Below are 56,374 nucleotides of genomic sequence, written 5' to 3' on the forward strand. Positions count from 1 at the left end.
TTATCTAGTTTTGAGAGAATAATTTCTCTAAAAATGCTCTTGCATTTTTTCAAATACATAGTATAATGATCTTTGTCACTAAATTGTCTGGTGATGATGGCGAAGAGGTCACACCCGTTCCCATGCCGAACACGGAAGTTAAGCTCTTCAGCGCCGATGGTAGTTGGGGGCTTCCCCCTGCGAGAGTAGGACATCGCCAGGCAGGCTTTATTCCGCAGTAGCTCAGTGGTAGAGCTATCGGCTGTTAACCGATCGGTCGCAGGTTCGAATCCTGCCTGCGGAGCCATTTATTGGAGAGCTGTCCGAGTGGTCGAAGGAGCACGATTGGAAATCGTGTAGGCGGCCAACGCCGTCTCAAGGGTTCGAATCCCTTGCTCTCCGCCACTTTAAATACATCTGGCCCGTTGGTCAAGTGGTTAAGACACCGCCCTTTCACGGCGGTAACACGGGTTCGAATCCCGTACGGGTCACCATTACTCTTTGGACAGCATGTTGAAAAGCAGAAGGTGAACGCCTGAGTTTTTTAAAGGAAGGCATGCTAAATGCGCAACGCTCTGTTGCAATGTGCACTTGTACTTTTAAAGGCAAGGAAGGCATGCTAAGATCGCAACGTCCTGTTGCAACGCATGCACTTGTACGTCCTGTACTGCGGAGGATTAGCTCAGCTGGGAGAGCATCTGCCTTACAAGCAGAGGGTCGGCGGTTCGATCCCGTCATCCTCCACCATTTCTATGAAAATCATATTATCGCGGGGTGGAGCAGTTCGGTAGCTCGTCGGGCTCATAACCCGAAGGTCGCAGGTTCAAATCCTGCCCCCGCAACCAAATTACTCATTAAATGAGGAGTACCCGAAGGGTGCAACTAAAATGGTCCGGTAGTTCAGTTGGTTAGAATGCCTGCCTGTCACGCAGGAGGTCGCGGGTTCGAGTCCCGTCCGGACCGCCATTTTAAATAAAGGCTCGGTAGCTCAGTTGGTAGAGCAACGGACTGAAAATCCGTGTGTCGGCGGTTCGATTCCGTCCCGAGCCACCATTTGCCGGTCTAGCTCAATTGGTAGAGCAACTGACTTGTAATCAGTAGGTTGGGGGTTCAAGTCCTCTGGCCGGCACTGTTTCTGGAGGGGTAGCGAAGTGGCTAAACGCGGCGGACTGTAAATCCGCTCCCTCAGGGTTCGGCGGTTCGAATCCGTCCCCCTCCACCATGTTTTTAGGGGCATAGTTTAACGGTAGAACAGAGGTCTCCAAAACCTCCGGTGTGGGTTCGATTCCTACTGCCCCTGCCAATTTTAATTCACAATTTATGGCGGTTGTGGCGAAGTGGTTAACGCACCAGATTGTGGCTCTGGCACTCGTGGGTTCGATTCCCATCAATCGCCCTTAATATTGGGCTATAGCCAAGCGGTAAGGCAACGGACTTTGACTCCGTCATGCGCTGGTTCGAATCCAGCTAGCCCAGTTTTCATCTTTCTTTATCATCCTGCATATGATAAGATGAATATTAGTTAAAATGCGGAAGTAGTTCAGTGGTAGAACACCACCTTGCCAAGGTGGGGGTCGCGGGTTCGAATCCCGTCTTCCGCTCCAATTCTTAAAATGATGGCGGCATAGCCAAGTGGTAAGGCAGAGGTCTGCAAAACCTTTATCCCCGGTTCGAATCCGGGTGTCGCCTTATTTGCCTCGTGCCGGGGTGGTGGAATTGGCAGACACACAGGACTTAAAATCCTGCGGTAGGTGACTACCGTGCCGGTTCAAGTCCGGCCCTCGGCACCATTGATCACACACATGCCGGTGTGGCGGAATTGGCAGACGCGCACGACTCAAAATCGTGTTCCTTCGGGAGTGTCGGTTCGACCCCGACCACCGGTATCAATGAATGCAAAAGTGACGGTATTTCGGTGTATTAATCGCTGTTTTATCGTCGCTTTTTTGCGTTAAACGTCACGGCAAATGGTCATGTGCCTATCGCTTTCCTTTAAACAGAAGGGAGGCGATTTTTTTATGTCTAAACGAAGAAGTAATTGTTTAAATGCCCGCGAGGTCGATATCGCGGTTGAGACGATCGAATATAACACTTTAACAATCGACGGTGCGATTAAGCTTTTCTTGGCTACACAAAGCGAAAGAGTTTGCGAAAGGGTACGATCACATATCGGCCATAAAGATTTACGTATGGTATTACGATATACTCATCTGTCGTTAGAATCTCTCGCAAGACAACAATATTCGCTAATAAATCAGTAGTAGACGGGTTAAATAGGCCGTAGTAGACGGGTTAAATAGGCCAAGGAAGACAAAAAGAAAATACGGAAGGAAATATCGTGACTCAAATGAAAAAAATTTCTCGGTAGAAGGGCGACGGATCAGGAAATAAAAATCTTACTTTCGTTATTAGATTTAACCGACTTTGTACAGCTACGTGATGCAACAGCATTGCTTCTTATGTATAAAACAGGTATGTGCGTAGAGACGCTCGCAAACTTAAAAGAGGAACATATCGATTTTAATGGAGCATTGCTTCGGTTAAGTGGTGAAATCGTTAAAAATCGCGAACCTTTACTACTGCCCTATGATGAGACTCTTGTTCAGCTTCTCTCTGTACTGGTGAATAAAAACGACGAAATCCGCCGAGCCTATAAAAAGGATAATAAATTTGTGTTTATAACAAAGTACGGTGATCAAATAGCAACAGGGCCGTCGAATAACAATATTCAAAAACGGTTGAACAGGTATGCGCGTGAGTACGGATTAAAGAATATAAATCCGCACGCATTAAGAAGGGGCTTTGCGAAATCCTTGTTTGAAAAAGGCGCAAATTTAACTGACATTTCAAGAGCGCTGGGACATAGTGATCTTTCGGTAACGACTAAATATTTATATTTAGATAAGAATGAAGTGGCGGAGAATTTGTGGAGGTTTTTGTGAAGGAAGGTTGGAACTGAGACGGAAAGGTTTACGCTTAATCCTAACGTGTTTTATCGGCAGTCCAAGACGCCTGACAAGACGTTGCTTGCGATGGTTAACGTGAAGAAACCGTAGATGAACGAAAAAGCGCCCCGCATTGGGGCGCTTTTTAATTTTATTGTTGTTTTCGGTCTAAAAGATTCATAATGACTATACACATCAAAATGAGGCCAATAAATGTTCCGCTACTATCTGGTTCTATGTTAAAAAACGTTGGAAGAGCGAAATAGTTTATGACGAAAATTAGGATCGCCATTTTTAATAAAACTCTATATAACACTTAATTTCCCTCCCGCTCTATTGTCGCCAAGGCACACCGATGCCCTCGATAACCTCTCCGGTGAATGGATTCCTCGCGAAGTGGAAACCTATTCCATATTTTCCGTCCCCGGAAATCGCTCTAAAACCAGCCCCTACTGCCCAAAGCGCTCCGGAAATCGCGCTGACGTAAGGTACAAATTTAGCGACTGTGATCAGGACTGCTCCAATTCCTGCTATAGCGGATGTTGCATCTTTAGTTTCGTTTATTACATTAACTATTTTCTTGGTTATACAAGAGCTGAGATAAAGGCTGTACCTAGTGCCAGCCCAACTCACTTTAGACCCCGTTACACCATGGCAGCCAGCCAGCGCATACGCACTGCTCTCTTTGTGAGCAGAAGCGGTTGAGCTTTCTAAAAGTGTTTTCTTTCCGTCCTTAGATACAGAATATTTCTTTGCTCTGACCTTCGTATCCTTAGTATTTGCATTTAAGGTTTCTATTACGTATTCGTATGTTTTACCGCCTTCTTCTATTCTGAATGATGATGCGTTTTCGGATATTTTGGTGAATTTAATCCCTTCTAAAGGATTCGGATCTTCAATTGTTTCTTTAGCGAAAACATTTAATGGAAAAGTGGCGACTAGTAAAATAATTGAACAAAAAGCCATAGTGAATGAAAATAATTTTTTCTTTTGCATGCTTATTCCACCCTCTGTTTCACAATTCTACCAGAGGGAGGATATTCCGTTAATGACTAGTTTTAATTTGGTGAATTTATCTAGAGAGGAGGTTAAAAAACGCCCGGTCTCCGACTATTAGAATACGCTATTTCCGGCTGTTTCAACGGAAGAAAAAAGACGCCGTGGCTGGCGGTATTTAAACAGTTTGTACAGGCTTTTCCGGTCTGCTTTCCGACCGTTCCTTTCTTGACCGCGTTCACATCGCCAAGCAGTCGAGATAGTCTGTAGAGAAAGCTGCGTGTTTTATTGATCGACATTTCAACGATTTTACTACGAAATTAAATCGTAGGAGCCGCCGTGATTTCGTATGTTATTCGATAACCTTAACGCCTTAAATCCACTGCCATTTTTGTATTGATCCTTCGTAAAAGTCACGCTAATCCGATCGCCCGGCTTTGCGTCTGTGGCTTGCGGATCTCGACATCTTCGTTCAGTTTGGCGGCGTAAAGGCTGAGAGCCGCATTTCCTACGATTGAAGCCACTTTTTACGACTTCTGTTTTCGCCACACTAAAAAGACGCCGACCTATTCGTGACGTCTTCGATCTTCACCTCGAATAACTCTTCGACATTCACGCCGAGTATTCGCGAAAGAACAAACACTTGCCAATCGAGATGCCTTTCATTTTTATCGAAATTTCGGTTGACCTACACAAAAAAAGACGCAAAGGCGACTTAATCAGATATCGCTTTAGCCCATTTGTTTTCTAATCTCTTGTATTTACTCTGGTTAACGTTACTGGACTGCGAAACGAGATTGTCTAATTCAGGAGAGCCACCAAATCTATCGGCAGCTAAGTGTCCGGCATGATCCTTAAAGACCGGAAGCAGATCATCGCTACGTTCAGGCGGAAGCAACTTTTAAGCCAGCCAAATCTTAGGACATTCACAGGTATTCGAGACTATACGATGATGTTGCTTTTATTGGAGACGGGTATTCGGACGAATGAGTTCGTAAGCATAAATTTAAAAGATGTAAAAATCGAAGAATCAGTCATACACGAAAGAAATGCAAAAGGGAATCAAGAAAGAATTGTACCGATTACATCCGCAATGATGAAGCAGCTTAAAAAGTACATTTCTATCCGAGGGTATGTTGAGACAGACGCGCTGTTTATTACTCTCGATAGAAAGCCTGTCATTGAAATAAGAAACATTCGAGAAGAGGGCGGATAAGTTTTGGCCGTAACTTCTATCGGGCGGTATTCGCACAGTTAATTAGCATGGCCTTACTTTTTATTAGCCATTTATAGGGCGAAAAGTAAATTATTGATACAAATTTCTTTGCAAAGATTGGTAACTTTCTGTAAAATATTCTCATAGCGATAGAGGCAGTAAAGTGTGGGAGGTTTGACAATGAAAACAGTAGCCTCGGTGAACGTAGCCAATCTCATCAATCAGTGGTATGTTCACATAAAAAAGAGAGATGTCTCAAATGCCGTAGAACTTAGGGACAGAATAAAAGGCCTTTTAAACGTAATGGAAGAAGATCAGGACGTTTTGCTTTACTTTAATCTACTTGATTACAGGTTCAGAGTATTAATGGAAGATGTCGCGGGGGAGCCGCAGCTTCCGCCTTTTACTGAGGATAAGGCGAAGACAGACGGTTTGTTAAGATACTATTACTTTCTCTTTAAAGGAATGTATGAAAGTGCGAGGAGCAACTACTCTAAAGCGCTTAATTGTTTTAGAGTTGCCGAGCGGCAGCTCGATAATGTCGAAGATGAAATCGAAAAGGCCGAGTTTCATTATAAACTTGGAAACCTCTATTATTTTACGAAAACAACTCTACTTTCTTTTCATCATCTTTCAATCGCGAAGAGCATCTATAGGGCTTATGAAGAATATAAGACACAGTCGATAAACTGTACGGTGCTGCTCGCACTCAATTATATAGACGACGGACGTTTAACAAGAGCTGAAAATATGCTTAAGAGTTGCGCAGAAAGACTGATCAAGATGGGCGATAATCATCTGCTGGCGGCTGTCTACTATGATCTCGGCTTTTTAAAAATTCAAGAGGACAAACACGAAGAAGCACTCGAGTATTTCGACCTCTCATTTAAAACGGATGACATCGAAAAAAATGCGCCTATTATGTACATGCAGTGCATATACGAGTCAGCTAGGTCAACTTATAAGATAGGTGAGGTTGATAAGGCGCTTAAGTGGGTTCATCTTGGTTTTGAGTTTGCTCAGAAAACGAATAATATCAACTTTTCGCTCAAATTCTCGATTCTAAATATATGCTACAGCGCTCCCCTCGAAGGTGTACCGCAAGTAAAAGAGTTTATCGAAATGCTCGAGGAGAGGGAGGCTTACGTAGACATTGAGGCGCTTGCTGAGGATGTGGCCAACGTCTACAGTTCATTAAATAATTACAAATATTCCACATACTTCTTGGAAAAAGCAATAAAATCAAGTAAACTAACAGGAAAGGAGGTTCTTTAAATGAAAAAACTTATTGTAACTGCTTTCCTTACTACATCGCTTGGACTCGTTTTAACCAGCGCAGCAGACTTCCTCGCAGAAAGTATCCAACCAGCAGACTCAGTAACATTACTTGCCTCAAGAGGAGCGGGCTCATAAAACAAAAATACAACAGTAAGAGGGCGGCTATTACAGCCGTCTTTTTTATGGTTTGGGTTGCCTTCGTAACTTGAATTCGCACGTCTAAAATACGAATTAAACGCTATGCTAGACTGTAATGGCTTATTATATCGAATAAACCGCGGGAGGGCTTTTGAGAGCCGGTGGGCGTTTTCTCTTTTTAAAGAATTGGATAAAAAACGGTACGATTTGAAATGGTTTTGCACATTCTTTATACAAACGGATCTTCAACTTCTTCAGCATTTTTGACTTCCTCAACAACCATATCTTCAAAAATGTTTACTGTTTAAGTTTTATCTCTCTCGAAGCTCTTTAATTAAGTGAGCATATGTGTTTTATGTGGTTTTTATATCAGCATGTCCTAACCTTGCGCTTACATGTAAATTGAGACTTTTCTATAAAGCAGTACACTTGCATGGGGATACCTTAATCCGTGAACAGTGATCGGCTTAATATTCAATTCAGTTAATACTTTTCGGAGGTATTGCTAATGACTTTATATTTTGATGAGGGGCTATAAAAAAGAATTCCATGGATGTTATTTGGTACTTTTTCAAATAAATGGCGAACTGACTAATTCTACGAGGCTAAGTCTTGAGATTAACCCTAAAAATAAAAGATAATAGCCTAGGCCGTTGCCTAACCTTTTATATAATCTCTGGTTAATCTTTTTGAATCTGAATAATTTAAATTTTTTCTTCTTTTTACTAGACAGTCCATGTCGATTTTTAAGAGACATATTGACATCTTGGATTTAAAGATACATAATAAAATGATGAAAGCGATACCATTAAATTAGTGCTTTATTGATATTGGTGAACAGTGTACAGGTTAGAAAAAGGAGATGGCGATATTGTAATGAAAAATAAAAAAAGTAAATTAATTAATTATATAGGACTTTGTTTAATTTCTATTTTGGTGTTAATTTTAATTTTTGTGTTTGATTGGCCTAATTATTTTCTTTTTGTTTTGGGGGTTGGAATTTTAATTAATGTAATGTTTATTGAATTTAAGCACAAAAAATAGCCTCTGTAAGGCTATTTTTTTGTTTTAGTAAATTTTAACATTTGAAATATAATAATAACCATCTTCTCTCGGACCAAATCGATATCTATAAGTAATTTTCACTTTGAATGTCTTTTTGGATGACTTCTTTAGTTTTGAACTAACTAATTTCCCGTTTGTCTCTATATATGAAGAGAGCAGAGTGGCACCTAATCCTGCACCAATAGAAATATAAGGGCTTAGAGGAGCGGTTAATATTGTAGTAACAACTCCTAACTGGGCATTTCTCGATGCATCGTTATTATCCAAATAGTCGCTAATTTTATTAAGGTCTTTTCTAGAAATTGTTTTTGTTGTAGAAAAGGTATAACCAATTTTTTTTGCCTTTTTTTGAGTTGTGTAAATAACAGCCCTGGTTGCAGCCTTTGCTTCATCATTTTTTGTAATAAAACCCAAACTGCTTAATGAGCTTATTACAAGTACTGAGACTAAGATTTTCAAAATAAATTTTTTCATACTTTTTTCTCCTTTTTATAAAATCTATTTAATTGTATGTTGGAATTTATTTCTTGTCAATAGTAATATTAATATTTTACCAAGAATATAACTTCATGGTTGATCAACAATTTGTTAAGGGAAAAATATATGGGTACGAAGGGGTGTTGTAATTGCTGTTCTCTTACTATTTCCTGAACACCTGTTTAACTTGGCGGGGAGCTTCATACTTTTGCCACGATTTAATATTTATAAAACCAAATTGCTTCTAGTAAGAACTAGGTCACCTTGTCATTAGCAAGGTGCTTTTCTTTATGCAATGATATGTTCCAATCCTCCGATCCACCTTTTTACGTTTTGTTTACAAGTTGATCAAACTTTAGCGACATCCGCCCGCTATATTGAATACAGCAAGATCTCATCCAAATATAGACAAAGGAACATTTTGAGGAGGAATACAGTTGTCAATTAGCATTAAATTGCCTGACGAGTCCGTCAGAGAATTTGAGGAGGAAACGAGCATTGAAGATGTCGCTGCTTCTATTAGCTGCGGTCTGGAACATGCGGTTGCCGGTAAATTAAACGGAAAGCTTGTAGATTTATCAACTCCGCTTCAGGACGGTGCGCTCGTTGAAATTGTCACCCGGGACTCGGCTGAAGGGCAGAAGATCGCGCGTGAAAAATCGAGGGGGACAGGGCGTATTGTGGCACTTGACGCAGCACGGGGGCTGGCGGTCATCGGGATGTATTTGCAGCACTTCGCCTTGAACGAAACGAACGGTTCGATCGTTTCCGGGAATACGACGCTTCTATTTGTGCTTTGCGGCGGCATCTCCTATTCGATCATGGCCGGGCGCATGATGGATCGAGGAATGGAGCCGGCCGCATTTCGGACGCGGATGCTTGCCCGCGCGGTATTTATCGATATGATAGGATATCTGCTCATTATGCTGAACACTCCGTTCGGGGTGATATTGCCCGCCTATGCTGCACTTTTTGTGCTGGCGTTGGTGCTGATTCGTCGTTCGACCCGTGTGCTCGTTACAACAGCAGCTGTTTTGCTTGCGGTGAGCCCGCCGCTGATGATTCTTGGAGGCAGCGTCCTGTCGGAAGCATACTTGCTTGGTGATATGGCAGGCGGTCCGATGTCCGCGCTCGCACTTGCACCCGCTTTCGTCGCCGGTATGGCGATCGGGCGCTTCGATTTGACCAAGATGCGTACCGCACTTTCGCTAGTAAGCAGCGGCACAATCATGCTTATCGTCTCTAAATTATTGGGCACTTTCGTTCTTCCAGGGCTGAGCCGTTCCTTCGAAGAGTGGCTCGTAAGTGTTCAAGGCACGGCCGGCGCCGAGCCGGATCAGTATGCAATCTGGCCGCACAACGTGGCGCCGCCGCTGTGGCACAATCTTCTTTCGATAGCTCCGCACAGTGCGTCAACTTTCCAGACGATGCTGGGGCTTGGGGCTGCCTTTCTGGTGCTTGGATTGGCATGTCTCGTGCCGCAGAAGATTTCTGCCGTGCTAAAGCCGTTCGTGGGAGTCGGACGTGTAGCGTTGACGATGTATGCAGCTCAGTTTGTTGTCATATGGGCTCTTGAAATCTCAGGGGCCAAGTATGATATCGGGGCAATTCCATTCGGTGATCTGTTTGTCGCGGCCGTGGCGACGGTGACAGGGTGGCTGATTGCACGGCTTCCTACCGGTCCGCTCGAGACAGCGATGCGACGCTTTGACCGGGTATTCAGCAACTTGGGACCCGTCACGGGACCGACGATATCCAGGTAGGCGGTCTTTAATATTTGCCTGAAGGGGCTGAGCAGGAAGCCCTTTCAGGCCTTCAGCCTATCGGGAACTCCGAAATCGGTGGGATGAGTTCATGCTGAATCAGAGTACAAGGTGGAACCGGCCGTCAAGAAGTCAGCTTATCACTGAGAAAGAAACTTTTAGTCAAAGGAGCTGTTAAAAGAAACAGGACTCTTTAAACAAGCCGGAGTTTTCCGTAAGCGCCTACTTTTCATGTGCGGCCATATGCTTCCAGCCTTTCTTGAATTCTCCCCATTTTTTTATGCAGAAACTTAAGGTTAAAAAAGACGATAAGTGTTCCGGATATGGCTGATAAGATCATGGAAGGAAAACTGAATTTTTCTATCTCTGCGGCAGCAGTGAGCAGATAGCAACAAAGTGGCAGCATAAAGATCGACGTTAATATGCCGGGTACATAATGTTTAAATGTGAACCATAGAACGATGTGAACAAGGAAATGAACGGTAAAAGCAAAAAAGAAACCAAACCAGATAATATATTGATTAAAATAAATACTGAGAACAGTTACACCAACAGCTAGTATAAATTCTTCGAGCACAGCGCAAACAAAAGAAGCGGTTTTGGCATGTCCAAATGGAGCTTTTTTCAGTTGATTCAGTTTGCTTCGATATCTTTTGCCCCATGCCTCAACCATCACCATCTCTTCAAAATCATGCAGTATAAATAAGATTGGCAGCATCCAAGCAATAAATTGCATGTTTTCCATTTACATTCCCCCTCTTATGTGTCACAATTGTGGCATTTCATAGGGAACAAAGTCAATAAGACAACGAAAAGTGCTACACTTCCATAAAAAGTGCGACAGGAGCGGGAATAATGAACCAAATGTCCTCAAAAACAGCTCAGCAATCTAAAAGCTGGCTGACGCTTTCATTGTTGGAGCTAATGAAGGAAAAAAGCTTTTCAGACATTACCATTACACAAATAGCGGAAAAAGCGCAGCTAGACAGAAGAACATTTTATCGGCATTTCCATTCAAAAAAAGATATATTAGACCGCTATTTTGAGCAGCTTTGCAGTGAGTATTCCAATTACATTGTTCAGGAAAAACATATTGACTTATCCAGTCTTGGACATGCATACTTCAACTTTTGGAGCCGACATGCCGATTTTTTACAAGCCCTTCATCAGAACCATTTGTTTTATTTGATTGTTGAGAAATATAATGAACTTCTACCGGATCTTCATAAAAAATTTAAAGAAGAAACCTTTCATTTTAAAAGCAAAATCGACTTGGAGTACGGGCTTTCATTCAGCGCAGGGGGCTTTTGGAACATCCTTTCAAAATGGTTTGAGAGAGGCCGGAAGGAAACTCCTGAAGAAATGAGTCATATTCTGCAAGGAATAGTAGATTCATTTTTTAATAAACAAGCTATCGAAAGGTGATCTCGTGTTGTTATATGAGTGGTTTAAGCGCTTAGCCTTCTTTCTTAATTTCTGCTTGTGCTTACGACCAATCTTCGGTACCGTTAATGCAAAGACCCTTGTAATATAGAGAACAGGAGTGAGGCCGTTGATGAATACGGTGAAGATCAGAGGGGTGACCATCGGAGAAGGAGCCCCGAAAATTTGCGTGCCGCTCATCGGAAAAACGCTTGAACAATTGAAAGAAGAAGCGGCTCTTTTGCAATCCATTAATCCGGATCTTGCCGAATGGCGGGCGGATTTTTTTGAGGATGTCGAAGACGTTGACAAAGTGAAAGAAGTATTGGCTGACATTCGAGAAATATTAAACGATACCCCGTTGATATTTACATTTCGCAGCGCGGAGGAAGGCGGCGAAAAAGAAGTCAGCAGGGAATTTTACTTTGCCTTGAATCATGCCGTAGTCAAAACAGGGCTGGCAGATGTGATAGATGTCGAGCTGTTCAACGAAGAGCAGGATGTTGAAAAACTAGTTCAAGCGGCTCATATGCATCAAGTCTTTGTCATTATATCCAACCACGATTTTGCGAAGACGCCGAGAGCGGAAGAGATCGTTTCCCGTCTGCGAAAAGCGCAGGACCTTGGCGCCGATTTGCCCAAGATCGCTGTGATGCCTGAAACACCGGCAGATGTGCTGATGTTGCTTGAGGCGACTCATATGATGCATGAGCGGTATGCGAATCGGCCGATTATCACGATGTCGATGGCCGGAAAAGGCTTGATCAGCCGGCTGGCCGGAGAGGTATTTGGTTCGGCCGTGACGTTCGGCGCGGCTAAAAAAGCATCCGCACCTGGTCAAATTGAGGCGGCGGATTTGAAACATATACTCGATGTGCTTCATCGCAATTTATAGTAGCTGGATGCGCCGATGTACGATCCCTTTTATAGTGAAAAAGATTCATATATTTTTCCATCCTTTTCACTTGCCAAATCGGTGTGTTAGGATAAAAAATGAATTGAATAGCTTTACTAGGGGTGCCCGAATGCGGGCTGAGAGAGAGACATGCGTTTCTTAACCCTTTGGACCTGATCTGGTTCGTACCAGCGTGGGGAAGTAAAAAGAATTCGAGAGAAGATGGGGAATGGGTATGGTCCGTCTGTCTTCTGGCGATTTTACTGACTGTCAAACCAGGTTCATCATATGAGCCTGGTTTTTTGTGCTGGTGCTGTTCCGGAGTTTCGTCCTGATCAATTTTTTAGAGGGGAAGGATTTTTACATGAAACAGGAGTCAGTACAGCAAAAAAACATCTCGATCATGTCAAGTTTTTCAGGGAGTCGCAAAGTGTATATTGAAGGGTCGCGGCCTGATATTCAAGTGCCGATGAGAGAAATTTCGTTAAGTCCGACGACGGGTTCGTTTGGCGACGAAGAAAATCAGCCTGTCCGCGTCTACGACACGAGCGGTCCCTATACGGACGCCAATGCGGACGTTGATATTCTTAAGGGGCTGAAACCTTTGCGGGCGACTTGGATCAGGGAGCGCGGAGATACTGAGGAATATGAAGGCAGAGAAATAAGGCCGGAGGATAACGGCTATAAAAGCAAAGAGAAAGCGAGTCACAGCTATCCGGGGTTGAAACGAAAACCGCTGCGCGCGAGAAAAGGACAAAATGTCACGCAGCTGCATTACGCAAGAAAGGGGATCATTACGCCCGAGATGGAATTTATCGCGATCCGAGAGCACGTATCCCCCGAATTTGTTCGTGATGAAGTGGCAAGCGGACGGGCGATTATTCCGTCAAACATCAATCATCCGGAAAGCGAACCGATGATTATCGGCCGCAACTTCCACGTCAAAATTAATGCCAACATCGGTAATTCGGCTGTCACCTCTTCGATTGAAGAAGAAGTGGAAAAAATGACATGGGCCATCCGCTGGGGCGCCGATACGATGATGGACTTGTCCACAGGTAAAGATATTCATACAACGAGGGAATGGATCATCCGCAATTGTCCGGTACCTGTAGGAACCGTGCCGATTTATCAGGCGCTTGAAAAAGTAAACGGCGTCGCGGAAGATCTCACTTGGGAGATTTACCGCGATACATTGATCGAACAGGCTGAGCAAGGCGTCGATTATTTCACGATTCACGCCGGCGTCCTTCTCCGGTATGTGCCGTTAACGGCAAAGCGCGTCACCGGAATCGTATCCCGCGGCGGGGCGATCATGGCGCAATGGTGTTTGGCTCATCATGAGGAAAGCTTTCTGTACACCCATTTTGAAGAGATTTGCGAGATTATGAAAACATACGATATCGCATTTTCGCTCGGGGACGGTCTTCGTCCCGGCTCGATTGCCGATGCGAATGATGAGGCCCAATTTGCCGAATTGGAAACGCTCGGCGAGCTGACGGAAATCGCCTGGAAGCATGATGTTCAAGTGATGATCGAAGGCCCGGGACACGTGCCGATGCATAAAATCAAAGAGAATGTCGACAAGCAGATGGAGATTTGCAAAGAGGCGCCGTTTTACACGCTTGGTCCGCTGACGACCGATATTGCACCGGGGTACGACCATATTACATCGGCGATCGGAGCGGCGATGATCGGCTGGTACGGAACCGCCATGCTTTGCTATGTGACGCCGAAGGAGCATTTGGGACTGCCGAACAAAGACGATGTCCGCGAAGGCGTCATAACATACAAAATCGCTGCCCATGCGGCTGACCTTGCAAAAGGGCACCCCGGCGCGCAAATCCGCGATGACGCGCTTTCAAAGGCGCGCTTTGAATTCCGCTGGCGGGATCAATTCAACTTGTCACTTGATCCGGAAAGAGCGCGTGACTACCATGACGAAACCCTTCCGGCTGAAGGCGCCAAAACGGCACACTTTTGTTCAATGTGCGGGCCTAAATTTTGCAGCATGAGGATTTCCCAGGATATTCGCGACTACGCCAAGGAAAACAACCTTGATGAAGAAAAAGCTATCCAAAAAGGATTGGAAGAGAAGGCGAAGGAATTTAAAAAAGCAGGCGGCAACATTTACAGTTAAAAACGGGCTGTACAGCAGATGAAAGAGGAATCTTTCATCTCAGCGTGTCGACAAACCCTCGCATTCGTTGTCAGGCCTGCGCGTCGGTGCTCACGAATAGGAGAAGGATCGGCGGCTAACTGCTCAGGCGTCCTGCCTGAACGCCGCCGTCATCACATCCTGTGAAAGTCAGCTTCCGATGCTCGGCCTTCCTAGACTGCAAGGGTTTTCAATCACGCTGAAAGGATGACAAAATCCCAAAACAAAACCGTTTTGGGATTTTGTCAACAATCTGAGATGAAAGGGGAACCTTTCATCTGTTTTTTTATAATATGGGGTTGACAGGTCGGAATAATATGAATTAGTATGTTATTTAATATTTCGGAAAATTCCATCAGCGCTGATCGGTCAACCGAAGGCTCTTATCTCAACTGGGATAAGAGCTTTTTATTTTCAGTTTAGAAAAGAAAGGGGAACAAGATGTCTTTATCAATCCGTGTGAATGAAAAAGCATTTGGAAAAGGCAGCTTTAAAACAAGCGTGCTTCAAGACGTGAAGCTTACGGTCGAAAACGGTGAATTTCTGACTGTCATCGGTCCAAGCGGGTGCGGGAAAAGTACGCTCTTAAAAATCGCTGCCGGTCTTGACGGGGATTATGAAGGGCGAATCAGCATGAACGGAAGAGAAATCAAGGGCCCGGGGATTCAGCAAGGCTTCATCTTTCAGGAGCATCGGCTTTTTCCGTGGATGACGGTTGAGCAAAATATTGCCGCAGATTTAAGTCTGAAAGAACCAGCGGTGCGAAAAAAAGTCGATGAATTGATTGAAACGGTACGGCTGAAAGGTGCGGAGAAACAGTACCCGCGCGAGCTGTCCGGCGGAATGTCGCAGCGGGTCGCGATTGCCAGGGCTTTGCTCAGGGAGCCTGAGATTTTGCTGCTTGATGAACCCTTCGGCGCCTTGGACGCCTTTACGAGAAAGCATCTGCAGGATGTACTGACAGACATTTGGAAAGAAAAGAAGATGACGATGATCCTCGTGACGCACGATATTGACGAATCGGTATATTTAGCCAACCGGATCGCGATTCTTACCGCAAAACCGGGGAGAATCCACAAGCTGATTCCGGTCGATCTGCCATTTCCGCGCAGCAGAACATCGCCCGTTTTTCAATCAATCAGACAAAAAGTGCTGAAAGAATTCGAGACAACGGAAACATTCAGCTTTCAGGAAGGTTCAGGGATTTGAGCGGAAAGGAGCGAAAAAACGTGAAAAAATGGCCGTTGTATGTGCTGGTTTGCCTGATGCTTCTTGCGGGCTGTTCAGCAGCCCAATCAAGCAAAGGGGGCGGAGATTTAAAAGAGATCAACATCGGAGTGCAGCAAAGCTTAAGCCCGTTGCTCCTTGCGAAAGAAAAAGGCTGGTTTGAAAAAGAGTTCGCAAAAGAAGGGATTCAAGTGAAATGGACAGAGTTTCAAAGCGGTCCGCCGCAGTTTGAAGGTCTTGCCGCAGACAAACTCGATTTTTCGCAGGTCGGAAATTCACCGGTGATCGCAGGGCAGGCGGCTGGCATTGATTTTAAAGAAATCGGCCTTTCGCAAGACGGTTTAAAGGCGAACGGTATTCTTGTGAAAAAAGGGAGCGGCATCGATGACATAAAAGATTTGAAAGGAAAGAAGGTGGCGGTGGCTAAGGGCAGCAGCGGGTTCGATTTTCTGTATAAAGTGATCGACAAAGCGGGTCTGAAGCCTTCAGACGTCAACATCATTCAGCTTCAGCCTGACGAAGCCATGCCGGCATTTGACAGCGGCGCGATTGATGCATGGTCGATTTGGGAGCCGTTTTTGTCCCTTAAAACGATCAAAGGTGACGCGGCAATATTGGTTGACGGGGAACAAATCGATAAGTATTCCCCGGGTTTTACGCTTGTACGAAGCCAATTCGCTGAACAGTATCCGGATGAGGTGATCCGTTTTCTGAAGGTGTATGACAAGGCCGTGAAATGGCAGAAAACCCATAAGAAAGAAGCGGTTGAAGCGTATGCAAAAATTAAAAACCTCGACAAAGAGGTCGTTGAAAACGTGCTGAATAACACCGAACCGTTAAATGAGCCGATCACAGACCGCATCATTCGAACGCAGCAGGAGACCGCCGATTTTCAATACAAATTAAAAGCGATTAATAAAGAGATTGATGTAAAAGAAGTGGTCGATAATTCATTTATAAAAAAAGCGCTGAAAGGGGGAGATGATAAATGAGGGCTGTTTCATCAAGCACCCCCTCGATCCAGCCGAAAACAGGCGCAAAACTGAGACCGGCCGCTTTTCAGTTGGCATGGGGGAAGGGAATTGTATTACCCGTCATGTTGATTTTATTATGGCAGCTTGTCGGATCATTTGAACTCATATCAAAAACCGTGCTTCCGGCTCCTTTAGATATATTGCTTACATGTCGGGATCTTATCGTATCAGGAGAGCTTTTCACTCATTTAGGCATCAGCATTCAGCGCGCTGCGCTCGGCTTTTTCCTGGGGGCCGGACTCGGGCTCCTGCTGGGGCTTGTGATCGGGTTTTCAAAAATCGCCGAGGATTATCTCGATCCTTCTCTGCAAATGCTGAGAACCGTTCCGCATCTCGCCGTCACGCCGCTGTTTATCTTATGGTTCGGTTTCGATGAGCTGTCAAAGGTGCTCTTGATCGCTCTTGGCGCCTTCTTCCCGGTATATATCAACACATTTTCAGGGATCAGGGGTGTCGATTCGAAACTGTTCGATGTGGCGAGAGTATTGGAGTTCCATTGGCTGAAGCAGGTGACAAAGCTCATTCTTCCTGCATCGCTCCCGAACATCCTCTTAGGAATCCGCCTGTCGCTTGGCGTATCGTGGCTGGGCCTTGTTGTTGCCGAGCTGATGGGATCAAGCGCTGGAGTCGGCTATATGATTATGGATGCCAGACAGTTTTCGCAAACCGATAAGGTGTTTGTCGGGATTTTGATTTTTGCAGCCGTCGGCAAGCTGACGGATTCATTCGTCAGAATTCTGGAAAAAAAGTGCCTTGGCTGGAGAAACAGCTATCAAGGAAACAAGAAGTAAAGGGGAGATCTTTTTGGACATTTTATGGTTTATTCCTACTCATGGCGACGGACGTTATCTCGGTACAAACACGGGAGGAAGAGCTGCAGATCACACCTATTTTCAGCAGGTAGCGCAGGCGGCTGACAGGCTTGGGTATACAGGGGTTCTTCTTCCGACGGGAAGATCGTGCGAAGACCCGTGGATTACCGCCGCCGCTCTGGCGTCAGTTACGAAAAATCTGAAGTTTTTAGTCGCTGTAAGACCCGGTTTGATGCAGCCGTCGGTTGCGGCGCGGATGGCTTCGACATTCGACCGGCTTGCAGAGGGCAGGCTCCTCATCAATGTGGTCGCCGGCGGTGATCCGTATGAATTAGCCGGAGACGGCCTGTTTGTCAGCCATGATGAACGGTATGAAGCGACAAATGAGTTTCTCGACATATGGCGGTCGCTTTTAAAGGGCGAGACTGTCACCTATTCAGGGAAACACTTGAAGACCGAAAACGGCCGCTTGCTTTTCCCGCCCGCCCAACAGCCTCATCCGCCAATTTATTTTGGCGGCTCGTCAAAGGCCGGGCAGGAGACCGCCGCCAAACACGCAGATGTCTATTTGACATGGGGAGAGCCGCCCCATCTCGTCAAAGAAAAAATCCAATCTGTCAAAAAGCAGGCTGAAAAAGAAGGGAGAACCGTCCATTTTGGAATCAGGCTGCACGTCATCGTCAGGGAAACGGAAAAAGAGGCGTGGCAGGCGGCAAATAGACTGATCAGCCACTTGGATGATGAGACGATTGCCGCAGCCCAAAACGCGCTGAAACGGACGGATTCATCAGGGCAAAAGAGGATGGTTCAGCTTCATCAGGGAAACAGAAGCAACCTCGAGATCAGCCCGAATCTTTGGGCGGGCATCGGACTAGTCAGAGGCGGAGCGGGGACAGCGCTCGTCGGTGATCCGGAAACGGTGGCCAGCCGGATAAAAGAATACGCCGACCTCGGCATCGAATCCTTTATCTTCTCAGGTTATCCTCATCTTGAAGAAGCGTACCATTTTGCCGAAAAGGTCTTTCCGCTCCTTCCGTTTCCTACAAAACTTCAAAGAAAAGCGTCAGGCGAAGTCATCGGAAATGATCATTTTCCGTCGAGGCAAAAGGAAAAAACGATTTAAATAAAAAACTCCAGACATTCTGGAGTTTTTTATCTGTTTTTATAAAATGAAAACATATACGAAAGATGCTGAATAATGATCAGCACAAAGATGACGATGATCGGAAAATACGGGATCCTGACTTGGAAAAACGGATAAAAGATCAATAAAAGCGCTGCGACTGGCATCGCCACATACAGCACGATATAAGATGTTCTGCATGCTTTTGCGGTAATCATCTGTTCTCTTTCATCCTGTTCTTTAAATTCGTCAGGGACGAGCATAAAGCGCTGCTTGCGTGAACCGCTTTTTTTCTCCAAGTATGTGTAAATCGAAAGGACGAGCCCAAAGAGAAGGATGGGAATCAGATTAAAAACAAAATGGAGCTCTGAAGCGTTTGGTTTCAGGCTTTTGGCGATTTGTTCCGATGTGTGAAAAAAGGTTATAAACGTCCAGCATGCGAGTCCGAACAGAAGGATGTGAAAGAAAGTCCGTGTTATCATATTCATTCGTGTTTGCCTCCCTCTAACCAAAATACGTCTTCCATCTTTAATTGAAATTCCTCGCAAATTTTCAAAGCCAAAAGAAGCGACGGGATGTAATTGCCTTTTTCAATGGCTGCAACTGTCTGCCTTGTAACCCCGATCGCCTTTGCAAGGGTTTCCTGTGAATACCCGTATCTTGCTCTCAATTCTCTAACTCTGTTGTTCATCCTACCACCTGCAATTCTTCGTTTATATAGTATATTTGACATATTGTTAAATGGGTTTGACATAATGTTAACTTGATTTTACAATATAATCAACATCTTTTGATCTAGGATCGGCAGGTTTTTAACTGTAACATTTAAATTTATACATAAAATTAACAGAAATGGAATAGAGAAAATAGAATTATCTCACTTTTTGAAAAATGGGACTTTGAAGGTATTTTGGGGTTCGGATTTCAGAAGAAGGAGGGTCTTATTAGCCGGTTCTTTTTTCTTAATATCCTTGAAAGACACGAGATTTATAAGAAGAAAAAATGAGAGAGAAAGAAGGAGGAGAAATAAGACAAAAAGATTATAAAGACATCATAGAGTGGAAACGGGGCTTTCATCTTCTCTTCCAAGCCGAAAAGCGTAGGCCATTAGATTGAAAAACCGAAAGATCCTTAAATAAATAGTTGGAACGTAGTGTTTATGAAATAGGAAATTTCATAGATTTCAGTATGAATTTGGATGTGTTACTCTTTGGTTACTTGATAGAAAGGAGGGGGAAAAATGACATACGCAGCACCTCAGGTTGACTATTCTGTCAATCCGTCGATCGAAGATCAGGCTTGGTTCTTGGTGTTTGTTGCAGTGCTTTTGGCACTTGGAGCAACTGTTGTTCTTGGCGCCGCTGTATGGTGTGTGGTGAACGGAAACGGCAGCTTCACGGGATCCGTCAAATGGGCCAGCGGTTTGCAGGTCAGCATCGAATGTAGGAAATAGCCATACTTAAGTATCTGTTCACAACAAGAGACATATTTAATGAGGCTTAACCGTCTGTGGGGGGCGGTTAGGCTCTTCCTGACATTAATCATACCCTGGAGGCATTATGTTTATAATAGATCATCTGTCTAAAACATATAAAAACAATGTGACTGCCGTTAGCGGGTTTCATATAAAAATCGAAAAAAACCAGATCGTCGCGATTGCGGGTCCGAACGGTTCAGGGAAGACGACGATCATTAATTCCATTTTAGGAATCATTACACCTACTGAAGGAACCATTCTGTTGGATGACCTGCAGAACACGACGGCGGAATTTAAGCAGAAATTCGCCTACGTTCCCGATGAACTCCTTTTGCCGGACGCCCTTTCAGCCGCAGAGTATTTGGATTTTGTATCCTCTATGTATCATTGTACATCAAATGAAAAACGGAAACAATTAATCGAGCTTTTCGATATGAAAGAGGCTTTACAGGAGCCGATTGAAACGTACTCACACGGAATGAAAAAAAAGACGCAGCTGATCGCCGCTTTTATGCTGGAGAGCGAATTTGTCATTATGGATGAGCCGTTTCGCGGGCTCGATATTGAAGCGGTCATCAATACGAAAAAGCTGATGAAGCGCTATACGGCCACGCAAGGGTCGATACTGCTGGCCACCCATGACATGCTTTCTGCGGAAGAATTGTGCGATAAGATTGCGATTATTTCCAAAGGCGTCAAAATGGATGAAGGAAAAGTCAAAGAATTAAAGGTTAAATACAGCTGTAATTCGCTTGAAGAAGTGTTCTTGAAAGCTTCGATGCTGAGTGATAGGGGTGCTCATTTTGATCAAATCATTCGAAATTTCTAAAATGATGCTGAAAATGTGGCAGAAGGAAATGGGCAAGCTCTTAAATACCGGCACCAAAAAAATGATCGCCGCCCTTTTTTTAATTTTGGCGGTTGCGATGGGAAGCATCATTGGCTACAGCTTTACGGGGATGTTTTTAAGCGCTTTTCTGAATGGAGAAATTCGCTCTCTCGGGTTGTTCGTGATTTCAATGTTCATGAACGTCTCGATTTTTACGTTTGTTTTCTTCATTTTATTTAAAGTAAGGACGCCGGAACAGAACAGCTTCTCTATGCAGCTAAGCTGGTTCCCGCTGACGGCTTTCGAGAGGAGTCTCGGATATTTTATTCCGTTTGCCGGTGCGGTTTCATTCCTTGTCCTGTTTATCATGTCTATTCTGCTGATTCCGAATTTTGTCGCCAGCGGTGTAGGCTTTTGGTTTTCCTTTACGTTTTTTGCCCTGCTTTTTGTACAGATCATTTTTTTCTTTTCGCTTCTCAACCTTGTTTATAACCTGGTGTATATGGTGATCTTGAAATTCGGTTTTCCGCTGCAAAAATTTTTTTCAATGTTTGTTCTTGTCGTATTAGCTGTTATTTACGGATTCACCTCTTTTGATCTGGGGAAGATTCAGAACGCTTATTCAACCTTTGATTATAATCTGACGTATTTTGCAGCGCCGCTGTTTCTCGTGCTGAACGGTCAGGCGGCAGGCGCCGGAATCATACTGGTGGTGCTGATCTTGGCAGCCGCAGTAACCGCTTCGTTTATGTCGCTGAATGTTGTGCCGATCCTCACTGAAAAAAAATCATCCAAACTGTTTTCATTTATTAAAATCCCATCGTCAAAACCGCTGTCTTTGGCGGTGAAAGAAATAAAATCACAGGCCAGAAATGAAGAAAATATTTTAAACTTCATTTTTTTGCTTTTGGCTCTATGCTTTTTAAAATACAAATTTCAGTTCGGATTTATCGGGGAGAGCTATTTGGTGCTTGGGGGCGTGACAGGGATCATCGCCTTCAATTCGTTCGGCAACGATCTGCGGATGATGCAGATGTATAAGGCGCTTCATTTAAAAACGGCAACGGTTTTATGGTCCAAATATCTCGGGCTCTGTGTGCTCGGCCTCATTCAGCTCTTTTTGTTTTCCGTGCTGACGTGGACTTTTCCTGAGAGCTTTGCGGTCTTTGTAAAGACGATTGCCGTGCTGTTAAACTCGATTGCGATGTTCTATTTAGCGGGCATTATTTTTCCGCTTGACCGAAACAACCCTTATATGGGGATCTTCTCTTTCGGAATGCTCCTAATCTTTATGATTCCGCTGTTTTTCATCGTGAATTATGCGGTCGATAAAGTCACGGGCGAAGCGCTGCTGTTTTTCATACCGTGCCTTGAATTACTGCTGATCCTGCTTTTATACGGAGGGTTTAAATGGAGGTACCATTATGATCATTAATATGTTGAAATCGCTGGCCGGAATCAAAAAAATTCCCTATTTCCCAGAGCATGTGACACTGAACCGGAAGCATATTTCAGATCATGATCTTGATGCTGATTTTCCCATTAATCCGACTGCTTATCAAATGCTGAAGGAAGTCGACGGGAAAAAAGACGAGCTGGAGATTGCCGAAGCTCTCACAGGCGTGTTTAACGTCAGGGAAGAGGTGCTGCTAAAAGATTTGCACGAACTGCTGACAGGGCTCAACCGCCGTTATTTGATCAATTGGAGGTACGGAGAGGGCCCGTCTTTTGTGGGATTGCTTTATCAATTCTTCAGCCAGTATCATATCCGCTACAAGGAAAGGTTTTCAAGCCATTCTGATTCGTTTCTGCTGTTGTACATAAAGTTTCTGCAAGTGATTTCTAAGAAAATCATTGTTTTCTGGCTCGTCTTTTTGATGTTGTCACTTGCGGCGTACATCGTTGTTCCGGATGGATCGATCGTCGGCATCGCGGCTTATTTTTCCGTCATCTATTTCGGGTTGATCACCGGCACGGCGCTTCATGAAGTGGTGCACGGCATCGCGCACCGGAAAGCTGTCCGCAGGAACGGGCCGCAGGGGTTTTTAGCGGCTGATATGATGTCCGTCAAATTTGTCCGCCCTGTCATGTCGCTGCATGATAGAAGGTCGATTTGGATTACGGCGTTGGGACCGCTTGTTCCAGGTGTGCTCGGTATAGCCGGCGTGCTGTTTACGATCTTTTTTCTTCAGGAAAACGCGGTTTCCGTCGGGGTGCTTCTGTTCTTTTCCACCTATGCTTTGCATATGATGTATCTGCTTCCGTTTATGGGTGATGGAAAGTCGATTATGAAACAGCTGATGATTAGAGGAATTGGAGGTAAATCATCATGAATACAAACTCTTTCAAGCAGGGACTAATCTTTGCCAGTTTCTCAAGCTTTCTCGCATTTCCGATGCTTGCGGCTGCGCTTTTGTTTTATCACCTTTTTTCAAATCAAACGAGCAACGATATCTTGTTTAACAGTTTGTCGTTTGTCATGGAGAGCGAATCGGCTTTTTCATTCCAGGTGAAGCCAAACTTTTTCTTCATTATGATCGGGCTGTTTATCGGCATTTTTATTGTAACGGCCGCGATTTCATCAATTTATCAGAAAAAAAAGGGTGAATCTTAACAGAGCTTGCTTTTTGAGGCAGGCTTTTTTTATTTGCATCGGCAGTCAGGTTGTGATAAATTTAAATCGTAATAATTACGCTTTGGAATGAAGGAGGATACTCAGAGTGGCCAAGAAATCAAAAATTGCTAAAGAAAAAAAGCGCCAAAAGCTTGTTGAACAATATGCGGAACTCAGAAAAGAGCTAAAGGAAAAAGGCGATTACAGAGCTTTGAGCAAGCTTCCGCGAGACTCGGCGCCATCAAGGCTGCATAACCGCTGCGAAGTGACCGGAAGGCCGAGAGGATATATGAGAAAGTTTAAAATGTCGCGGATCGCGTTCAGAGAGTTAGCATATAAAGGCCAGGTTCCAGGTGTAAAGAAATCCAGCTGGTAATCTGTCAATGTCCGGAAAAAAGCCGCCGATGTTTATATCGGCGTTTTTTTTCGACAAATTTTTAATATACCCTTGACGAAATTTTAATAAACGTGTAACATAATAAAAGTCAAAACGATGATGTTGTTTTTAGAGATCATATGCGGGTGTAGTTTAGTGGTAAAACCTCAGCCTTCCAAGCTGATGTCGTGGGTTCGATTCCCATCACCCGCTCCATACATACTGTTTATAACGCAGTGTTTCGTTTCTCAGATTAAACGAAGCATTGCGTTTTTTCATGTATGAAATCATCGTAAAAACCTGCTCTTTTCAAGAACAGGTTTTTACGGAAAGACAGCTGAGATGTGTTCGCCGCCGTGAATTTGTGCAAACATTTTTGTCAAAGACTCGAGCAGCCGGCGGGCTTCTTCTTTAGATAATGACGGCCTGAAAAAGACGAGCTGCAAGGCATCTTTTGTTTCCGTTCCTACATGATGAAGGCTGAGGTTTTCGGTGATCGTACCGAATGTTCCCGCATCATCGGAGAACGCGATGATCTCGTCCGGGCCTCCTGGTTCGATTTTGATCGGACCCTTCAATTTCCGGGCATCATATATATGAACCGGAATCAAATATTTGAGAGTGAAAAAACGGCTCAGGTCAACCGCTGAATTTTTCGGCTCGACAAAGCGCTGCTCTTTGATGTCTTCCAACATCCGTTCGAGTCCGCTTTCCCGGCCTGAAAAAGACGGGTTCAGCTCCCTGAAGGCATCATGCCATTCTTTTACGGCTGATTCATCTTCGAGACTGCGATCGGCATAGTCAAAAAACAGCGATTCCTGAAAAAGGCGGAGCCGGCCTTTGAGCATTTGCGGGGAGCCGGTGATCTCAATACCTTGATATAACACAGCGCCAACCTTAAATGAAGGAATGCGATTTAAAATAGCAGGCGCAATTTGCAAACGAACTTCCAATTTAAATTCAACTCCCGTGTCATGGTACACTCTATTATACAGAGAGCGAAAACGAAAACAAAGAAAGGAGGCTCTGCACGATGGATGTGAAAAAACTGAAACAGGATGTTATCGAATTCGCACAGCAAATCGGCATTGATAAAATCCGGTTCGCCAGTGCAGATACATTTGAAACATTAAAAGAACGATTGATTGAGAACCGGACCCTTGGCTATGAATCAGGCTTTGAAGAACCCGATCTTGAAAAACGGACGAACCCGGATCTGCTTTTGCCGAAGGCGAAGTCGATTATCGCCATCGCCCTTGCATACCCTTCAAAAATGAAAGACGCACCGAGAAGCAAGAAAGGCGAACGAAGGGGCATCTTTTGCAGAGCTTCCTGGGGAAAGGATTATCATCATGTCCTGCGTGAAAAGCTTGATCAGCTTGAGGAATTTTTGAAAGCACAGCGCAGCGATATCAGAACGAAATCGATGGTTGACACCGGTGAGCTTTCAGACAGAGCTGTCGCAGAGCGCGCCGGCATCGGCTGGAGCGGAAAGAACTGCATGATCATTACGCCTGAATTCGGATCTTACGTTTACTTGGCGGAAATGATTACGAATATTCCGTTTGAGCCTGATGAGAGAATCGAAGACCAATGCGGCTCATGTAACAAGTGTATCGAGGCATGCCCGACCGGCGCGCTCGTCAACCCCGGGCAGCTTAACTCCCAGCGCTGCATCGCATTTCAGACGCAGACAAAAGGTTTTCTGCCTGACGAGTTCCGTACGAAAATCGGGAACAGGATCTACGGCTGTGATACGTGCCAGATGGTATGCCCGAAAAATAAAGGGGTCGATTTTCATCTGCATCCTGAAATGGAGCCGGACCCTGAGATTGCCAAGCCGCTTTTAAAACCGCTTCTGACGATGTCGAATCGCGAATTTAAAGAAAAATTCGGCCACGTGGCCGGCTCATGGAGAGGCAAAAAGCCGATTCAGAGAAATGCGATTATCGCACTAGCCCATTTTAAAGAAGCGGACGCTCTCCCTGAACTGATTGAGCTGATGCACAAAGATCCGCGGCCGGTCATCAGGGGAACCGCCGCATGGGCGGTCGGAAAGATCGGCGGAGCGGATGTGATGGGTGAATTGGAGCGCGCGCTCGCGCACGAGCAGGATGAAGAAGCGAAAGCTGAAATCCAAAAAGGCATCGGTCTTTTAAAAGAAACGAGTGCGACTAATTGAGGGCTGTCCTGACATATGTTTAATGATGAGAAATGAATTAACAAACATATGGTGGTGTAGCCCTTGAAACAGATCATCGAGCAGCTCCTGAAAGCCAGACTTCATTACTTAATCAACGGAAATGATGAAACAAACTGGCGGGATGCCGGAGGTTTTGAAGTCATTGAACGGAAGCGGAGGCTTTTTCAAAAACGCGGCGTGCAGATCGTGAAGGCCAATATAAAAGCAGCTGTAAAAGAGCTTTGGCTTGATGAAGACGGCGCGTCACATGTGAACTATCAAACCCATACCGCATACTTGTGCAAAGACGGGGATGATATGTATATGGAAGAACATATGGAAGACAGAAACGCCCTTTTGTATGATCAAATGGTCATCAAAGACTCCGAGACCCCGCGTCCGGCCGCACAGTCTTATCCTGAGCCTGAAAGAAGCGATGATGAGATGCGCGAATTGCTGGGAAGGGCGTTCCGCTATGACCGGCTGGCCGCGGTGCGCTATGCGGAAACGTACTGGAATAAACGAAATCCGGCTTACAAAAACTTTGAAGACAATTGCACTAATTTTATTTCCCAGTGCATCAGGGCCGGAGATGCGCCGATGCGCGGCTATCCGAACAGAGGCAAGGGCTGGTGGATGCAAAACCATTCCTGGAGCTACAGCTGGACTGTCGCTCATTCGCTCAGAACCTTTTTGAAGCAATCAAAAGCCGGTCTCCGAGCAGTTCAAAAGCCGGCTGCGAAAGAGCTGATCGAAGGTGATGTCATCTGCTATGATTTTAACGGAGACGGCAGATTTGACCACGTGGCCCTTGTGACGGCGAAGGATAAAAGCAATATGCCGCTGGTGAACGCGCAAACGCACGACTGCCGGATGAGGTACTGGTCTTACGAGGATTCGCCTGCTTATACTTCATCGATTCGATATGCGTTTTTTCATATATCAGATGATACGACAAAATCGTAATGAGTGGTATAATAAACAGCGGATCAGAAAAACAGAGGTGAATACTTTGGCATTGCATGTCGTACTATATCAACCAGAAATTCCTGCAAACACAGGAAATATCGCACGGACTTGTGCAGCAACAGATACAACGCTTCATTTAATCAGACCGCTCGGCTTTTCAACTGATGATAAAATGCTCAAGCGGGCAGGTCTTGATTATTGGGAATTCGTCAATGTCGTCTACCACGACTCATTGGATGAATTGTTTAATGCTCATCCTGACGGCCGTTTTTTCTTCATTACAAAATTCGGTCAAAAACCGCACACTTCATTTGATTATTCAGATCAAAACGAAGATTACTTCTTTGTCTTCGGCAGAGAGACGAACGGCTTGCCGAAAGAGCTGATCGAGCAAAACATGGATCGCTGTCTGCGCCTGCCGATGACAGAGCATGTCAGATCACTGAACTTATCAAACACTGCAGCAATCCTCGTGTATGAGGCGCTTCGCCAGCAGAATTACAGAGATTTGACTTAAGCTTCACCAGGTAAAGAGCCCTTTTTAACAAGGGGCTTTTTTTTCGCTTTCTAATGTAACAGTGTTATGTTACAATGTGTGTAAAGGAGCTGAATTTGATGGTTCAGGATGATTTAATTTCAAAAAAAGAGCTGCTCGATTTGACTTCGATCTCGTACGGGCAGCTTTACAGATGGAAACGGAAAAATTTAATACCGGAAGAGTGGTTTATCCGGAAGTCGACGTTCACCGGACAAGAAACCTTTTTTCCGAGGGAAGACATTTTGAAAAGAATTGAAACCATTCAAAGCATGAAAGAAAACCTGTCCCTTGATGAGATGGCGGAAATGTTCTCGCCCGGTCTGACCGAACTAAACACGAGCCGCGGGGAGCTGCTTGAAAAAGGCATCGTTTCACAAGCGGTCATGACGTTTTTTGAAGAATGCACCGGAAAGCGCGATGATCCATTTGTTCTGACAGAAGCGCTTGCGGCTTACGTGCTGGAAGGCCTGCTTCAATCCGGCGATATCAGCCTGGATGAAGGAAAAATGGTGCTGGATGTCATCATGTCGAACGAGGCGGAAAACAAGGGGAGGCTGATTGTGCTTCGGAAGCTCGGCGTTGCAACATGTCTGATCACCGAGGGCAGCATTGTGTTGGAAAAGGGAGTTAAGGTAGCCGCTGACATCAATCTGGCGGCGAGCAGCGAAGAATTAAAAACAAAATTTATGTAAATGGAGGATCTAAGATGGAGAATTTATTGATAAACGGATTTGGCAGTTCAGGCGGAGGCACGTATCAAACGGTTGAATTAAACGGCAAAGGAACGATTAACGGCGATATTGACTGCGAAAGGTTCAGCTGCAGCGGCACCGGGACTGTAAACGGAGACGTAAAAGCGGATGAGCTGAGAATCAGCGGCCATGCAAAACTAAACGGCGCCATCGCGGCTTCAAAGGTTAGAATTGACGGTTCTGCAAAGGTGGATGGCGATGTCGAAGCAGGAAAGCTTAAAATCTTAGGCTATGCCGGCATTAGCGGAACTGTGAAAGGCGAGGAAGCGATCGTTCGCGGAAAAACGTCAATCGGCAAAGACTGTGAAGTCGAACATTTTTCTGCGGAAGGCTATTTTACAATCGATGGGCTTTTAAATGCGGAGCAAATCGAAATTAAGGTTCACGGCGGCGAAAGTAAAGTGAAAGAAATCGGCTGCCGGCGGATCGTCTGTACTGCACATCAATCAAAGCTGTTCTCGTTTTTAACGCCGCTTATTTCTCCTCCAAGGCTGTCTGCCGAGCTGATTGAAGGGGATCAAATCGAACTCGCCAATACGACCGCAAAAGTTGTCCGCGGCAATTCGGTTATCATCGGCGAAAATTGCGACATCGGCCTGATTGAGTATAAGGAAGATATCCGGGTGGCGGAAACGGCAAAAGTCGGAGAGAAAAGGAAAATATAGCGGAGGGATAGGACATGAAGAAACACGACTTGAAAATACACGGGTCCGGAAACGCCGGAGGCGGATCATTCCATCGTGTTCTCATCAGAGGTGAAGGAACGATCACGGGAAACGTTGAGTGTGAAAAATTCAGCACACACGGTACAAGCGAACTGTCAGGCGATGCGAAAATCAAAAGCTTTAGTGTACACGGGGAAACAGAGATCCGGGGGAGGCTGAAAGCTGACAAAGCCAGAGTATACGGTACGGCGGATGTTTCTGAGGACGCCGACATCAGCGAGGCAGCCGTAAAAGGCATCATCAATGTCGGGGGTAATATGGCGGCTGAAACGTGCGACGTCAAAGGCGCGCTGAACGTAAGAGGCGATTGCGAGGCAGAGGATTTTACACTGACGGGCAGCCTTGATGTAAAGGGCCTGCTGAACGCCGGCGTGATTGACATCGGCTTAAAGTACGGAAACAGTTCGATTGGCGATATCGGCGGTACGGATATTAAGATCGTCAAAAAACGCGGGCTCCTATTTAATAGAAACGGAGGCTTTCTCTCGGCAGGGACGATTGAAGGAGACGATATTTATTTGGAAAACACGGAGGCCCGGATGGTCAGGGGAAACCGCGTGCATATAGGACCCGGATGTAAGATTGAGAAAGTTGAATACAAAAGCAGCTATCGGGTATCTCCCAAGTCTGAAGTAAATGATGATCAACAAGCATAAAACAGTGTTATGTTACGGAAAAAGGGATGGCTTCAAAGGTGAGCCGTCCCTTTTTCTTTTTATTTCCCGGGTTTGCTTTCGTATCCGGCAGTAAAAATGGATACGAGAAACGCGAGGATGACCCCCATCATGATCAACGTTCTCATTGAAATCCTCCTCTCATCCTTGATCCCTTGTTGTCATCTGCACCGATGCGGTCAGCCGTACCGCAGGAGCACATGCGGACGGAACTTTTCTGCTTTTATTATGAATGGTTTGCTCCATCCTTGTCAATTCGAGGAAAGTACATTTCATTTTTCTTAGAAAAGCATCTAAAGGGACATCTCCGCATAGAGTGAATGTAACAGTGATTCACTTGGCACCTTGCATTTATCATCATATAGGAGGTTCTTATGGATATATTGAAAAAGATTGAACAGTATAGAGAGGGAGAGCAGCGTCTGAAATGGGAAGGAACCTTCGCTGAATATTTGGAAATCGTAAAAGAAAATCCGACTGTCGCGCAATCTGCTCATTCCCGCGTTTACAATATGATTAAAGACAGCGGCATTGAAGAGAAGGATGGCAAAAAAGTATACAGCTTCTTTGACAAAGAGCTGTTTGGTCTTGAAGAGCCTTTGGAACGCCTTGTTGAAGAATACTTTCATCCGGCCGCGAAGCGCCTTGATGTCAGAAAAAGAATCCTGCTTTTGATGGGACCTGTCAGCGGGGGAAAGTCGACTTTGGTCACCATGCTGAAAAGGGGGCTTGAAGCATACTCTCTTACAGATGAAGGGGCTGTCTACGCGATTAAGGGCTGTCCAATGCACGAAGATCCGCTTCATTTAGTCCCTCAGCATTTGCGGGACGATTTTTACAATGAATACGGCATCCGGATTCAAGGCAACCTGTCCCCGTTGAATATGATGAGGCTTGAACAGGAATACGGCGGAAGAATAGAAGACGTGAAGGTTGAAAGAATCTTTTTTTCAGAGGATAAGCGGACGGGGATCGGGACGTTCAGTCCGTCAGACCCTAAATCGCAGGATATCGCCGATCTGACGGGAAGCATTGATTTTTCAACGATTGCCGAATACGGATCGGAATCCGATCCGCGCGCATACCGGTTCGACGGAGAATTAAACAAAGCGAACAGAGGAATGATGGAATTTCAGGAAATGCTGAAATGCGATGAAAAATTCCTCTGGCACCTTTTATCACTTACACAGGAAGGGAATTTCAAAGCGGGCCGGTTCGCGCTCATCTCAGCGGATGAATTGATCGTAGCGCACACGAATGAAACCGAATACCGTTCATTTATATCCAATAAGAAAAACGAAGCGCTCCATTCGCGGATTATCGTCATGCCGATTCCATATAACTTAAAAGTATCGGAAGAGGAAAGAATTTATGAGAAAATGATCGCTGAAAGCGATGTGTCTGATGTTCATATTGCGCCGCATACGCTAAAAGTGGCCGCGATGTTTTCAATTTTGACGAGGCTGAAGGAGCCGAAGCGGTCAGACATTGATCTCGTCAAAAAAATGAGGCTGTATGACGGAGAGAGCGTTGAAGGCTACAATTCAGTCGATGTCGAGGATTTGAAAAAAGAATACACTGACGAAGGAATGAGCGGAATCGATCCGCGTTATGTCATCAACCGGATCTCGTCGACGATCATCCGCAAAAATATGGAATCGATCAATGCGCTCGATGTCCTCCGTTCTTTAAAAGAAGGACTTGGCCAGCATCCATCGATTTCAACAGAAGACCGCGAGCGCTATTTGAACTTTATTTCAGCCGCCAGAAAAGAGTACGACGAAATGGCGAAGAAAGAAGTCCAAAAAGCGTTTGTGTACTCTTATGAGGAATCGGCGAAAACGCTGATGGACAATTATCTTGATAATGTCGAAGCGTACTGCAATAAAATTAAGCTTCGCGATCCGCTGACGGGAGAAGAAATGAATCCGGATGAAAAGCTGATGAGGTCAATAGAAGAACAAATCGGCATTTCCGAAAATGCGAAAAAGGCATTCCGCGAAGAAATTCTCATTCGCATTTCTGCCTATGCAAGAAAAGGGAAGCGGTTTGATTATAATTCGCATGAGCGGCTCAGGGAAGCCATTCAGAAAAAGCTGTTTGCAGACTTGAAAGATGTCGTCAAAATCACGACGTCGACAAAAACGCCGGACGAACAGCAGCTCAAGAAAATCAACGAGGTCGTCGCACGTCTCATTGATGAGCACGGCTACAACTCGACAAGCGCAAATGAACTCTTAAAATATGTAGGAAGCTTATTAAACCGGTAACTTGAAGACCCGTCCGGAGAAGGGCGGGTCCTTTTGTCCCATTTTCAAAATTGTTTGTCAAAAGTTATTTACACCTGCATAAGATAACAATAAACATTTTTAGACTTGCATTCGCCATGGTTTGGATCTGTAAAACGAAGCCATTTAAGGGATTATCAATAAGGAGGGGAATTCATGTCCCATAAAGACAATGGCCATTTTATTATTTCTCAGGAAGACTGGTCCCTCCACCGAAAAGGGTATGATGACCAACAGCGTCACCAGAAAAAGGTGCAGGACGCGATCAAAAACAATCTGCCTGACCTGATTACAGAAGAAAGCATCATTATGTCCAACGGCAAAGATGTTGTCAAAATTCCGATTCGGTCGTTAGATGAGTATAAAATCCGCTATAACTATGATAAAAATAAACATGCCGGCCAGGGAGACGGCGACAGCCAGGTAGGAGATATCGTCGCAAGGGACGGTTCTGATAAACGGGGCGCCGGCAAAGGCCAGGGAGCGGGCGATCAGGCCGGTGAAGATTATTATGAAGCGGAAGTTTCGTTAATCGATTTGGAAGAGGCGCTCTTCAGTGAAATGGAGCTGCCGAATTTAGAACAGAAAGAACGCGATGATATCGTTGTGGAAGATATTGAGTTCAACGATATCCGCAAAACGGGTTTGACCGGCAATATCGATAAGAAAAGAACAATGCTCAGCGCATTTAAACGAAACGCAATGACGGGAAAACCTTCATTTTATCCGATCTATCCCGAAGACTTGAAATTTAAAACGTGGAATGACTCTGTAAAGCCTGAATCAAAAGCCGTTGTGCTCGCAATGATGGATACGAGCGGATCGATGGGCGTTTGGGAAAAATATATGGCGCGAAGTTTTTTCTTTTGGATGACACGTTTTTTACGGACAAAGTATGAAACGGTCGATATCGAGTTTATCGCCCATCATACAGAAGCAAAAGTGGTATCAGAAGAAGATTTCTTTTCGAAAGGGGAAAGCGGGGGAACAATTTGTTCATCTGTATACCGTAAATCCCTCGAACTGATCGAAGACAAATACCATCCGACACGCTATAACATTTATCCGTTTCATTTTTCGGACGGCGATAATTTGACATCCGACAATGCGCGGTGTGTCAAGCTTGTCGGAGAGATTATGGAGAAAGCGAATATATTTTGCTATGGCGAAGTCAACCAGTACAACAGACATTCAACATTAATGTCAGCCTACAAAAATATTAAAAATGAAAAATTCAAGTATTATGTGCTGAAACAAAAAGCCGATGTTTTTCAGGCTCTGAAGAGCTTCTTCAGCAATGAAGAACGGCACCAATATACATGAAAAAACCCGAATGAAACCTCCGCTGCCGGAGGTTTTTTGTTTGGAAAATATTTAAATCAAAATTTTAAGTGCAAGGTTATTGACATTCTTTATTACTTTAACTAATATTTAATCTTGTTAACTATTTATTTTGTTGTGCAGAGGTAAAAACAAATTTACCGCTTCCGATCTTTCTTGCTCAGTTTTGAACAACTTATTCAGTACACGTCCCGCAAGTTGCTGGGCAGGAAATAGGAAAAGCAAAACCGAGGGAGCCGATCAAACCGGCTTCATCCAAAATATAAGGATATGAAAGGAGAAATAAAACATGAGCAAAGGACGTTTAATTGCGACGAACATCATCGGACTCATCATCGTGCTTGCCATCTTAGCAGGAGGTGCGTATTTCTATTATGACAGCATCAGCTATGTGAAAACTGACGAAGCGCACGTGGCAGGTGAGATGGCCGACATTACAGCGCCTGCATCAGGGAAGCTCGCAGATTGGGATTTGAAAGAAGGATCAAAAGTTTCAAAGGACGAAAAAGCAGCGAAAATCAAAGGGGAACAAACGGTTGACGTGAAGTCGATCATGGACGGAACGATTGTCAAAAACGAAGCGAAAGAAGGCCAGATCGTACAAGCCGGTCAAACGCTCGCGAAAACAATCGACATGGATCATCTGTACATTACAGCTAACATTGAAGAAAACGACCTGAAAGACATCGAAAAAGGGGACAAAGTCGATATCGTCGTTGACGGTGATTCAGGCACTACATTTGAAGGAAATGTCGAAGAAATCGGCTATGCGACAAACTCAACATTTGACTTGCTTTCTCAAAGCAACTCAAGCGGAAACTACACGAAAGTGACGCAGAAAGTACCTGTGAAAATTTCAATCAAAAACCCGTCTGACAAAGTGCTGCCGGGAATGAACGCATCCGTGAAAATTTCAAAATAAACGGGGGGAATAAAAACGAGCGAAAGGAGGATGTCATAAGTGGCTTCTCAGAAAAAAGGAAATATGTCACTGCTCATCATATTAATGGCCGGCTTGTTTCTGGCCATTTTAAACCAAACGCTGCTGAATGTGGCGATGCCTCATCTCATGACAGAATTCAATGTGAGCGCCACAACGATTCAATGGCTGACAACCGGATATATGCTTGTCAACGGCGTTTTGATTCCTTTATCAGCCTTCCTGATTATGCGGTTCGGCGGGCGGAGCCTGTTTTTAACGGCGATGCTGCTGTTTACGGCCGGAACGCTGATATGCGGAATTTCGCCTAATTTCTCGACGATGTTAACCGGACGCCTCATTCAGGCAGTCGGCGGAGGCATACTTCAGCCTTTGGTCATGACGACGATTCTCTTTATCTTTCCTCCGGAAAGCCGCGGGAAAGGAATGGGAATCTTTGGCCTTGCGATGATGTTTGCTCCTGCTGTCGGTCCGACTCTATCCGGCTGGGTCATTGAAAACTACAGCTGGCGGATCATGTTTTACGGCCTTGTGCCGGTTGGTGTCATCGTCATCATTTTCGGTTTTTTCCTATTTAAAAATATGACGGAACCTAAAAAAATCAAATTGGATACAGCAGGCGCGATTCTTTCAGTCGTCGGATTTGCGGCGTTGCTGTATGGCGTGAGCGAAGCCGGCTCAGACGGCTGGGATGATCCGATCGTACTTTCTACAGTCGTGATCGGTGTGATCGGCATTGCCGCTTTTATCATCCAGCAGTTGAAATCGAAGGAGCCGATGCTTGACTTCAGAGTGTTCAAATACGATATGTTTTCACTGTCAAGCGTGATCAACGCCATCATTACGGTTGCTTTGTATGCCGGAATGTTCCTGATTCCGATTTATTTGCAAAACCTGGTCGGTTTTACTGCGCTTCAGTCGGGGCTTCTCATGCTGCCGGGCGCACTCGTCATGCTTGTGATGTCGCCGATCTCAGGAATTTTATTTGATAAAGTCGGCCCAAGGCCGCTGGCGATTGTCGGTTTATTGATCACCGTTGTGACGACCTACGAATTTACGACGCTTACGATCGATACACCGTATATGTACATCGTGTTGATCTATGCGATTCGGGCGTTTGGGATGTCCATGCTGATGATGCCGATTATGACTGCCGGCATGAACCAGCTTCCGCAGCATCTAAACAGCCACGGAACGGCGATGTCGAATACGCTTCGCCAAATCAGCGGTTCGATCGGAACGAGCTTGATCACGACGATTTATACAAATCGCACGACATTCCACTATGCATCAATGGCTGATCAGACAAATACGGCTGATCCGTCATTCATGAGCACATTGCAGTCAACGATTCAGTCAACAGCGCAATCGATGCATATATCTCTCGAACAAGCACAACAATATGTCGTGAAATATATGACCGGACAGGCGCAGCTCAACTCGAATGTCATGGGTATTAATGACGCGTTTATGTGGGCGGCCGGGTTCTGTGTCATCGGTCTCGTTCTCAGCCTGTTTTTGAGAGATGTCAGAAAAGACAAGCTGCGCAGGAAGAATAAAGCGGAGGAGCTGACATTGCTTCCGGCTCCTAAAGAAGCGAAAGAATCTTAAAATGAGGAGGTTCTGACATGAAAATTTATGTTGTTTACGACAGTGAAGGCGAGCATACGAAAAAGCTGGCTGAAGCCATTGCAGAAGGCGCAGGGGAACATGGGGCTGCAGACGTGCTGATCGATCATGTCAGCCAGGCAGATATCAGAAAGCTCGAAGAAATGGACGCTATCATCTGGGGCTGCCCGGGCCATTTCGGTACAATCAGCTCCGGATTAAAAACTTGGATCGACAGGCTGGGCTACCTTTGGGCGGAAGGAAAGCTGATCAATAAGATCGGCGCAGTCTTCTGCACAACGGCGACGACCCACGGCGGTCTTGAAGCGACGATGCTCAATTTAATAACACCGATGCTTCATCAAGGGATGATGATCGTCGGCTTGCCTGGAAATGTACCTGAAAATGCCCTATACGGGTCTTATTACGGTGCAGGCATTACCTGTCCTGTCGATAGTGATGAATTGATCGGCGAGGAAGGCCTGGAGCTGGGCCGGGCTTTAGGCAGACGCGTCGCCCAGGTGACAGACCGCTTTACAGCAGGACAGTGAGGAGCGATTTGACATGACCATTATATTGACCATCATCGCTGCTGTCCTCGTCATTATCGGTCTGGTGGTATTTAATGTGCGGTCGGCGTCTTCACAGGATAAACCCGAACATGAGGATAACGACGCTGCAGCTGCAGCTGACATTCCTCAGGTTCAGGAAGAAGAAGAGCCTCAGCAAGTTGAAGCCGCTCAACAAGATCCGTTCGAAATGAATGATCAAACCTATCGGGCGATCCTGCAAAAACTTCAACACCCAAAAGAGGAAAAAACACAACCCGAGAAGACGGAAATGGACGATATGGATTACCGAAACGCATTAAAATCTATGAAAAAACGGGAACAAGATTAAAGGCAAATTCGCTGGGCGCCAGCGGGTTTGCTTTTTTTATTTGCATTTTTTTTGCAATAAGGATTGCGATTTTCTTTGTATCAGTGTACTATTGTCATAGTACACTGATACAGAGACTAGAGGAGGATATGATTTGCGATCTTTCAGCGGTTTATTTAAAAAAGATTTTCTCATGGCCAGATTTTGGTCTTTGGCTTGGATGCTGTGCATGATTTGTGCGATTATTGCAAGCTTTGGTTTTGCTCATTATACAGGCGAGTCAATGGCTCTTTTTGGGGCATTTGTGACCATTTTATTATTTCATAGCCTGTTTTGTCCTTTGATGATGCTTGCTCAGCTCCGTTTGGAAGGGAAGACGCAGCTTTGGTTATATAATCCGAACAACAGTGCGTTATTGCTGCTTTCAAAGCTTGCTTCAGCTGCCGTATACCAATTGATTTCCCACGCTATTTTATTTATTTTCGGGCTGATTGTCAGAAGCGTTCTGCTCTCCAACAGCGCCGGCCTGTTTTCCGTGTCAGATTTGCTTCTCGTCAATATCGCTGTCTTTTTAGGTTCCGTAATTTTTTCCACATGGGTGATGTTTCTGTGGACGATATATGAAGCGCTCAGAAAATATCCGGCTATCAAAAAAATCCGCTGGATCATTCCCTTGTTGATCTACAATGCTTATGGATTAATCGAGGCGCTGTTCATCAAGAGCGGCTTATTCAAGGAACTGCAGAAATTGTGGAGCATTTCTTTAACAGCTGAATTCAATTTTCATTATGAACATTCAGGCTGGACTGTTACATTTTCTCAAGTTGATTTGCCGGGTATTCTCCTGGTGTATTACACAGCTTTAGGCGTCTGTCTCTTCTATCTCTCCTGCAAATTACTGAACAGAAGAGTCGAGGTGTAAAAGAATGGCAAATGAATTTTCTGCTTCAAAGCCGATCTATAGGCAAATAGCCGAACAGCTCTTCAAAAAAATGATCCGCGGAGAGATCAAGCCGGGAGAAAAATTGCCATCGGTCCGTGAGCTGGCTGTTCAGACGCAAGTAAATCCGAATACGATTCAAAGAACCTACAATGAAATGGAAAGGATGGGCGTGGTGGAAACCAGAAGGGGACAGGGCACCTTTGTTGTGGAACATACGGAAATCATCGATGATTTAAAGCGGGAGATGAGATCGGAAGTGATCGGGCAATTTGTCCAAAGCATGGAAGAGCTTGGCCTGTCTAAACAAGACATGTTGTCAGAACTTGACCGTTATCTTCAGAAAGGAGATCCCAAATGAAGATTGAGCTGAAAAATGTCACGAAGAAGTTTGGCAAAGAGTATGCGCTCAAAGAGGCCGATCTGTCTCTCTCTCCCGGGAAAATTTACGGGTTGACCGGACCAAACGGCAGCGGCAAATCTACGATCTTAAAGCTGATCACAGGGCTCTCGTTTCCGGATTCGGGCTCGGTGTTGATCGGAGGACGGCCGGCAGCCAGAAAGGAGACGAAGAACATCGCCTATTTAACAGAGCTTGATATGTTCTACGATCCATTTCGGGTCAAGGATATGATTCACTTTTATGAAACCCAGTTTTCCGATTTCCGTATCAATAAAGCATGGGCCCTGTTAAAGGACATGAAAATCGACGGGGATAAAAAAATCGGCAAGCTTTCCAAAGGCAACCGTGGCAGGCTGAAGCTCGCGCTCACATTGGCGCGCGATGCAGCGGTCGTGCTGCTTGATGAGCCATTTTCCGGTCTTGATCCGATGGTGAGGGAGTCGATAGTCAAAAGCCTTCTTACATATTTGGAGCTTGATAAGCAGACAATCGTCATCGCCACCCATGAAATTCATGAAATTGAACAAATTTTGGATGAGGTCATCGTCGTCTTAAATGGCCGAATTGAAGAAAAAATGGATGTCGAACAGCTGCGCGAGGAATCGGGAATGTCGCTTTTGGAATGGCTGAAACGGTTTATCGAAGAAAAATATTGAAAAGCCGGGAGGAGAAACAGTGGAAACACTTTTGGAATTAAAAAATGTATCAAAAACGATCAGAGGAAAAAAGATCATCGACGGCTTGAGCTTTGACGTGCGGGCAGGCGAGATATTCGGCTTCCTGGGCCCGAACGGCGCCGGAAAAACGACGACGATCCGGATGATTGTCGGACATATGGGCATCACCGCCGGTGAAATCGCCGTGTGCGGCGTCAGCGTAAAAGAAAATTTTGAAAAGGCTGCACGGCATATCGGAGCGATCGTTGAAAACCCGGAATTGTATAAATTTTTAACGGGCTACCAAAACCTTCAGCAATACGCGCGCATGACGAAAGGTGTGACGAAAAAGAAAATTGACGAAATCGTCGAGCTCGTCGGATTGAAAAACAGGATTAACGACAAGGTCAAAACGTATTCTTTAGGAATGAGACAAAGGCTTGGCCTTGCCCAAAGCCTTTTACACGATCCGAAGCTGTTGATTCTCGATGAGCCGACGAACGGGCTTGATCCGGCAGGTATCCGGGAAATCCGCGACTATTTAAGAAAGCTGACGAAAGAAAAAGGGATGGCGGTCATCGTTTCAAGCCACCTGCTTTCAGAAATGGAGCTGATGTGCGACAGGATCGCCATTATCCAGAACGGAAAGCTCCGGGATATTCAGCATGTGCACGGACCCGCCCGGGATGAAAAGAAGCGCTATTATATTCAAGCGGATGACACTCAGGCTCTGATGCGGGAGGCATCTGCTTTCAGAAGTATGAAGATTGACGAATCGGAAGGCGGGATAGAGCTCAGCCTTCAAAAGGATGAAGTGCCTGATTTGATCAAACACTTGACAGACAGCGGTGTTCGCTTATATGAAGTGAAGGCTGTGAACAAGTCGCTGGAAGAACGGTTCCTGGAAATCACCGCAGATAAGGAGGAAGCTCAGCATGTTTAATCTCATCGTAAATGAATGGATCAAAATTTTTAATCGAAAAGGCACATACGTCATGATCGGGATTTTGCTGTTATCTGCCATCGGGTTGGGCGTTCTCACAAAGACGATCGGAGAGACAGACCAAAACCCGGACTGGAAAAAAGAATTGATGCAGGAAAATAAAGATATGAAAGAACAACTTAAAGGGGTCAATAATCCGGCACTTGAAAAAAGCTATGAACGGTCGACCGCCATTAATGAGTATCGAATCAAGCACGATTTGCCGGAAGACGGGGACTATTCGGCCCTGTCGTTCATCAGCGACGCGAGCAGCACCATTCCTCTCCTCGGTCTGTTTGTGATCACGGTGGCTGCGGGAATCGTTGCGAATGAATTCAACTGGGGAACGGTGAAGCTGCTTGTGATCAGGCCGATCAGCCGCTTTAAAATTTTGCTGGCAAAATATTTTACAGTTCTGCTTTTTGCATTGGCTTTGCTTTTCATTCTGTTCGCAAGCGCGGGGATCACAGGCCTTGCTTTATTCGGGGCAGGCGACGGCAGCCAGGTTCACTTGGCGTACGCCGATGGAACAGTTGAAGAAAAAAGCCTGCTGCTGCACTTGGCCGGCAGCTATTTGCTGAATTCAATATCGCTTTTGATGATGGCGACAATGGCCTTTATGATTTCAGCGGTTTTCAGAAACAGCTCGCTCGCCGTAGGTATTTCGATTTTCCTTTTGGCTATGGGCGGAACGGTGACAAACTTGCTCGCGACGAAATTTGATTGGGTGAAATACATCTTATTTGCCAACACGGATCTCACTCAATACTTTGACGGATCTCCGCTTGTTTCAGACATGACGCTGGGATTCTCGATTGTGGTGCTGGCTGTCTATTTTATCGTTTTTCATGTGCTCGCTTTTGGTGTATTCACAAAAAGAGACATCGCTTCATAAGCGGTTTTCGCAAAAAAAGCCTGACGCCGGTTTTCCGGGCGTCAGGCTTTTTTTACATATAAAAAGACTGCTGACATTCGGTCAGCAGTCCTGTATGAAGATCAGCGGTTCACAGCTTACGCTTTTGTTACGTTAGCAGCTTGTGGTCCGCGGTTTCCTTCAACGATTTCGAAAGATACAGATTGGCCTTCTTCCAAAGTTTTGAAGCCTTCGCCTTGAATAGCAGAGAAATGAACGAATACATCGTCTTGTCCTTCAACTTCGATGAATCCGAAACCTTTTTCAGAGTTAAACCATTTTACTTTACCTTCTAGCATGAAATTTCCTCCTAAAGCGATAACGCTTAAATTCACTATTCTTGCTCTAAAACAAACTTCCAAGACGAAAACTCTTACAAAACTTTCTTCTTAAAGATAGTTCGAACAAAAATAATTACCTTTACTTTACCAGTGTTTAAGCGAAATTACAACTGCTAAACACAATTTTTTTAAAAAAAGTGAAATTTAATGATCAGGGTGAAAAATAAAGCATTGAAAAGAGAGTTTTTGAAATTTTCACGAATCTGATTGACAACATTTCAAAGAAGCTGTAAAGTTAGGTAAAACTTCATGCAACAACACTTCTTATTCAGAGAGGCGGAGGGAATTGGCCCTGTGAAACCTCGGCAGCGGGTTCTGCAAACAGCAGAATACTGTGCCACATCCAACAAGCCGTACGGGCTTGGAAGATAAGAAGAGAGCGGACCCACTCTATTTACTTTGTGTCGTCAAAGGCTTCTTCTTATTTTTAAGAGGAAGCCTTTTTTGTTAGCCAAAAAGAGGAGGAAGATCATCATGATTACATTTGAAGGCGTTGAAAAGGTCTATGAAAGCGGCGGACAGAAGGTCCATGCGCTCAATGGAATCGACCTTCATGTGGATAAAGGGGAAATATACGGCGTCATCGGCTTCAGCGGCGCAGGGAAAAGCACGCTGATCCGCTGTGTGAACTTCCTTGAAAAACCGACGGCCGGAAAGGTTTTCGTCGGCGGAAGAGACTTAATGTCCCTGTCGAAAGCTGAGATTCGCACTGTAAAAAGGAAAATCGGCATGGTGTTTCAGCATTTTAACCTGCTCAATTCAAAAACGATTTTCGCTAATGTCGCAGAGCCGCTCGCGCTTGTCAAAACGCCGAAAGCCGAAATAAAGCAAAAAGTGACGGAGCTGCTCCGTTTTGTCGGGCTTGAGGATAAAGCCCGCGATTATCCGGATCAGCTTTCGGGCGGCCAAAAGCAGCGCGTCGGGATTGCCCGGGCGCTGGCGACAAATCCGGAGGTTCTGCTCTGCGATGAAGCGACATCCGCGCTTGATCCGCAGACGACCGGCGATATATTGAAGCTGCTGAAGCGCGTCAACGAACAATATAACATCACGATTCTGTTAATCACTCATGAAATGAATGTGGCAAAAGAAATCTGCGACAAAGTCGCGGTCATTGAAAAAGGAAGGATCATTGAATCCGGCAGTGTGTTTGACGTATTTTCCGCGCCGGAAACCGAAACGGCTAAAAGCTTTGTCAAATCAGCCATCGACCATGAGATACCTGAATCGATTCAAAAATTAAATGTGAAGCACCTTTACCAGCTTCAATTTGTCGGTGAATCTTCTGGGAAGCCTTTTCTTTCTCAAGTGGCAAAGCGGTTTGACGTAGAAGTCAACATTCTGCACGGAACGATAACAGAGCTTCAGGGGATTCCGTTTGGCAGCATGACGGTGGAACTGCAAGGGGAAGATGGTGAAATCGGGCGGGCGCTCGAATATATACGCAGAGAAAACATTCGCATCAGGGAGGTATAAGCATGCTTGTTACATACGACCAAATCATTGACGCACTGGTTCAGACGATTCAAATGACGGTTTTTTCGCTTTTATTTTCAAGCGTGATCGGCATTCCGCTCGGCATTTTGCTGGTTGTCACAAGGAAGGGGCATCTGCTTGAAAATGCGGCAGTTTTTACGGTTGTCAATATGATCATTAACATTTTCCGGTCCGTCCCGTTTATCATTTTGATGGTTGCTTTAATTCCGGTGACAAGGCTGATTGTGGGGACGTCCATCGGCACATCGGCAGCGATTGTTCCTCTGACTTTTTATGCGGGGCCTTACATCGCAAGGCTCGTCGAGAACTCTCTGCTTGAAGTGGATCCGGGAGTTATTGAAGCAGCTGAAGCAATGGGAGCGACTCCGCGGCAGATCATCTTCAGGTTTCTGATTCCGGAAGCGCTCGGTTCGCTGGTGCTGAGTTTTACGGTGGCAACGGTCGGATTAGTCGGAGCATCGGCGATGGCCGGTGCGATAGGTGCCGGCGGTCTTGGGGATTTGGCGATCACATACGGCTACCAAAGATTTGATACGCTGACGATGATCATCACGGTTGCCATTCTCGTCATCGTTGTGCAGGGATTGCAGACATCCGGAAACGTCCTGTCAAAAAAATTGAGAAGAAGATAAACAGAGAGGGAGACAGTTATGATGAAAAAATTTGCTTTTGTAGTGATCTTATTGCTGCTTGCTGGAGTGATCGCAGGGTGTGCGGCAGACTCTGATGCGAAAACGATTAAAATCGGCATCAGCGGAACGGATACGAGAATCTGGGACTTTGTGAAGAAAAAAGCCGAGAAAGAAGGCTTAAAGCTTGAAATTGTTAAATACTCCGACTATGTTCAGCCAAACCAGGCTTTGGCGGGCGGTGACATTGACGCCAACGCTTTTCAGACGATATCCTACTTTAATGCATTCAAAAAGGAACGCAATCTTGAACTATCGCCGATCGGCACAACGATCATCGCTCCGATGGGCATTTATTCCGAGAAGTATGGCTCGCCTGACGATATACCAAACGGCGCGGAAATCGCCGTTCCGAGCGAAGCGACGAACATGGGCAGAGCCTTGCTTCTGCTGGAGTCCGCCGGCCTGCTTCAATTAAAGGACGGATTTGACGGAAACGGAACACTTGATGCGATTAAAGAAAATCCGAAAAAACTCAAAATCACAACGGTGGCCGCAGAGCAAACGCCACGCGTGCTTCCCGATGTCGCTGCATCCGTCATCAACAACGGCATAGCGGTTGATGCCGGCTTCCATCCTGTCAAAGATTCGATCAAACTGGAAGACGAAACAGCGACACCGTACATCAACATTATTGCGGCCAGAACAGAAGACCGGGATCGCGAAGATTTGAAAAAGATCGTCGAGCTGTACCAATCAGACGATACCGCTGAATTGATCAAAAAAGAGTTTGACGGTGCACAGCTTCCGACTTTTGTTCCACTGAAAGACATCGGCGAATAAAATGTCAGTCGCGCAATTGATTCCCGGGTCATATATTGAAATGCATCGATAATTCCTACTTGACCAATCAGGTTTGTTGTACTATAGTTTTTAAATGTAAAAAATTCTGGGGGTGCTTTTGTTATCATGACATTATTTGTTGTTATTAATATTATCGTCATGCTCGGCCTGATGGCGCTCCTTTATATGATGCAAAAAAAGCATGTTTCTTTTTCTAAGCGGGTATTTACCGCTCTGGGAATCGGAATTGTTTTTGGATTCGCTTTGCATTTTATATATGGTTCGTCTTCAGAAACGATTACGCAAACTTCTGATTGGTTTAATATTGCAGGCGGCGGCTATGTCAAGCTTTTGCAGATGATCGTCATGCCGCTTGTATTCATCTCGATTTTGGGTGCTTTTACAAAGCTTAAACTGACGCACAATATCGGAAAAATCAGCGGACTGATCATCGGGCTCTTGATCGCGACGACAGCCGTTGCTGCTGCGGTGGGAATCGCGTCCGCGCTTGCTTTTGACCTGCAGGCCGTCCACGTGGATCAAGGCCAGGCGGAGTCAATGAGAGGGGCGGAACTCGAACAGAAATCGCAGAACATGGAAGCCAAAACGCTTCCGCAGCAAATTGTCGAGCTTCTTCCTGGAAATCCGTTTTTAGACTTTACAGGAGCACGACCGACATCAACGATCGCAGTTGTTATTTTTGCGGCTTTCCTTGGGATCGCTTATCTTGGGGTCAATCGAAAACAGCCTGAACAAGCTGAACTTTTCAAAAAGATGGTTGATGCCATGTATGCGATCATTATGCGTGTAGTGACCTTGATTCTGAGGCTGACGCCTTACGGTGTACTGGCGATCATGACAAAAACGATTGCAACGAGCGACCTCGACAGCATTGCCAAGCTCGGCAAATTTGTCATCGCTTCATATGCGGCGCTGATCGTCATGTTCATCATTCACCTGCTGCTCATTACATTCAGCGGTTTAAATCCTGTCACATACTTGAAAAAGGCGTTTCCAGTTCTTGTATTCGCGTTTACATCAAGATCAAGCGCAGGCGCTTTGCCGCTGAACATTAAAACGCAGCGAAGCCTTGGTGTTCCCGAAGGCATTGCAAACTTTGCCGGATCCTTCGGACTGTCCATCGGACAAAACGGATGTGCCGGAATTTACCCTGCAATGCTCGCGATCATGATTGCGCCGACTGTCGGACAAAATCCGCTTGAACCGTCATTCCTGTTCACGGTTATCGCTGTTGTTGCGATCAGCTCTTTCGGAGTGGCAGGCGTCGGCGGAGGTGCGACATTTGCAGCGCTTCTCGTCCTTTCAGCGTTAAATATGCCTGTCGCGCTTGCCGGACTGCTGATTTCGGTTGAACCGCTGATCGACATGGGGCGTACGGCTCTCAATGTCAGCGGCAGCATGACGTCTGGCCTTGTGACGAGCAAAGTAACAAATGAACTTGAAAAAGACACGTATGAAGACCGTACAAATATCATTGAAGCAGAAGTATAAAAGAAGAACGGCCCGCACAGCTTGATAGCTTGTGTGGGCCGTTTTTTTATGAATAACTTTGGTCTGTATCGAACATCGTCTGATTTGCAGCCTGATCGTTCGTGGCATTCACCGGAGCGGCAGTCATTTGACCTGATGGATGCTGGTCATTTGCCGTATGGCCTGACTGGCGGTGTTGATGTGATTGTCCTCCTGGATTAAAAGCCTGTTTGATCATGTCAGCCGGATTCATCATCGTCTGATTGCTGCCGTTTCCTTGTTGCCTTCCTCCCATGCGGTTCGCAAACATGCCGGTCAATCTTTTGCGGATTTCGGGAGAAAAAGCCGCGGTTAATGCGGCTGATCCTAAAACTAATACAGCGGGATGGATACCTGATCTTCTTCTAAACAAAGGGTCAACCTCCTTTTTACGTATACCATCCCCAGTCGGGATCGGTTTTATTCTTCAAGCTGTGCCGCGGGAGATAAGCGGTGCTTTTCAAAAAATTCGAAAATTTCGCGGTAGGCTTTGATTTTATTTTCTTTTTTAGAAAAGCCGTGCCCTTCATTTTCCAAAACGAGATACTCGATATTCCGCCCCATGTTCCTCAACCGATCGATGACCTGATCGGACTCTTCCTTTACGACGCGCGGATCGTTTGCGCCTTGGATGATCAGCATCGGATGAGTCATATTATCCAGGTATGTAACAGGAGAATCGGCTTTCATTTTTTCATAATCCCGCTCCGGATTGCCGACCCATTTTTCCATCATCGGCTGCCAGAAATCGGGTACGGTTTTGACGAACGAAAACAGATTGCTGACTCCGCATATATCGACGACGGCGCGGAAATACTCAGGATGCCTCCCGTGAAGCAAAAGCGACATATACCCGCCGTAGCTGCCTCCCATTAAAAAGAGTTTTTCGCGGTCCGCAAGCTTTTGATCGATAAGCCAGTCGATGCCCGCGATCATATCGAGACGCGGTCCGTCTCCCCAATCTTGTTCGACCATTTTAAAGAAGGAATAACCGTAATTCGCTGATCCTCTGAAATTAGGGGCGAATAACTGGTAGCCCATTTTCGCAGCAAGTTGAAAGATATCGTAGAACATAAAGGTTTCTGCATCCTGCGGTCCGCCGTGCGGCCAAATAATCGTCCAGCCGTTCGCTTCTTCTGGGAGGGGCTTAAACAGCAGTCCTTCTATTGCGAGACCGTCAAAAGAAGGATATGTCACAACTTCCGGATATGACAGCTCCTGTTCGGAGAAACCCGGAACCGAATGTTTCGTTAATTGCCGCCATTTTGCCTGTCCTTTCATTAATACATAGAGATTAGCCGGCCTGGTCGGCGTCGAGCCGAGAATGTACAGCGCACCCGAAGAGGCGCAGTGTATTTTCGAAATGGATGTGCAAGGGCAATCCACCTGCCGATTCTCTCCCGTTGTTGTGTTGTACTCATACATCACCTCTTTGACACCTTTTTTTCCAATAAGATAAAGGAAAGTTCCATTCGGGTCAGCGTGGATGGATGTTAAATCAGTTTTGTCAACCGAAAGTACCGGCGTAAAAATACCGGATGATACATTGTACAAGGCAAGGTATGAGAACTCGGCTTCGTAGTTTGTCGTGACGAATAACCGGTCATCAGATGCAAAATGAGAAGAATAAACCATATGAGGCAGCGTCTCATCGGGGGCGATTCCTGTCGTCACGCCTTCAGCAGTATGGATCATACAGACAGAGTGGCTGTTGACGTTGTAGACATGAATGCTGACGGCTTTCTCGCCAGGGCTTACATCAGCCAGTATTGAAGTTCCGTCTTTTCCTTCAAAAATAAGTTCTTCTTTTTCAGTGAGGCAATCGTATCTGTATGTATTTAAAAATGTCGGATTGTCCTTTGTAGAGGAGTAGTAAACAGCGTTTTGCACAGGGATGGGCTCGAAGTGGCGGTCTGATTTATTTCCGTTTAATGAATGGAGCGACCCGTTTTTTGAAGAAAGCTTGTACAGTCCGCTTTGTTCGTTGCCGTCATTGTCAAAACCGGCAAAAAGGATAGAGCCGTCGGGATTGTAGGCGATTCCGTTTGAATCCTGATTCAAAAATGACAGCTGATACGGATACGTTTCGGGGAGATCCATCGCCCACAGATTCGATGTTCCGTTGAGGTTCGTATCAAAAACAAGCTGCGTCTCATCGGGATGGACCGCAAAGTCTTTAATGCGCAGCACATGCAAAATGTTTTTAGTTTTTTCCATTTCGTATACACCTCCGGATTATTTTGGGTATTTTTCATTCAATAAGATCATAACAAAAGTCGCGTATAAAAAATATCCTTTAGACAAATAAATAACACGAAAAAGAAAAAAACTATACGTAAATCATTAAAGGAGGTAATTTTAATGTTCAATTTGAAAAAAAGCGCGATTGCTGCTTTGCTCCTTCCGCTGTTGTTCACAGCCGGATGTGGCATGGCAAACCAGGGGGCGGATAACAACCGCCGCAACCAGGACAATGCGCTTCAAAATGTAACAAACAGAGACAACGACCGCACGAATGTCAATGACGGCAGAAACGTCAACGACCAAATGAATGTGACAGACAACCGCGATGCCAATCGGGAAGACAATAATATGGAAGTGGCGGATAGAGCCGCAGACAAAGTGGCGGAACTGAAAGAAGTCAGAAGTGCAAATGTGATTACGACAAACCGCAATGCTTATGTCGCGGTCGTTTTGAAAGGTAATCCGAAAGGCAACGTGACGAATGAGCTGAAAGGGAAAATCTCGAAAAAGGTTAAAGAAACAGACAATAACATCAACAATGTGTTCGTTTCGGCAAATCCTGACTTTGTTGACCGAATGACAAACTATGGCGACAGAATTCAAAATGGCGAACCGATCGAGGGCTTGTTTGAAGAATTCGGTGAAACGATCAACAGAGTCTTTCCGAATCAAAGATAATGATAAAAAAGCCGCAATTTGCGGCTTTTTTTATTGGCTGCTTTTCAGACAGGCCACTTCCTGAACGATCCCGCATAGTGTGTAGTACAGAGAAGCACTACGCGGATGGAGGGATAATCGGTGACGGGAGAGGTAAAAGCGGCCTTTGTTTTAATGATGGCAGGCACTCTATCCGCTCTGTTATTGGCTGTTTTTGTCATGTTCGGCCAAGAGAGCCCAGAGGCGGCTGTTCTTTCGGGGAAAAAAGAAAAACTGAAAGAATCGCTGGAAATGGTTAAATATGAAAGTGTCAGCATTTATTACGCTGAAAAAGATAGACCGATCCTGGAGCTGACAAAGGAGACGCTTCGGGATGCCGCTGACATGAATCGGGAACTGTTTGCCAGTCCTCTTCAAGACAGCGTTGATTTGATCTTTTTTTCAAACCGTGATGATATGGAGTCGTTTTCAAAATTAAAGGATATAACCGGATTTTACTCAAATGATATGCGGATGATCGGGCTTTTACCCGAGGAGAGAACGCATCTGAATAGCGGCGAGGGATTCGCCGTCTTCCTGTACAAACGGGTGCTGGTACATGAGTATACCCATTATGCTTTTCACGTCAAGCTGAGAGAACTGAATGCCGATCCGGCAGCTTATCCGCTCTGGTTTCACGAAGGGGTGGCGGAATGGGCTTCTGCTCATGACGCGATAGAGATCCGGACTTTGCCGTCAATTGTTCCCTTGAGCAAGCTGAAGACCGACCGACAGTGGCAAAAAGCCCGTACTGGATATGAAACCGATATTTATTTACAAAGTTATTATTTGATTGAAGAGCTCGCACAGAAAAAAGGAAGGGGGGTCATCCTCGACATTATCGAGGAAACGGCTGAGCGGGGAAGTTTTGAAGACGGATTTAAGGCCGCTGTCGGTCAGTCGTTAACAGGTTTTGAAAAAGAATTCAAACGGAAATACGAAGCGAAAAAAACGGCATGGAAGGTTTCATCCTTCCATGCCGTTTTCATGATTAATGAATAGGTCTCTGCTGCCCATTCGGAGGCATTTGCGGCTGACCTTGTACCGGAGCGAATGCTGAAGTCATCTTCTGCATGTCTTGCGGTGCAAGCTGAGGAACTTGATAGTATCCGTGTTTGTTCTGATAAAGGAAAATTTCATAAGCCATTTCGATATAGTGAGGAATCTGGTCTGCCAGAACTCTTCTGCAGACAGGGTTTGTCACTTCCGGAGCCGCCATGGCCAATGCCGAACAATTGGTTTTCATCAAGCCGAGCATAAAGCTGCTGATACAGGCGTCATCAATGGCCTGCACGGATTGCTTCGGCTGTTTCGGCTGGGCATCTTTTAACCCGTAGACAAATTGGCGATCCTCTTTCATCATATACGTTGCCGTTTCCTGACTCGGCTTTTGCCCCGTTCTGAAACATTCTGTCGTGATGTTGTACTGAGACGAAATAAACCGGTGCTGCCTGTCCAAAATATCGAGCAGCTCCGGATCTTTGACTTGCTCTCTGAACATCATATATTGCTCAAGAACGCCGATCATTCCGGACAGCACTTCATGCATGTCAAACACTTCGTGGCCCCCGTGATTCATATGCTGCATTCCTTCATTGCCTTGATTGATTTGCATTTGCGGCTGGTTTTGCTGTTCCACTCTAACGTATCCTCCTTAAATGTAATTCAACTATTATATTTCGTTTTTGCCGGCATGTTTATTCAAAAAAGGAATAATCGATAAACTGGATTTAAAGGGATTTTATTCTAACCGTCGAATAGTTTAGTTCAGAAGAAAATATTATGGGGGTCTTGTGTTCAAGACAGTTTATCATCTCATTGGTCGAAAATGGGAATAACGGTCATTTTGGTGTCAAATTGAAAAAACTGTGTATCAGGAGAGGAAATTTAGGCCGGTTTTGAGATCCCTCGTACCTATGTAAAACGGAGCACATATCTGCCGGGCGATGATGAAATGTTCACGCATGTTTCCGGCAGTAAAGGAATTCGGTGAGTAGATGGATGTCTGATATCCGAAAAAACAAATGAACCGAAACAGGTCGGATTCAAATAAAGGCTGCCGGAAGAAGAATAAAAGCCGATGTCGGTCTTGTGTTCATGCACTATTGTTCAAATATGGACCGAAAAACAGTCGAATCGCAATGCCCGGCTGGATATCGGCATGAAGAACTTTGGCATTTAAAGAAGATGCCTGCAAACTTTTTATTGCCCCTGCGCGATCTGTAAAGGATTCTCCCTCCGTAAATGATTTCAGCTGCCAATCATCATGAAAATGCAAAAAAAGGTGTTTTCCTTTTTGATTTTTGCACTTAGAAAAGGAGGAGTTTTGTAATGCTGGGCTCAAGTGAGACGGTTGGAAAAATGTCAGGTTTATTTGGTAATGATTCTGTGTATCCGAAGGTGCAAACAGAAGTTTATAAAAAAATCAATGAACTGAGTGGTTTTCATAAGCTGGATGATATTTACCTTTCCTTGATCGACCAGTATATGTTTCCTTGTCTGATCCTGAATGACCGGGGAGAAATTGTCGCGTCCTCGGAAAGTGCTGAACAATTTTTGAAAAGCTCAAAAGGCAACATTCATCATGGTTTTCCCGCGAGCTTATCCGTGCAGGTCAATGCCGCTTTACAGCGGGTAAAGAAAGAGAAAAAAGAAGTGTCGTTAAAAAACGTCCCGATTTATTTAAGCGGTGAACTATCCTTTGTTCATTTGACATTAAAAAGTTTCTTCCGTCAGTATCACAAGCTTTATGTGCTGTTTATCGAAAAAGCAAAAGAAGGGGCAGGCCGCGCGCCGCAATCCGGCGGAGAGGACGGTCAGCTTCATCTGCAACATCTGTACCGGACGGTAAAAGAGCTCGAAGCGTCCAACGATGCTTTAGTGTCTGCCAATCAAAAGCTGCAGGAGGAAAACAGAAAATTGACGGCGCTCAACAGGGCGTTTGAAAAGAAAGTGACTGAGCTGAACGCCCTGAAGAATGATATGAACAATCTGCTGACCAGCACGAACACCGCCGCCGTTTTTTTGGATCAGGAGTTGAAATTGAAATTATTTACCCCGGAAGCTGCCAATATGTTCGACCTGAAAAAGGAGGACCTCTCAAGACCCGCCGATAAGCTGACGGAGAGATTTAAGTATGAAGGGTATGCCGATGACTTAAGGCGCACGCTTTATGAACACAAGACGGTCATCAAAGAGTTCGAAATGCCAAACGGCGGCTGGTATGCCGTGAAAATGATCCCTTATTATGCTTCGGGAAACAAGGTTGAAGGCATTGTTGTCACATTCACGAATGTCACTGAACTGAAAATGACAAACGAGGCGCTGCATATCAGCTCACAAGCTATTGATCAAAGTCCGTCCAACATATTGATCACTTCTGTCGACGGTTCGGTCACTTATGCAAACAAACGCTTTTGCCGGATGCTTGGAAAACATCAGGATGACATCATCGGCGGCAATGTATTTGACATTTACCGCAAGCATTTTCACTGTGAGGAACTCAATCGCTTCTGGAAACGCGTCATTGAAAAGAAACCATGGTCAGGGGAACTTCATTACCAGGATGAGGAGCAAGAGGACAGGTGGGAGCAAATCTCCCTTGTTCCTGTGGAGGACAGCGCGGGGAACGTTCAACAGGTGATGCTGATATCCGAGGACATTACAAACCAAAAGCGATCTGAAAAAATGCTCATGAAATCGGAAATGCTGTCAGCGGTCGGGCAGCTCGCTGCCGGAATCGCTCATGAAATCCGAAATCCCCTCACATCTCTGAAAGGGTTTCTCCAGCTGATGATCCAGTCTAAAAAATATCAAAAAGACTATGCAGAAGTGATGATGTCTGAATTCATCAGGCTTGAAGCGATTATCAACGAATTTCTCGTATTGGCCAAAACAAAATCGACTACATTTGATCCGGTTCAGGTCAACTCGATTGTTGAAGATGTCTGCATGGTATTGGAGTCGCAGGCCGTGCTGAACAATGTGCGGATCGAGAAACAGCTGAGCGGAGATCTTCCTGAGATTCTCGCTGTTTCAAATGAGCTGAAACAGGTTTTCCTCAATATATTAAAAAATGCAATCGAGGCGATGGAGGATGCTGAAGGCTTTATTACGATACGTTCCTATTTTGAAAAAGACAGCGTATTCATCACCTTTGAAGATCAGGGAAAGGGCATCTCAAAAGATGTGCTTGAAAAGCTAGGGGAGCCATTTTATACAACGAAAGAAAAAGGAACCGGGCTCGGATTAATGGTTACATTTAAAATTATTGAAAATCACGGCGGAAGCATACATTTTGAAAGCGAAGAAGGAAAAGGAACGATCGTAAAATTGAAGCTTCCGATTAAAGAATGAGAATGCGGTCATCCCTGTTCTCATTCTTTTTTGAAATTTTTACAAAAAAATCATATGGCCTTTATAATCATCAGATAAATTTGACAGGAAGCAAAAAACGGGAGGCGAATATATGATCAATGTTCTAAAGAGTCGTTTTATGGCTGGTTTGACGATCACGCTTATGATGATTGCGTCTTTTTTGACGCCGTTTGCGGGCGTATCGCATGCTTCAGAAACGATTACCGTAGAAGAAGCCATTAAGCATAACGAAGGGCATGCAGCCGTTGAAGGCTATGTCGTCGGGCACACTGTATCGAGCGGCCATTATCATTTCAGCGGAAATTTCGCGAACGATTATAATATCGCAATCGCTGATCAAAAAGAGGAAACATCACCGGAGAACATACTCCCCGTGCAGATACCCGCATCTTTCAGAGATCAGTTCGGTTTAAAGACAAACCCTCACCTCATCGGAAAAAAACTCATCATCGAAGGCGAACGCACTACATATTTTAATTCCCCGGGTTTGAAATCTGTTCAATCCATCACATTTTCTGAAGGCGACGCATCTCCTGTCCAGCCTGAGATCAAAACGATAGCCGAAGCGCGCAAGCTTTTAAATGAAACGGTCAAAATCAAAGGAATCGTCACTGCGGATCAGGCGGCTGTCGGAGGAGGAAAGCTGTCCACATTTATCCAGGACGACACGGCGGGAATCAATATCTATTCAGCTGCACAAGGCGATTTTCCGGAGCTGAAAGAGGGAATGTCCGTTTCGGTCACGGGGAAGATCACGACATACAAAGGTTTGACAGAAGTCGTTCCCGCACCGTCAGGCATTGAAGTAACCGGAGAAGGAGCGGTACTGCCCGACCCTGTTCAACTGACCATTCAAGATGTGCTTGATCAGGAAATGGCAGCTGAATACGAAGGCCGGCTTGTGAAGCTGAAAGGCTTTATTGAAACAAAGCCGGATGCGCCGGCAGGCGGCGGCTATAATATCACGATGATCGATGAGAACTATCATCCGCTCACGCTAAGGGTGATGGAAGAAACGAATGCCGCCGGTTCAATAGAACAAGGACAATGGTACGAAATCACCGGCATATTAAGCCGCTATGATACGGTGCAGCTTCTGCCGAGAAAACAGGAAGATCTTCGGAAACTAGACGGAATCGCACATCCTCCCCCCGCTGCTGAAGGGGAATACGAAAGCGTTGTGGAACGGGTTGTCGACGGGGATACGATCCACTTAAAAGAGCCGGTTCTCGGATCTACAAAAGTCCGCTATGTCAACATAGATACAGCCGAAACTTATCATAAGCCGAAAAATGAATTAGATGAAAATCAGCTAAAGCACGGAAACAAGGCGAAGGAATATTTGCAGTCTATATTGGCTCCGGGAGACGAAGTCACCGTGAAAGTGGGCAAGGAAGCAAAAGACAGCTACGGCCGCCTGCTTGCCCAAGTCATCACTGAAGACGGCGTCAATACGAATTTGCAACTTGTCCAAAAAGGGATGGCTGTAAGCTATTTCATTTGGCCGGTTGGAAGTGATGAAGACTATCAATTGTTTCAAAACGCCGTCAAAAAGGCGAAAGACGAGAAAATCGGCATTTGGAATCCCGCTGATCCGCTCCTCGAAATGCCGTTTGAGTTTCGCGCCAGGGAGCAAGGCAAAGGGCTGACGCGGCATGTCGGAGACTCTGCGGAAAAAACGTATGTCGCGCCTGAAAAGTGGCGGGAGATTCCGGTGGAAAGACGAATTTTCTTTGCGTCGGCTAAAGAAGCGGAAGCTGCAGGCTATTCGAAAAAAGAGCAAAGCGGCAATATTCCGCTGCGCCTGTTAAGCATGAATGATCTGCACGGAAAGATCGATCAGCAATATCAGCTCGATCTAAACGGCGATGGCCGGATGGATGGAACATTCGGCAGGATGGATTATGCAGCAGCATTGATTAAAGAGAAAAAAGCCGAGCGGGAAAATACGCTGATCGTCCACGCAGGCGATATGATCGGCGGAAGCTCGCCGGTTTCTTCCCTGCTTCAGGACGAACCGACAGTTGAAGTCATGGAGGAAATCGGATTTGATGTGGGAACCGTCGGGAACCACGAGTTTGATGAAGGGACCGATGAGCTGCTGCGCATTTTGAACGGCGGCGAACACCCTGAAGGGAAAGGGACAAAAGGTTATGACGGACAGAATTTCCCGCTTGTCTGCGCCAATTGCAAGTTGAAAACAAACGGGGAAAGCTTTCTTCCTCCATATGAAATCATTGAAGTTGAAGGAGTGCCTGTCGCTTTTATCGGCCTTGTGACACAGGCGGCCGCCAATATGGTCATGCCCGAAGGTATTCGCTCAATTGAATTTACAGATGAAGCAAAGGCCGTCAACCAGGCTGCAAAAGAACTGAAAGCGAAAGGGGTCCGGGCAATAGCGGTGCTCGCCCATATGACAGCTTCACAGGACGGGGGAGTTGTGACCGGCGAATCAGCCGAACTTGCTAAAAAAGCAGATCCAGAGATCGATGTCATCTTTGCCGGCCACAATCATGAAGTGGTCAATGGCCAAGTGAATGATATTTTAATCGTTCAAGCATACGAATACGGGAAGGCAATCGGTGTCGTTGATCTTGAAATCGACCGGGAAACGAAAGACATCGTTCACAAGAAAGCGGAAATCGAATATGTGAATCAGGAAAAGCTCAAGCCTGATCCGGCGGTCGGTCAGATACTGGATAAATATGAGCGGATGGTTGCGCCGATCATCAGCGAGAAAGTCGGTGAAGCTGCACACGACATGGCCGGCGGCTATTCAAATGACGGAGACACCCCTCTCGGGAATCTGATTGCTGACGGCATGCGGCACGCGATGAATTCAGATTTCGCATTAATGAACGGGGGCGGCATCCGGCAAGATTTAAAAAAAGGAACGATTACATGGGGAGACTTATTCAATATCCAGCCTTTCGGCAATGTACTCGTCCGGCTTGAAATTAAAGGCAGGGATTTATACGATATTATAGACGCACAAATATCCCCATCATACGGCCCGGATTACTCAATCAGCGGCTTTCATTATAGGTGGGACCCGAAAACAAACAAAACCGTAGATATTTTTCTTGAGGACGGAACACCGATTGATTTAGACCGGACGTATACGCTGACCGTGAACAACTTTATGGCATCAGCTTCAGGAAGCAAGTATTTGCCGATTTCCCGGCTCGGAAAAAATCCGGTCACAGGCCCGGAAGATATCGAAGCCACAGTCAAATTTGTCAAAAGCTTTAAAGAACCGATCGCTTATACTGCGGAAGGGAGAATCAAAAAATTAGCAGAAGATGATTCGCGTCCGGGAGAAGGGCCCGGAAGCGGGGCTGATCCTGATGATGAAGAAAAACCCGGAAGCGGAGACGCTGATCCGAATGACGAAGAAAAACCGTCTGGAGATAAGGGCGATGGGGTAAAGCCCGGCAATGACAGCGGAGAAAGGCCGGTTTATGATAGGACCGGCGATGCTTCAAAGAGCGGCGCTATTCCTGTTGCGGGCGTGACGATCGGTGAAGGATTAGAGGCGCCTGCGGAGAAGATGGACGGTCTGTCACATGATGCGTTTTTGTCAGACACGCGTGAAGAGCACAA

54 protein-coding genes, 17 tRNA genes, 1 rRNA gene, 1 pseudogene and 2 riboswitches (1 of these 75 cut by a window edge) are annotated in these 56,374 nt (G+C 45.4%); of the genes and pseudogenes, 61 read left to right on the forward strand and 12 right to left on the reverse strand.

All coding sequences use genetic code 11. The features are described 5' to 3' along the window. The first annotated feature begins 86 nt into the window (after nucleotides 1-86). From rrf to BTA31_RS01640, 18 genes are all read left to right on the forward strand, one after another. Nucleotides 87-202 (forward strand): 5S ribosomal RNA (rrf, locus tag BTA31_RS01550). Nucleotides 203-211: 9 nt separating this feature from the next. Next, a tRNA-Asn gene (locus BTA31_RS01555) sits at nucleotides 212-286 on the forward strand. A 6-nt stretch (nucleotides 287-292) separates the two neighbouring features. Further along, nucleotides 293-384, forward strand: a tRNA-Ser gene (locus BTA31_RS01560). Nucleotides 385-398: 14 nt separating this feature from the next. Continuing rightward, nucleotides 399-473 (forward strand) — tRNA-Glu (locus BTA31_RS01565). A 177-nt stretch (nucleotides 474-650) separates the two neighbouring features. After that, nucleotides 651-726, forward strand: a tRNA-Val gene (locus tag BTA31_RS01570). 21 nt (nucleotides 727-747) lie between these two features. Next, nucleotides 748-824: transfer RNA gene (locus BTA31_RS01575), tRNA-Met, on the forward strand. A gap of 44 nt (nucleotides 825-868) precedes the next feature. Continuing rightward, a tRNA-Asp gene (locus tag BTA31_RS01580) sits at nucleotides 869-945 on the forward strand. 11 nt (nucleotides 946-956) lie between these two features. After that, nucleotides 957-1,032, forward strand: a tRNA-Phe gene (locus tag BTA31_RS01585). A gap of 3 nt (nucleotides 1,033-1,035) precedes the next feature. Continuing rightward, nucleotides 1,036-1,108: transfer RNA gene (locus BTA31_RS01590), tRNA-Thr, on the forward strand. A gap of 8 nt (nucleotides 1,109-1,116) precedes the next feature. Continuing rightward, a tRNA-Tyr gene (locus BTA31_RS01595) sits at nucleotides 1,117-1,201 on the forward strand. A 7-nt stretch (nucleotides 1,202-1,208) separates the two neighbouring features. Next, nucleotides 1,209-1,282, forward strand: a tRNA-Trp gene (locus BTA31_RS01600). Between the two features lie 20 nt (nucleotides 1,283-1,302). Further along, a tRNA-His gene (locus BTA31_RS01605) sits at nucleotides 1,303-1,375 on the forward strand. A gap of 8 nt (nucleotides 1,376-1,383) precedes the next feature. Next, a tRNA-Gln gene (locus BTA31_RS01610) sits at nucleotides 1,384-1,455 on the forward strand. Nucleotides 1,456-1,508: 53 nt separating this feature from the next. Further along, a tRNA-Gly gene (locus BTA31_RS01615) sits at nucleotides 1,509-1,583 on the forward strand. Between the two features lie 14 nt (nucleotides 1,584-1,597). After that, nucleotides 1,598-1,668 (forward strand) — tRNA-Cys (locus BTA31_RS01620). Between the two features lie 12 nt (nucleotides 1,669-1,680). Continuing rightward, nucleotides 1,681-1,769: transfer RNA gene (locus BTA31_RS01625), tRNA-Leu, on the forward strand. A gap of 14 nt (nucleotides 1,770-1,783) precedes the next feature. Then, nucleotides 1,784-1,865: transfer RNA gene (locus BTA31_RS01630), tRNA-Leu, on the forward strand. Between the two features lie 501 nt (nucleotides 1,866-2,366). Then, complete coding sequence (locus BTA31_RS01640; protein ID WP_083698252.1) at nucleotides 2,367-2,921, forward strand: tyrosine-type recombinase/integrase; 555 nt, start codon at nucleotides 2,367-2,369, stop codon at nucleotides 2,919-2,921. 336 nt (nucleotides 2,922-3,257) lie between these two features. Here the strand turns inward: BTA31_RS01640 and BTA31_RS01645 are convergent, their stop codons facing one another. Next, on the reverse strand, nucleotides 3,258-3,920 hold the full coding sequence (locus BTA31_RS01645; RefSeq protein ID WP_076788583.1) for a hypothetical protein: 663 nt from the start codon (nucleotides 3,918-3,920) through the stop codon (nucleotides 3,258-3,260). 715 nt (nucleotides 3,921-4,635) lie between these two features. Next, nucleotides 4,636-4,818, reverse strand: coding sequence for a DNA/RNA non-specific endonuclease (locus BTA31_RS01655; protein WP_239693115.1), 183 nt, complete (start codon nucleotides 4,816-4,818; stop codon nucleotides 4,636-4,638). Between BTA31_RS01655 and BTA31_RS01660 the strand changes: the two genes are divergently transcribed. From BTA31_RS01660 to BTA31_RS22935, 3 genes are all read left to right on the forward strand, one after another. Further along, nucleotides 4,768-5,136: a tyrosine-type recombinase/integrase gene (locus BTA31_RS01660; protein WP_076788586.1), complete on the forward strand. Its 369-nt coding sequence runs from the start codon at nucleotides 4,768-4,770 to the stop codon at nucleotides 5,134-5,136. The genes BTA31_RS01655 and BTA31_RS01660 overlap by 51 nt on opposite strands. 180 nt (nucleotides 5,137-5,316) lie before the next feature. Continuing rightward, a complete protein-coding gene (locus BTA31_RS01665; RefSeq protein ID WP_076788589.1) occupies nucleotides 5,317-6,411 on the forward strand; it encodes a Rap family tetratricopeptide repeat protein in 1,095 nt (364 codons plus the stop codon). Next, nucleotides 6,412-6,549, forward strand: a complete 138-nt coding sequence (locus BTA31_RS22935; RefSeq protein WP_167370602.1) for a hypothetical protein — start codon at nucleotides 6,412-6,414, stop codon at nucleotides 6,547-6,549. A gap of 359 nt (nucleotides 6,550-6,908) precedes the next feature. On the opposite strand, the pseudogene BTA31_RS23835 reads toward BTA31_RS22935, so the two are convergent. Then, nucleotides 6,909-7,137, reverse strand: a pseudogene (locus tag BTA31_RS23835) (site-specific integrase); the annotation flags it as partial. A gap of 483 nt (nucleotides 7,138-7,620) precedes the next feature. Then, nucleotides 7,621-8,091: a hypothetical protein gene (locus BTA31_RS01675; RefSeq protein WP_043927287.1), complete on the reverse strand. Its 471-nt coding sequence runs from the start codon at nucleotides 8,089-8,091 to the stop codon at nucleotides 7,621-7,623. Between the two features lie 440 nt (nucleotides 8,092-8,531). Here BTA31_RS01675 and BTA31_RS01680 point away from each other — a divergent pair, with 440 nt between their 5' ends. Next, entirely contained in the window at nucleotides 8,532-9,857 is a 1,326-nt protein-coding gene (locus BTA31_RS01680) for a TGS domain-containing protein (RefSeq protein WP_076788592.1), read from the forward strand. Between the two features lie 229 nt (nucleotides 9,858-10,086). Here BTA31_RS01680 and BTA31_RS01685 read toward each other — a convergent pair whose 3' ends face one another. Beyond that, entirely contained in the window at nucleotides 10,087-10,602 is a 516-nt protein-coding gene (locus BTA31_RS01685; protein WP_076788595.1) for an HXXEE domain-containing protein, read from the reverse strand. Between the two features lie 110 nt (nucleotides 10,603-10,712). On the opposite strand from BTA31_RS01685, the gene BTA31_RS01690 reads away from it, so the two are divergent. The 7 genes from BTA31_RS01690 (at nucleotide 10,713) to ssuD (ending at nucleotide 18,528) form a co-directional block, all read left to right on the forward strand. Continuing rightward, nucleotides 10,713-11,282 (forward strand): TetR/AcrR family transcriptional regulator, encoded by a 570-nt coding sequence (locus BTA31_RS01690; protein WP_076788597.1) that lies wholly within the window; start codon nucleotides 10,713-10,715, stop codon nucleotides 11,280-11,282. A 130-nt stretch (nucleotides 11,283-11,412) separates the two neighbouring features. After that, on the forward strand, nucleotides 11,413-12,174 hold the full coding sequence (aroD, locus tag BTA31_RS01695) for a type I 3-dehydroquinate dehydratase (protein WP_076788599.1): 762 nt from the start codon (nucleotides 11,413-11,415) through the stop codon (nucleotides 12,172-12,174). 108 nt (nucleotides 12,175-12,282) lie between these two features. Further along, nucleotides 12,283-12,391: riboswitch (TPP riboswitch) on the forward strand. 147 nt (nucleotides 12,392-12,538) lie between these two features. Next, nucleotides 12,539-14,314 (forward strand): phosphomethylpyrimidine synthase ThiC, encoded by a 1,776-nt coding sequence (gene thiC / locus BTA31_RS01700; protein ID WP_076788601.1) that lies wholly within the window; start codon nucleotides 12,539-12,541, stop codon nucleotides 14,312-14,314. 459 nt (nucleotides 14,315-14,773) lie between these two features. After that, entirely contained in the window at nucleotides 14,774-15,541 is a 768-nt protein-coding gene (locus BTA31_RS01705) for an ABC transporter ATP-binding protein (RefSeq protein ID WP_043927280.1), read from the forward strand. Between the two features lie 56 nt (nucleotides 15,542-15,597). Then, nucleotides 15,598-16,551 (forward strand): aliphatic sulfonate ABC transporter substrate-binding protein, encoded by a 954-nt coding sequence (locus BTA31_RS01710; protein ID WP_193427200.1) that lies wholly within the window; start codon nucleotides 15,598-15,600, stop codon nucleotides 16,549-16,551. Then, nucleotides 16,548-17,384: an ABC transporter permease gene (locus BTA31_RS01715; RefSeq protein ID WP_043927279.1), complete on the forward strand. Its 837-nt coding sequence runs from the start codon at nucleotides 16,548-16,550 to the stop codon at nucleotides 17,382-17,384. Before BTA31_RS01710 ends, BTA31_RS01715 begins: the two co-directional genes overlap by 4 nt. A 13-nt stretch (nucleotides 17,385-17,397) precedes the next feature. Continuing rightward, complete coding sequence (gene ssuD / locus BTA31_RS01720) at nucleotides 17,398-18,528, forward strand: FMNH2-dependent alkanesulfonate monooxygenase (RefSeq protein WP_043927277.1); 1,131 nt, start codon at nucleotides 17,398-17,400, stop codon at nucleotides 18,526-18,528. Between the two features lie 29 nt (nucleotides 18,529-18,557). On the opposite strand, the gene BTA31_RS01725 is transcribed toward ssuD, so the two are convergent. Then, nucleotides 18,558-19,016, reverse strand: a complete 459-nt coding sequence (locus BTA31_RS01725) for a hypothetical protein (protein ID WP_076788603.1) — start codon at nucleotides 19,014-19,016, stop codon at nucleotides 18,558-18,560. Beyond that, on the reverse strand, nucleotides 19,013-19,219 hold the full coding sequence (locus BTA31_RS01730; RefSeq protein ID WP_043927275.1) for a helix-turn-helix transcriptional regulator: 207 nt from the start codon (nucleotides 19,217-19,219) through the stop codon (nucleotides 19,013-19,015). The genes BTA31_RS01725 and BTA31_RS01730 overlap by 4 nt, the downstream gene beginning before the upstream one ends. 549 nt (nucleotides 19,220-19,768) lie before the next feature. On the opposite strand from BTA31_RS01730, the gene BTA31_RS01735 reads away from it, so the two are divergent. The 7 genes from BTA31_RS01735 to BTA31_RS01765 all read left to right on the forward strand — a co-directional run bounded on the left by BTA31_RS01735 (nucleotide 19,769) and on the right by BTA31_RS01765 (nucleotide 24,040). After that, nucleotides 19,769-19,981, forward strand: a complete 213-nt coding sequence (locus BTA31_RS01735; protein WP_043927274.1) for a hypothetical protein — start codon at nucleotides 19,769-19,771, stop codon at nucleotides 19,979-19,981. Between the two features lie 106 nt (nucleotides 19,982-20,087). Beyond that, nucleotides 20,088-20,834, forward strand: a complete 747-nt coding sequence (locus BTA31_RS01740) for an ABC transporter ATP-binding protein (RefSeq protein WP_076788605.1) — start codon at nucleotides 20,088-20,090, stop codon at nucleotides 20,832-20,834. Then, entirely contained in the window at nucleotides 20,800-22,269 is a 1,470-nt protein-coding gene (locus tag BTA31_RS01745; RefSeq protein WP_083698253.1) for a hypothetical protein, read from the forward strand. The genes BTA31_RS01740 and BTA31_RS01745 overlap by 35 nt, the downstream gene beginning before the upstream one ends. Further along, complete coding sequence (locus BTA31_RS01750) at nucleotides 22,259-23,167, forward strand: PqqD family protein (protein WP_076788607.1); 909 nt, start codon at nucleotides 22,259-22,261, stop codon at nucleotides 23,165-23,167. The genes BTA31_RS01745 and BTA31_RS01750 overlap by 11 nt, the downstream gene beginning before the upstream one ends. Next, nucleotides 23,164-23,448, forward strand: coding sequence for a hypothetical protein (locus tag BTA31_RS01755; protein WP_043927270.1), 285 nt, complete (start codon nucleotides 23,164-23,166; stop codon nucleotides 23,446-23,448). The genes BTA31_RS01750 and BTA31_RS01755 overlap by 4 nt, the downstream gene beginning before the upstream one ends. Nucleotides 23,449-23,554: 106 nt before the next feature. Continuing rightward, a complete protein-coding gene (gene rpsN, locus BTA31_RS01760; RefSeq protein ID WP_023856470.1) occupies nucleotides 23,555-23,824 on the forward strand; it encodes a 30S ribosomal protein S14 in 270 nt (89 codons plus the stop codon). Between the two features lie 142 nt (nucleotides 23,825-23,966). Next, nucleotides 23,967-24,040: transfer RNA gene (locus BTA31_RS01765), tRNA-Gly, on the forward strand. Nucleotides 24,041-24,147: 107 nt separating this feature from the next. Here the strand turns inward: BTA31_RS01765 and BTA31_RS01770 are convergent. After that, on the reverse strand, nucleotides 24,148-24,777 hold the full coding sequence (locus BTA31_RS01770; RefSeq protein ID WP_076788610.1) for a hypothetical protein: 630 nt from the start codon (nucleotides 24,775-24,777) through the stop codon (nucleotides 24,148-24,150). 80 nt (nucleotides 24,778-24,857) lie between these two features. On the opposite strand from BTA31_RS01770, the gene queG reads away from it, so the two are divergent. The 17 genes from queG to BTA31_RS01855 all read left to right on the forward strand — a co-directional run bounded on the left by queG (nucleotide 24,858) and on the right by BTA31_RS01855 (nucleotide 40,596). After that, nucleotides 24,858-26,006: a tRNA epoxyqueuosine(34) reductase QueG gene (gene queG, locus BTA31_RS01775; protein ID WP_076788612.1), complete on the forward strand. Its 1,149-nt coding sequence runs from the start codon at nucleotides 24,858-24,860 to the stop codon at nucleotides 26,004-26,006. 63 nt (nucleotides 26,007-26,069) lie between these two features. Further along, complete coding sequence (locus BTA31_RS01780) at nucleotides 26,070-26,972, forward strand: amidase domain-containing protein (protein ID WP_076788615.1); 903 nt, start codon at nucleotides 26,070-26,072, stop codon at nucleotides 26,970-26,972. Nucleotides 26,973-27,009: 37 nt separating this feature from the next. Then, complete coding sequence (trmL, locus tag BTA31_RS01785; RefSeq protein WP_094777396.1) at nucleotides 27,010-27,492, forward strand: tRNA (uridine(34)/cytosine(34)/5-carboxymethylaminomethyluridine(34)-2'-O)-methyltransferase TrmL; 483 nt, start codon at nucleotides 27,010-27,012, stop codon at nucleotides 27,490-27,492. A 98-nt stretch (nucleotides 27,493-27,590) separates the two neighbouring features. Further along, nucleotides 27,591-28,205: a YhbD family protein gene (locus BTA31_RS01790; protein WP_076788617.1), complete on the forward strand. Its 615-nt coding sequence runs from the start codon at nucleotides 27,591-27,593 to the stop codon at nucleotides 28,203-28,205. 14 nt (nucleotides 28,206-28,219) lie between these two features. Further along, nucleotides 28,220-28,930 (forward strand): polymer-forming cytoskeletal protein, encoded by a 711-nt coding sequence (locus BTA31_RS01795; RefSeq protein ID WP_043927264.1) that lies wholly within the window; start codon nucleotides 28,220-28,222, stop codon nucleotides 28,928-28,930. Nucleotides 28,931-28,944: 14 nt separating this feature from the next. After that, nucleotides 28,945-29,646: a hypothetical protein gene (locus BTA31_RS01800; RefSeq protein WP_076788619.1), complete on the forward strand. Its 702-nt coding sequence runs from the start codon at nucleotides 28,945-28,947 to the stop codon at nucleotides 29,644-29,646. 392 nt (nucleotides 29,647-30,038) lie between these two features. After that, nucleotides 30,039-31,934 (forward strand): serine/threonine protein kinase PrkA, encoded by a 1,896-nt coding sequence (gene prkA / locus BTA31_RS01805; protein ID WP_076788621.1) that lies wholly within the window; start codon nucleotides 30,039-30,041, stop codon nucleotides 31,932-31,934. A gap of 174 nt (nucleotides 31,935-32,108) precedes the next feature. Next, the gene (gene yhbH / locus BTA31_RS01810; RefSeq protein ID WP_076788624.1) at nucleotides 32,109-33,275 is read left to right on the forward strand and encodes a sporulation protein YhbH; all 1,167 of its coding nucleotides are present in this window, start codon (nucleotides 32,109-32,111) and stop codon (nucleotides 33,273-33,275) included. A gap of 307 nt (nucleotides 33,276-33,582) precedes the next feature. After that, nucleotides 33,583-34,215 carry an HlyD family secretion protein gene (locus tag BTA31_RS01815; RefSeq protein ID WP_043927260.1) on the forward strand — a complete coding sequence of 211 codons (633 nt, stop codon included), beginning with the start codon at nucleotides 33,583-33,585 and terminating at the stop codon, nucleotides 34,213-34,215. 63 nt (nucleotides 34,216-34,278) lie between these two features. Further along, entirely contained in the window at nucleotides 34,279-35,844 is a 1,566-nt protein-coding gene (locus BTA31_RS01820; protein WP_278192975.1) for a DHA2 family efflux MFS transporter permease subunit, read from the forward strand. A 17-nt stretch (nucleotides 35,845-35,861) separates the two neighbouring features. Next, nucleotides 35,862-36,392, forward strand: coding sequence for an NAD(P)H-dependent oxidoreductase (locus BTA31_RS01825; protein WP_076788629.1), 531 nt, complete (start codon nucleotides 35,862-35,864; stop codon nucleotides 36,390-36,392). 13 nt (nucleotides 36,393-36,405) lie between these two features. Beyond that, complete coding sequence (locus BTA31_RS01830; RefSeq protein WP_076788631.1) at nucleotides 36,406-36,741, forward strand: hypothetical protein; 336 nt, start codon at nucleotides 36,406-36,408, stop codon at nucleotides 36,739-36,741. Between the two features lie 133 nt (nucleotides 36,742-36,874). After that, nucleotides 36,875-37,642, forward strand: coding sequence for a hypothetical protein (locus BTA31_RS01835; protein ID WP_076788633.1), 768 nt, complete (start codon nucleotides 36,875-36,877; stop codon nucleotides 37,640-37,642). A gap of 4 nt (nucleotides 37,643-37,646) precedes the next feature. Beyond that, on the forward strand, nucleotides 37,647-38,021 hold the full coding sequence (locus BTA31_RS01840) for a GntR family transcriptional regulator (protein WP_076788635.1): 375 nt from the start codon (nucleotides 37,647-37,649) through the stop codon (nucleotides 38,019-38,021). Further along, nucleotides 38,018-38,719: an ABC transporter ATP-binding protein gene (locus BTA31_RS01845; RefSeq protein WP_076788637.1), complete on the forward strand. Its 702-nt coding sequence runs from the start codon at nucleotides 38,018-38,020 to the stop codon at nucleotides 38,717-38,719. Before BTA31_RS01840 ends, BTA31_RS01845 begins: the two co-directional genes overlap by 4 nt. 19 nt (nucleotides 38,720-38,738) lie before the next feature. Further along, complete coding sequence (locus BTA31_RS01850) at nucleotides 38,739-39,662, forward strand: ABC transporter ATP-binding protein (protein ID WP_076788640.1); 924 nt, start codon at nucleotides 38,739-38,741, stop codon at nucleotides 39,660-39,662. Further along, entirely contained in the window at nucleotides 39,655-40,596 is a 942-nt protein-coding gene (locus BTA31_RS01855; protein WP_076788643.1) for an ABC transporter permease, read from the forward strand. The genes BTA31_RS01850 and BTA31_RS01855 overlap by 8 nt, the downstream gene beginning before the upstream one ends. A gap of 116 nt (nucleotides 40,597-40,712) precedes the next feature. On the opposite strand, the gene cspB is transcribed toward BTA31_RS01855, so the two are convergent. Beyond that, nucleotides 40,713-40,913 carry a cold shock-like protein CspB gene (gene cspB / locus BTA31_RS01860; RefSeq protein WP_003155376.1) on the reverse strand — a complete coding sequence of 67 codons (201 nt, stop codon included), beginning with the start codon at nucleotides 40,911-40,913 and terminating at the stop codon, nucleotides 40,713-40,715. Between the two features lie 303 nt (nucleotides 40,914-41,216). Beyond that, nucleotides 41,217-41,330: riboswitch (SAM riboswitch) on the forward strand. A gap of 99 nt (nucleotides 41,331-41,429) precedes the next feature. Here cspB and BTA31_RS01865 point away from each other — a divergent pair. The 4 genes from BTA31_RS01865 (at nucleotide 41,430) to BTA31_RS01880 (ending at nucleotide 45,436) form a co-directional block, all read left to right on the forward strand. Next, on the forward strand, nucleotides 41,430-42,431 hold the full coding sequence (locus tag BTA31_RS01865; RefSeq protein WP_043926464.1) for a methionine ABC transporter ATP-binding protein: 1,002 nt from the start codon (nucleotides 41,430-41,432) through the stop codon (nucleotides 42,429-42,431). A 2-nt stretch (nucleotides 42,432-42,433) separates the two neighbouring features. Next, entirely contained in the window at nucleotides 42,434-43,084 is a 651-nt protein-coding gene (locus BTA31_RS01870) for a methionine ABC transporter permease (protein ID WP_043926465.1), read from the forward strand. 21 nt (nucleotides 43,085-43,105) lie between these two features. Next, nucleotides 43,106-43,924, forward strand: coding sequence for a MetQ/NlpA family ABC transporter substrate-binding protein (locus tag BTA31_RS01875; protein ID WP_043926466.1), 819 nt, complete (start codon nucleotides 43,106-43,108; stop codon nucleotides 43,922-43,924). Between the two features lie 123 nt (nucleotides 43,925-44,047). Then, nucleotides 44,048-45,436, forward strand: a complete 1,389-nt coding sequence (locus BTA31_RS01880) for an L-cystine transporter (protein WP_094777397.1) — start codon at nucleotides 44,048-44,050, stop codon at nucleotides 45,434-45,436. Nucleotides 45,437-45,482: 46 nt separating this feature from the next. Here BTA31_RS01880 and BTA31_RS01885 read toward each other — a convergent pair whose 3' ends face one another. Further along, nucleotides 45,483-45,827 (reverse strand): hypothetical protein, encoded by a 345-nt coding sequence (locus tag BTA31_RS01885; RefSeq protein ID WP_076788648.1) that lies wholly within the window; start codon nucleotides 45,825-45,827, stop codon nucleotides 45,483-45,485. 47 nt (nucleotides 45,828-45,874) lie between these two features. After that, nucleotides 45,875-47,671, reverse strand: coding sequence for a S9 family peptidase (locus BTA31_RS01890; protein WP_076788650.1), 1,797 nt, complete (start codon nucleotides 47,669-47,671; stop codon nucleotides 45,875-45,877). A 144-nt stretch (nucleotides 47,672-47,815) separates the two neighbouring features. On the opposite strand from BTA31_RS01890, the gene BTA31_RS01895 reads away from it, so the two are divergent. Both BTA31_RS01895 and BTA31_RS01900 read left to right on the forward strand, forming a co-directional pair. Further along, nucleotides 47,816-48,376, forward strand: coding sequence for a YhcN/YlaJ family sporulation lipoprotein (locus tag BTA31_RS01895; protein ID WP_043926469.1), 561 nt, complete (start codon nucleotides 47,816-47,818; stop codon nucleotides 48,374-48,376). Nucleotides 48,377-48,496: 120 nt separating this feature from the next. Further along, nucleotides 48,497-49,396, forward strand: coding sequence for a hypothetical protein (locus BTA31_RS01900; protein ID WP_239693117.1), 900 nt, complete (start codon nucleotides 48,497-48,499; stop codon nucleotides 49,394-49,396). Here the strand turns inward: BTA31_RS01900 and BTA31_RS01905 are convergent. Beyond that, nucleotides 49,386-50,033 (reverse strand): spore coat protein, encoded by a 648-nt coding sequence (locus tag BTA31_RS01905; protein ID WP_043926470.1) that lies wholly within the window; start codon nucleotides 50,031-50,033, stop codon nucleotides 49,386-49,388. The two genes, BTA31_RS01900 and BTA31_RS01905, sit on opposite strands and share 11 nt — an antisense overlap. 692 nt (nucleotides 50,034-50,725) lie before the next feature. On the opposite strand from BTA31_RS01905, the gene BTA31_RS01915 reads away from it, so the two are divergent. Together BTA31_RS01915 and BTA31_RS01920 are read left to right on the forward strand one after the other, a co-directional pair. Next, nucleotides 50,726-52,750 carry an ATP-binding protein gene (locus tag BTA31_RS01915; protein WP_076788654.1) on the forward strand — a complete coding sequence of 675 codons (2,025 nt, stop codon included), beginning with the start codon at nucleotides 50,726-50,728 and terminating at the stop codon, nucleotides 52,748-52,750. Nucleotides 52,751-52,862: 112 nt separating this feature from the next. Continuing rightward, nucleotides 52,863-56,374: the 5' portion of a DUF6359 domain-containing protein gene (locus BTA31_RS01920; protein WP_076788656.1), read on the forward strand. 109 nt of this gene lie beyond the right edge of the window; 3,512 of the gene's 3,621 nt are visible here — the first part of the coding sequence; the start codon lies at nucleotides 52,863-52,865; its stop codon lies off the right edge, out of view.

This window comes from Bacillus haynesii, assembly GCF_001969855.1.
Classification (GTDB): Bacteria; Bacillota; Bacilli; order Bacillales; family Bacillaceae; genus Bacillus; species Bacillus haynesii.

What these genes read in the sequence shown, in the direction of transcription:
- BTA31_RS01645 (WP_076788583.1), bottom strand. Translation starts at nt 3,920, where the DNA reads ATGCAAAAGAAAAAATTATTTTCATTCACTATGGCTTTTTGTTCAATT.
- BTA31_RS01660 (WP_076788586.1), top strand. Translation starts at nt 4,768, where the DNA reads ATGATCCTTAAAGACCGGAAGCAGATCATCGCTACGTTCAGGCGGAAG.
- BTA31_RS01665 (WP_076788589.1), top strand. Translation starts at nt 5,317, where the DNA reads ATGAAAACAGTAGCCTCGGTGAACGTAGCCAATCTCATCAATCAGTGG.
- BTA31_RS22935 (WP_167370602.1), top strand. Translation starts at nt 6,412, where the DNA reads ATGAAAAAACTTATTGTAACTGCTTTCCTTACTACATCGCTTGGACTC.
- BTA31_RS01675 (WP_043927287.1), bottom strand. Translation starts at nt 8,091, where the DNA reads ATGAAAAAATTTATTTTGAAAATCTTAGTCTCAGTACTTGTAATAAGC.
- BTA31_RS01685 (WP_076788595.1), bottom strand. Translation starts at nt 10,602, where the DNA reads ATGGAAAACATGCAATTTATTGCTTGGATGCTGCCAATCTTATTTATA.
- BTA31_RS01690 (WP_076788597.1), top strand. Translation starts at nt 10,713, where the DNA reads ATGAACCAAATGTCCTCAAAAACAGCTCAGCAATCTAAAAGCTGGCTG.
- aroD (WP_076788599.1), top strand. Translation starts at nt 11,413, where the DNA reads ATGAATACGGTGAAGATCAGAGGGGTGACCATCGGAGAAGGAGCCCCG.
- thiC (WP_076788601.1), top strand. Translation starts at nt 12,539, where the DNA reads ATGAAACAGGAGTCAGTACAGCAAAAAAACATCTCGATCATGTCAAGT.
- BTA31_RS01705 (WP_043927280.1), top strand. Translation starts at nt 14,774, where the DNA reads ATGTCTTTATCAATCCGTGTGAATGAAAAAGCATTTGGAAAAGGCAGC.
- BTA31_RS01710 (WP_193427200.1), top strand. Translation starts at nt 15,598, where the DNA reads ATGCTTCTTGCGGGCTGTTCAGCAGCCCAATCAAGCAAAGGGGGCGGA.
- BTA31_RS01715 (WP_043927279.1), top strand. Translation starts at nt 16,548, where the DNA reads ATGAGGGCTGTTTCATCAAGCACCCCCTCGATCCAGCCGAAAACAGGC.
- BTA31_RS01725 (WP_076788603.1), bottom strand. Translation starts at nt 19,016, where the DNA reads ATGAATATGATAACACGGACTTTCTTTCACATCCTTCTGTTCGGACTC.
- BTA31_RS01730 (WP_043927275.1), bottom strand. Translation starts at nt 19,219, where the DNA reads ATGAACAACAGAGTTAGAGAATTGAGAGCAAGATACGGGTATTCACAG.
- BTA31_RS01735 (WP_043927274.1), top strand. Translation starts at nt 19,769, where the DNA reads ATGACATACGCAGCACCTCAGGTTGACTATTCTGTCAATCCGTCGATC.
- BTA31_RS01740 (WP_076788605.1), top strand. Translation starts at nt 20,088, where the DNA reads ATGTTTATAATAGATCATCTGTCTAAAACATATAAAAACAATGTGACT.
- BTA31_RS01750 (WP_076788607.1), top strand. Translation starts at nt 22,259, where the DNA reads ATGATCATTAATATGTTGAAATCGCTGGCCGGAATCAAAAAAATTCCC.
- BTA31_RS01755 (WP_043927270.1), top strand. Translation starts at nt 23,164, where the DNA reads ATGAATACAAACTCTTTCAAGCAGGGACTAATCTTTGCCAGTTTCTCA.
- queG (WP_076788612.1), top strand. Translation starts at nt 24,858, where the DNA reads ATGGATGTGAAAAAACTGAAACAGGATGTTATCGAATTCGCACAGCAA.
- BTA31_RS01790 (WP_076788617.1), top strand. Translation starts at nt 27,591, where the DNA reads ATGGTTCAGGATGATTTAATTTCAAAAAAAGAGCTGCTCGATTTGACT.
- BTA31_RS01795 (WP_043927264.1), top strand. Translation starts at nt 28,220, where the DNA reads ATGGAGAATTTATTGATAAACGGATTTGGCAGTTCAGGCGGAGGCACG.
- BTA31_RS01800 (WP_076788619.1), top strand. Translation starts at nt 28,945, where the DNA reads ATGAAGAAACACGACTTGAAAATACACGGGTCCGGAAACGCCGGAGGC.
- prkA (WP_076788621.1), top strand. Translation starts at nt 30,039, where the DNA reads ATGGATATATTGAAAAAGATTGAACAGTATAGAGAGGGAGAGCAGCGT.
- yhbH (WP_076788624.1), top strand. Translation starts at nt 32,109, where the DNA reads ATGTCCCATAAAGACAATGGCCATTTTATTATTTCTCAGGAAGACTGG.
- BTA31_RS01815 (WP_043927260.1), top strand. Translation starts at nt 33,583, where the DNA reads ATGAGCAAAGGACGTTTAATTGCGACGAACATCATCGGACTCATCATC.
- BTA31_RS01820 (WP_278192975.1), top strand. Translation starts at nt 34,279, where the DNA reads ATGTCACTGCTCATCATATTAATGGCCGGCTTGTTTCTGGCCATTTTA.
- BTA31_RS01825 (WP_076788629.1), top strand. Translation starts at nt 35,862, where the DNA reads ATGAAAATTTATGTTGTTTACGACAGTGAAGGCGAGCATACGAAAAAG.
- BTA31_RS01830 (WP_076788631.1), top strand. Translation starts at nt 36,406, where the DNA reads ATGACCATTATATTGACCATCATCGCTGCTGTCCTCGTCATTATCGGT.
- BTA31_RS01840 (WP_076788635.1), top strand. Translation starts at nt 37,647, where the DNA reads ATGGCAAATGAATTTTCTGCTTCAAAGCCGATCTATAGGCAAATAGCC.
- BTA31_RS01845 (WP_076788637.1), top strand. Translation starts at nt 38,018, where the DNA reads ATGAAGATTGAGCTGAAAAATGTCACGAAGAAGTTTGGCAAAGAGTAT.
- BTA31_RS01855 (WP_076788643.1), top strand. Translation starts at nt 39,655, where the DNA reads ATGTTTAATCTCATCGTAAATGAATGGATCAAAATTTTTAATCGAAAA.
- cspB (WP_003155376.1), bottom strand. Translation starts at nt 40,913, where the DNA reads ATGCTAGAAGGTAAAGTAAAATGGTTTAACTCTGAAAAAGGTTTCGGA.
- BTA31_RS01865 (WP_043926464.1), top strand. Translation starts at nt 41,430, where the DNA reads ATGATTACATTTGAAGGCGTTGAAAAGGTCTATGAAAGCGGCGGACAG.
- BTA31_RS01870 (WP_043926465.1), top strand. Translation starts at nt 42,434, where the DNA reads ATGCTTGTTACATACGACCAAATCATTGACGCACTGGTTCAGACGATT.
- BTA31_RS01875 (WP_043926466.1), top strand. Translation starts at nt 43,106, where the DNA reads ATGAAAAAATTTGCTTTTGTAGTGATCTTATTGCTGCTTGCTGGAGTG.
- BTA31_RS01890 (WP_076788650.1), bottom strand. Translation starts at nt 47,671, where the DNA reads ATGGAAAAAACTAAAAACATTTTGCATGTGCTGCGCATTAAAGACTTT.
- BTA31_RS01895 (WP_043926469.1), top strand. Translation starts at nt 47,816, where the DNA reads ATGTTCAATTTGAAAAAAAGCGCGATTGCTGCTTTGCTCCTTCCGCTG.
- BTA31_RS01915 (WP_076788654.1), top strand. Translation starts at nt 50,726, where the DNA reads ATGCTGGGCTCAAGTGAGACGGTTGGAAAAATGTCAGGTTTATTTGGT.